Source organism: Pseudomonas sp. ICMP 10191 (assembly GCF_001467335.1).
GTDB lineage: Bacteria > Pseudomonadota > Gammaproteobacteria > Pseudomonadales > Pseudomonadaceae > Aquipseudomonas > Aquipseudomonas cerasi.
On the sequence record NZ_LKGW01000110.1, the window covers coordinates 1 to 55,120 of the forward strand.

Annotated in this window: 59 protein-coding genes, 1 tRNA gene and 1 pseudogene (1 of these 61 cut by a window edge); 45 read left to right on the forward strand and 16 right to left on the reverse strand. The window is 58.3% G+C overall.

Annotation, left to right across the window (positions count from 1 at the left end; translation table 11 throughout):
- Positions 1–152: 152 nt before the first annotated feature.
- Positions 153–1,481, reverse strand: coding sequence for an MFS transporter (locus AO388_RS13730; protein ID WP_003433019.1), 1,329 nt, complete (start codon positions 1,479–1,481; stop codon positions 153–155).
- 543 nt (positions 1,482–2,024) lie between these two features.
- Here AO388_RS13730 and quiC point away from each other — a divergent pair.
- Positions 2,025–3,932: a 3-dehydroshikimate dehydratase QuiC gene (gene quiC, locus AO388_RS13735; protein ID WP_003433018.1), complete on the forward strand. Its 1,908-nt coding sequence runs from the start codon at positions 2,025–2,027 to the stop codon at positions 3,930–3,932.
- Positions 3,933–4,039: 107 nt separating this feature from the next.
- Entirely contained in the window at positions 4,040–4,696 is a 657-nt protein-coding gene (locus AO388_RS13740; protein ID WP_058416608.1) for a TetR/AcrR family transcriptional regulator, read from the forward strand.
- Between the two features lie 3 nt (positions 4,697–4,699).
- On the opposite strand, the gene AO388_RS13745 is transcribed toward AO388_RS13740, so the two are convergent.
- Positions 4,700–5,554, reverse strand: a complete 855-nt coding sequence (locus tag AO388_RS13745) for a shikimate dehydrogenase (protein ID WP_058416609.1) — start codon at positions 5,552–5,554, stop codon at positions 4,700–4,702.
- A 185-nt stretch (positions 5,555–5,739) separates the two neighbouring features.
- On the opposite strand from AO388_RS13745, the gene AO388_RS13750 reads away from it, so the two are divergent.
- Complete coding sequence (locus AO388_RS13750) at positions 5,740–6,630, forward strand: pseudouridine synthase (protein WP_058416610.1); 891 nt, start codon at positions 5,740–5,742, stop codon at positions 6,628–6,630.
- 77 nt (positions 6,631–6,707) lie between these two features.
- On the opposite strand, the gene AO388_RS13755 is transcribed toward AO388_RS13750, so the two are convergent.
- Together AO388_RS13755 and mobA are read right to left on the reverse strand one after the other, a co-directional pair.
- Positions 6,708–6,932: a YgdI/YgdR family lipoprotein gene (locus AO388_RS13755; RefSeq protein ID WP_002553129.1), complete on the reverse strand. Its 225-nt coding sequence runs from the start codon at positions 6,930–6,932 to the stop codon at positions 6,708–6,710.
- Between the two features lie 96 nt (positions 6,933–7,028).
- Positions 7,029–7,634: a molybdenum cofactor guanylyltransferase MobA gene (gene mobA, locus AO388_RS13760; RefSeq protein WP_024663339.1), complete on the reverse strand. Its 606-nt coding sequence runs from the start codon at positions 7,632–7,634 to the stop codon at positions 7,029–7,031.
- A 75-nt stretch (positions 7,635–7,709) separates the two neighbouring features.
- Here mobA and moaB point away from each other — a divergent pair, with 75 nt between their 5' ends.
- The 3 genes from moaB to AO388_RS13775 all read left to right on the forward strand — a co-directional run bounded on the left by moaB (position 7,710) and on the right by AO388_RS13775 (position 10,483).
- Positions 7,710–8,249 carry a molybdenum cofactor biosynthesis protein B gene (gene moaB, locus AO388_RS13765; RefSeq protein WP_002553131.1) on the forward strand — a complete coding sequence of 180 codons (540 nt, stop codon included), beginning with the start codon at positions 7,710–7,712 and terminating at the stop codon, positions 8,247–8,249.
- Between the two features lie 6 nt (positions 8,250–8,255).
- Positions 8,256–9,467: a molybdopterin molybdotransferase MoeA gene (locus AO388_RS13770; protein ID WP_058416611.1), complete on the forward strand. Its 1,212-nt coding sequence runs from the start codon at positions 8,256–8,258 to the stop codon at positions 9,465–9,467.
- An 89-nt stretch (positions 9,468–9,556) separates the two neighbouring features.
- Entirely contained in the window at positions 9,557–10,483 is a 927-nt protein-coding gene (locus AO388_RS13775; RefSeq protein ID WP_003366963.1) for a glycosyltransferase, read from the forward strand.
- 37 nt (positions 10,484–10,520) lie between these two features.
- Here the strand turns inward: AO388_RS13775 and AO388_RS13780 are convergent, their stop codons facing one another.
- The gene (locus tag AO388_RS13780) at positions 10,521–12,329 is read right to left on the reverse strand and encodes a monovalent cation:proton antiporter-2 (CPA2) family protein (RefSeq protein WP_058397558.1); all 1,809 of its coding nucleotides are present in this window, start codon (positions 12,327–12,329) and stop codon (positions 10,521–10,523) included.
- 249 nt (positions 12,330–12,578) lie between these two features.
- Here AO388_RS13780 and AO388_RS13785 point away from each other — a divergent pair, with 249 nt between their 5' ends.
- Positions 12,579–12,767 (forward strand): hypothetical protein, encoded by a 189-nt coding sequence (locus AO388_RS13785; RefSeq protein WP_003366968.1) that lies wholly within the window; start codon positions 12,579–12,581, stop codon positions 12,765–12,767.
- Between the two features lie 33 nt (positions 12,768–12,800).
- Here AO388_RS13785 and AO388_RS13790 read toward each other — a convergent pair whose 3' ends face one another.
- A complete protein-coding gene (locus tag AO388_RS13790) occupies positions 12,801–13,193 on the reverse strand; it encodes a Fe2+/Zn2+ uptake regulation protein (RefSeq protein WP_024663342.1) in 393 nt (130 codons plus the stop codon).
- A gap of 227 nt (positions 13,194–13,420) precedes the next feature.
- Positions 13,421–14,449 carry a FecR family protein gene (locus AO388_RS13795; protein WP_003366973.1) on the reverse strand — a complete coding sequence of 343 codons (1,029 nt, stop codon included), beginning with the start codon at positions 14,447–14,449 and terminating at the stop codon, positions 13,421–13,423.
- A gap of 270 nt (positions 14,450–14,719) precedes the next feature.
- Between AO388_RS13795 and AO388_RS13800 the strand changes: the two genes are divergently transcribed.
- The 4 genes from AO388_RS13800 to map all read left to right on the forward strand — a co-directional run bounded on the left by AO388_RS13800 (position 14,720) and on the right by map (position 17,184).
- On the forward strand, positions 14,720–15,751 hold the full coding sequence (locus AO388_RS13800) for an Ldh family oxidoreductase (RefSeq protein ID WP_054081858.1): 1,032 nt from the start codon (positions 14,720–14,722) through the stop codon (positions 15,749–15,751).
- Between the two features lie 102 nt (positions 15,752–15,853).
- Positions 15,854–16,051, forward strand: a complete 198-nt coding sequence (locus AO388_RS13805; RefSeq protein ID WP_003366979.1) for a hypothetical protein — start codon at positions 15,854–15,856, stop codon at positions 16,049–16,051.
- An 87-nt stretch (positions 16,052–16,138) separates the two neighbouring features.
- On the forward strand, positions 16,139–16,396 hold the full coding sequence (locus AO388_RS13810; protein WP_003366981.1) for a ParD-like family protein: 258 nt from the start codon (positions 16,139–16,141) through the stop codon (positions 16,394–16,396).
- Entirely contained in the window at positions 16,393–17,184 is a 792-nt protein-coding gene (gene map / locus AO388_RS13815) for a type I methionyl aminopeptidase (protein ID WP_003433008.1), read from the forward strand. Before AO388_RS13810 ends, map begins: the two co-directional genes overlap by 4 nt.
- Before the next feature lie 74 nt (positions 17,185–17,258).
- On the opposite strand, the gene AO388_RS29370 is transcribed toward map, so the two are convergent.
- The 3 genes from AO388_RS29370 to AO388_RS13830 all read right to left on the reverse strand — a co-directional run bounded on the left by AO388_RS29370 (position 17,259) and on the right by AO388_RS13830 (position 18,675).
- The gene (locus AO388_RS29370; protein WP_003366986.1) at positions 17,259–17,495 is read right to left on the reverse strand and encodes a DUF6555 family protein; all 237 of its coding nucleotides are present in this window, start codon (positions 17,493–17,495) and stop codon (positions 17,259–17,261) included.
- A 222-nt stretch (positions 17,496–17,717) separates the two neighbouring features.
- Positions 17,718–18,419, reverse strand: a complete 702-nt coding sequence (locus AO388_RS13825; protein WP_003433007.1) for an endonuclease — start codon at positions 18,417–18,419, stop codon at positions 17,718–17,720.
- A 4-nt stretch (positions 18,420–18,423) separates the two neighbouring features.
- On the reverse strand, positions 18,424–18,675 hold the full coding sequence (locus tag AO388_RS13830; protein WP_003366989.1) for a DUF1654 domain-containing protein: 252 nt from the start codon (positions 18,673–18,675) through the stop codon (positions 18,424–18,426).
- 139 nt (positions 18,676–18,814) lie between these two features.
- On the opposite strand from AO388_RS13830, the gene AO388_RS13835 reads away from it, so the two are divergent.
- The 8 genes from AO388_RS13835 to AO388_RS13870 all read left to right on the forward strand — a co-directional run bounded on the left by AO388_RS13835 (position 18,815) and on the right by AO388_RS13870 (position 26,350).
- On the forward strand, positions 18,815–19,039 hold the full coding sequence (locus AO388_RS13835) for a YgdI/YgdR family lipoprotein (RefSeq protein WP_003433005.1): 225 nt from the start codon (positions 18,815–18,817) through the stop codon (positions 19,037–19,039).
- Positions 19,040–19,232: 193 nt separating this feature from the next.
- A complete protein-coding gene (locus AO388_RS13840; protein ID WP_003366993.1) occupies positions 19,233–20,192 on the forward strand; it encodes a sugar ABC transporter substrate-binding protein in 960 nt (319 codons plus the stop codon).
- Positions 20,193–20,245: 53 nt separating this feature from the next.
- Entirely contained in the window at positions 20,246–21,799 is a 1,554-nt protein-coding gene (locus tag AO388_RS13845) for a sugar ABC transporter ATP-binding protein (protein ID WP_003366996.1), read from the forward strand.
- Positions 21,796–22,788, forward strand: coding sequence for an ABC transporter permease (locus tag AO388_RS13850; protein ID WP_003366998.1), 993 nt, complete (start codon positions 21,796–21,798; stop codon positions 22,786–22,788). The genes AO388_RS13845 and AO388_RS13850 overlap by 4 nt, the downstream gene beginning before the upstream one ends.
- 1 nt (position 22,789) lies before the next feature.
- Positions 22,790–23,806: a LacI family DNA-binding transcriptional regulator gene (locus AO388_RS13855; RefSeq protein WP_003433002.1), complete on the forward strand. Its 1,017-nt coding sequence runs from the start codon at positions 22,790–22,792 to the stop codon at positions 23,804–23,806.
- A 30-nt stretch (positions 23,807–23,836) separates the two neighbouring features.
- Positions 23,837–24,757, forward strand: a complete 921-nt coding sequence (gene rbsK, locus AO388_RS13860) for a ribokinase (RefSeq protein ID WP_058416612.1) — start codon at positions 23,837–23,839, stop codon at positions 24,755–24,757.
- Positions 24,754–25,158 (forward strand): D-ribose pyranase, encoded by a 405-nt coding sequence (gene rbsD / locus AO388_RS13865; protein WP_003350274.1) that lies wholly within the window; start codon positions 24,754–24,756, stop codon positions 25,156–25,158. Before rbsK ends, rbsD begins: the two co-directional genes overlap by 4 nt.
- 166 nt (positions 25,159–25,324) lie before the next feature.
- A complete protein-coding gene (locus tag AO388_RS13870) occupies positions 25,325–26,350 on the forward strand; it encodes a nucleoside hydrolase (RefSeq protein WP_003319093.1) in 1,026 nt (341 codons plus the stop codon).
- Positions 26,351–26,372: 22 nt separating this feature from the next.
- Here AO388_RS13870 and AO388_RS27465 read toward each other — a convergent pair whose 3' ends face one another.
- Entirely contained in the window at positions 26,373–26,567 is a 195-nt protein-coding gene (locus AO388_RS27465) for a hypothetical protein (RefSeq protein WP_003367008.1), read from the reverse strand.
- Between the two features lie 309 nt (positions 26,568–26,876).
- On the opposite strand from AO388_RS27465, the gene AO388_RS13875 reads away from it, so the two are divergent.
- On the forward strand, positions 26,877–27,218 hold the full coding sequence (locus AO388_RS13875; RefSeq protein WP_003367010.1) for an I78 family peptidase inhibitor: 342 nt from the start codon (positions 26,877–26,879) through the stop codon (positions 27,216–27,218).
- Positions 27,219–27,283: 65 nt separating this feature from the next.
- Here AO388_RS13875 and AO388_RS13880 read toward each other — a convergent pair whose 3' ends face one another.
- Positions 27,284–27,496 carry a cold-shock protein gene (locus tag AO388_RS13880; protein WP_003315566.1) on the reverse strand — a complete coding sequence of 71 codons (213 nt, stop codon included), beginning with the start codon at positions 27,494–27,496 and terminating at the stop codon, positions 27,284–27,286.
- 295 nt (positions 27,497–27,791) lie between these two features.
- Positions 27,792–28,097: a hypothetical protein gene (locus tag AO388_RS13885; RefSeq protein WP_003367013.1), complete on the reverse strand. Its 306-nt coding sequence runs from the start codon at positions 28,095–28,097 to the stop codon at positions 27,792–27,794.
- Between the two features lie 349 nt (positions 28,098–28,446).
- Between AO388_RS13885 and thrS the strand changes: the two genes are divergently transcribed.
- The 17 genes and pseudogenes from thrS (at position 28,447) to AO388_RS13970 (ending at position 44,345) form a co-directional block, all read left to right on the forward strand.
- Complete coding sequence (thrS, locus tag AO388_RS13890) at positions 28,447–30,369, forward strand: threonine--tRNA ligase (protein ID WP_003315564.1); 1,923 nt, start codon at positions 28,447–28,449, stop codon at positions 30,367–30,369.
- Entirely contained in the window at positions 30,369–30,920 is a 552-nt protein-coding gene (infC, locus tag AO388_RS13895; RefSeq protein WP_170846037.1) for a translation initiation factor IF-3, read from the forward strand. The genes thrS and infC overlap by 1 nt, the downstream gene beginning before the upstream one ends.
- 60 nt (positions 30,921–30,980) lie before the next feature.
- On the forward strand, positions 30,981–31,175 hold the full coding sequence (rpmI, locus tag AO388_RS13900) for a 50S ribosomal protein L35 (RefSeq protein ID WP_002553160.1): 195 nt from the start codon (positions 30,981–30,983) through the stop codon (positions 31,173–31,175).
- Between the two features lie 29 nt (positions 31,176–31,204).
- Positions 31,205–31,561, forward strand: coding sequence for a 50S ribosomal protein L20 (gene rplT, locus AO388_RS13905; protein ID WP_002553161.1), 357 nt, complete (start codon positions 31,205–31,207; stop codon positions 31,559–31,561).
- Positions 31,562–31,665: 104 nt separating this feature from the next.
- Positions 31,666–32,682 (forward strand): phenylalanine--tRNA ligase subunit alpha, encoded by a 1,017-nt coding sequence (gene pheS, locus AO388_RS13910; protein ID WP_003367019.1) that lies wholly within the window; start codon positions 31,666–31,668, stop codon positions 32,680–32,682.
- Positions 32,683–32,709: 27 nt separating this feature from the next.
- The gene (pheT, locus tag AO388_RS13915; protein WP_058416613.1) at positions 32,710–35,088 is read left to right on the forward strand and encodes a phenylalanine--tRNA ligase subunit beta; all 2,379 of its coding nucleotides are present in this window, start codon (positions 32,710–32,712) and stop codon (positions 35,086–35,088) included.
- Positions 35,089–35,091: 3 nt separating this feature from the next.
- Positions 35,092–35,394, forward strand: coding sequence for an integration host factor subunit alpha (gene ihfA / locus AO388_RS13920; RefSeq protein ID WP_002553164.1), 303 nt, complete (start codon positions 35,092–35,094; stop codon positions 35,392–35,394).
- Positions 35,375–35,731, forward strand: a complete 357-nt coding sequence (locus tag AO388_RS13925) for a MerR family transcriptional regulator (RefSeq protein WP_003315559.1) — start codon at positions 35,375–35,377, stop codon at positions 35,729–35,731. Before ihfA ends, AO388_RS13925 begins: the two co-directional genes overlap by 20 nt.
- A gap of 88 nt (positions 35,732–35,819) precedes the next feature.
- A tRNA-Pro gene (locus tag AO388_RS13930) sits at positions 35,820–35,896 on the forward strand.
- Positions 35,897–36,043: 147 nt separating this feature from the next.
- Positions 36,044–36,379, forward strand: a pseudogene (locus AO388_RS13935) (type I restriction enzyme HsdR N-terminal domain-containing protein); the annotation flags it as partial.
- A 313-nt stretch (positions 36,380–36,692) separates the two neighbouring features.
- Positions 36,693–36,971, forward strand: coding sequence for a hypothetical protein (locus AO388_RS13940; RefSeq protein ID WP_046265756.1), 279 nt, complete (start codon positions 36,693–36,695; stop codon positions 36,969–36,971).
- Between the two features lie 308 nt (positions 36,972–37,279).
- Positions 37,280–38,002 (forward strand): GntR family transcriptional regulator, encoded by a 723-nt coding sequence (locus AO388_RS13945; protein WP_058416614.1) that lies wholly within the window; start codon positions 37,280–37,282, stop codon positions 38,000–38,002.
- Positions 37,999–38,787, forward strand: a complete 789-nt coding sequence (locus tag AO388_RS13950) for an SDR family oxidoreductase (RefSeq protein WP_058416615.1) — start codon at positions 37,999–38,001, stop codon at positions 38,785–38,787. The genes AO388_RS13945 and AO388_RS13950 overlap by 4 nt, the downstream gene beginning before the upstream one ends.
- 90 nt (positions 38,788–38,877) lie before the next feature.
- Positions 38,878–39,810 carry a 3-keto-5-aminohexanoate cleavage protein gene (locus tag AO388_RS13955; RefSeq protein ID WP_058416616.1) on the forward strand — a complete coding sequence of 311 codons (933 nt, stop codon included), beginning with the start codon at positions 38,878–38,880 and terminating at the stop codon, positions 39,808–39,810.
- A 47-nt stretch (positions 39,811–39,857) separates the two neighbouring features.
- Entirely contained in the window at positions 39,858–40,736 is an 879-nt protein-coding gene (locus AO388_RS13960; RefSeq protein ID WP_046719564.1) for an SMP-30/gluconolactonase/LRE family protein, read from the forward strand.
- 83 nt (positions 40,737–40,819) lie between these two features.
- Positions 40,820–42,142 carry an MFS transporter gene (locus AO388_RS13965; RefSeq protein ID WP_058416617.1) on the forward strand — a complete coding sequence of 441 codons (1,323 nt, stop codon included), beginning with the start codon at positions 40,820–40,822 and terminating at the stop codon, positions 42,140–42,142.
- A gap of 580 nt (positions 42,143–42,722) precedes the next feature.
- Positions 42,723–44,345, forward strand: coding sequence for a methyl-accepting chemotaxis protein (locus tag AO388_RS13970; protein ID WP_032609426.1), 1,623 nt, complete (start codon positions 42,723–42,725; stop codon positions 44,343–44,345).
- A gap of 127 nt (positions 44,346–44,472) precedes the next feature.
- Here the strand turns inward: AO388_RS13970 and AO388_RS13975 are convergent, their stop codons facing one another.
- The gene (locus AO388_RS13975) at positions 44,473–44,832 is read right to left on the reverse strand and encodes a hypothetical protein (RefSeq protein ID WP_058396802.1); all 360 of its coding nucleotides are present in this window, start codon (positions 44,830–44,832) and stop codon (positions 44,473–44,475) included.
- A gap of 179 nt (positions 44,833–45,011) precedes the next feature.
- On the opposite strand from AO388_RS13975, the gene AO388_RS13980 reads away from it, so the two are divergent.
- From AO388_RS13980 to AO388_RS13990, 3 genes are all read left to right on the forward strand, one after another.
- The gene (locus tag AO388_RS13980) at positions 45,012–45,389 is read left to right on the forward strand and encodes a hypothetical protein (RefSeq protein ID WP_054081854.1); all 378 of its coding nucleotides are present in this window, start codon (positions 45,012–45,014) and stop codon (positions 45,387–45,389) included.
- A 56-nt stretch (positions 45,390–45,445) separates the two neighbouring features.
- On the forward strand, positions 45,446–46,015 hold the full coding sequence (locus tag AO388_RS13985) for a hypothetical protein (protein WP_058416618.1): 570 nt from the start codon (positions 45,446–45,448) through the stop codon (positions 46,013–46,015).
- 75 nt (positions 46,016–46,090) lie between these two features.
- On the forward strand, positions 46,091–46,654 hold the full coding sequence (locus AO388_RS13990) for a DUF6891 domain-containing protein (RefSeq protein ID WP_058396800.1): 564 nt from the start codon (positions 46,091–46,093) through the stop codon (positions 46,652–46,654).
- A 12-nt stretch (positions 46,655–46,666) separates the two neighbouring features.
- Here AO388_RS13990 and AO388_RS13995 read toward each other — a convergent pair whose 3' ends face one another.
- Positions 46,667–47,002 carry an ArsR/SmtB family transcription factor gene (locus AO388_RS13995; protein ID WP_058416619.1) on the reverse strand — a complete coding sequence of 112 codons (336 nt, stop codon included), beginning with the start codon at positions 47,000–47,002 and terminating at the stop codon, positions 46,667–46,669.
- 59 nt (positions 47,003–47,061) lie between these two features.
- On the opposite strand from AO388_RS13995, the gene AO388_RS14000 reads away from it, so the two are divergent.
- Positions 47,062–48,153, forward strand: coding sequence for an NADH:flavin oxidoreductase/NADH oxidase (locus AO388_RS14000; RefSeq protein WP_003367039.1), 1,092 nt, complete (start codon positions 47,062–47,064; stop codon positions 48,151–48,153).
- A gap of 38 nt (positions 48,154–48,191) precedes the next feature.
- Here the strand turns inward: AO388_RS14000 and AO388_RS14005 are convergent, their stop codons facing one another.
- Entirely contained in the window at positions 48,192–49,664 is a 1,473-nt protein-coding gene (locus AO388_RS14005; RefSeq protein WP_058416620.1) for an efflux transporter outer membrane subunit, read from the reverse strand.
- A gap of 87 nt (positions 49,665–49,751) precedes the next feature.
- Between AO388_RS14005 and AO388_RS14010 the strand changes: the two genes are divergently transcribed.
- The 4 genes from AO388_RS14010 to fabF form a co-directional block, all read left to right on the forward strand.
- Positions 49,752–50,366 (forward strand): TetR/AcrR family transcriptional regulator, encoded by a 615-nt coding sequence (locus AO388_RS14010; protein WP_032609397.1) that lies wholly within the window; start codon positions 49,752–49,754, stop codon positions 50,364–50,366.
- A gap of 77 nt (positions 50,367–50,443) precedes the next feature.
- On the forward strand, positions 50,444–51,547 hold the full coding sequence (locus tag AO388_RS14015) for an efflux RND transporter periplasmic adaptor subunit (RefSeq protein ID WP_003432989.1): 1,104 nt from the start codon (positions 50,444–50,446) through the stop codon (positions 51,545–51,547).
- Positions 51,544–54,663 (forward strand): efflux RND transporter permease subunit, encoded by a 3,120-nt coding sequence (locus AO388_RS14020; protein WP_058416621.1) that lies wholly within the window; start codon positions 51,544–51,546, stop codon positions 54,661–54,663. The genes AO388_RS14015 and AO388_RS14020 overlap by 4 nt, the downstream gene beginning before the upstream one ends.
- Positions 54,664–54,665: 2 nt before the next feature.
- On the forward strand, positions 54,666–55,120 hold the 5' portion of the coding sequence (fabF, locus tag AO388_RS14025) for a beta-ketoacyl-ACP synthase II (RefSeq protein WP_058416622.1). 835 nt of this gene lie beyond the right edge of the window; 455 of the gene's 1,290 nt are visible here — the first part of the coding sequence; it begins with the start codon at positions 54,666–54,668; its stop codon lies beyond the right edge, outside the window.

Below are 55,120 nucleotides of genomic sequence, written 5' to 3' on the forward strand. Positions count from 1 at the left end.
CGCGGAGCGTCAAGAACTGCATTCCCACGCGGAGCGTGAAGAACGAGAGGCGTTCGGGAGAGCACTTTTCGTCACTCTGCGCAAAGCGTGGGCACAATAGCAAAAAGGCCCGGTCACTGAGTGAGCCGGGCCTTTTTGATGGTGTCAGACGATCACTCGCTGAGCGTCGGAACCTTGCGAGGCGCCATGAAGTACAGCCAGATCAACGCGATGAAGTACATCGCCGGGATCATGGTGAACAACACGTTGTAGTTGTTATTGGTGGCGGTCAACACCGCACCCACGATCTGCGTCATGAACATACCGCCAATGGCCGCACACATGCCGCCGAAGCCGAACACGGTACTCATCATGTGCTTGGGCGTGTAGTCCATCACCAGGCTCCAGATATTCGCCGTCCAGGCCTGATGCGCACCCACGGCAAGCGAGATGGCCAGTACCGCCACCCATAGCCCGCTGGCATTGGCAGCGAACACCACGCTGCAGATCGTGATGGCAAAGATCAGCATCGACAACAGGCGCGCAGTCGTCGCACGCATGCCACGACCAATCAGCCAGGACGACAGAATGCCGCCACCCACACTGCCGAAGTCAGCCGTCAGCCAGATCAGAATCAGCGGGATGCCCATCTGCGTCACGCTGATCCCCAGGTTGTATTGCTGATTGAGGAACGGCGGCAGCCAGTACAGGTAGAACCAGAAAACCGGAGCAGTAATCGCATACGCCAGCGCGAACGCCCATGTGCCACGCATCTTCAAAATGCCGGTGAACGGCACCTTGACCGGCGCCGGTTCTACTTCCTGATTGATGTAATCCAGTTCGGTCTTGCTGACGGTCGGGTGATCTTCAGGGTTGTAATACTTCAAGCGCCAGGTGATGACCCAGAGCAGCCCCAGCGAACCCATTGCCACGAAGGCGGCCTGCCAGCCCCAGACAGTCAGGATCACCGGCAACAGGGCAGGGGTCAGCATGGCGCCGACGTTGGTGCCGGCGTTGAAGATACCGGTGGCCACCGCACGCTCACCGGCAGGGAACCACAGCCGCGTGGTCTTCACACAGGCCGGGTAGTTGGCGGCTTCGGTCAGGCCCAGAATGAAGCGGCAGACCATGAAGCCGACGGCGGAAGTGGCAAGGCCGTGTGCGCCGGTCGCCAGGCTCCACAGCAGCACCGCGAGGAAGAACGCGCGCTTGACGCCGACCTTGTCGATGAAGCGACCCTGCAGCACGAAGCCGACCGCGTAGCCGACCTGAAACCAGAAGTTGATGTTGGCGTAGTCCATCGCCGTCCAGCTCATTTCCTTGGCGAGGATGGGCTGCATGACGCCGAGCGCGGCCCGGTCGATGTAGTTCAGCGTAGTGGCGAAGAACACCAGGGCGAGCATGCCCCAGCGAGTCTTGCCCACGGCGAGTGCGCCGCGGATCTTTTCGCCCATCCCGGCACGGGCGGCCTGGGCGACAGGGTTGGTCTGGGTGTTAAGCATGATGTTCTAACCATCCGTTCCAGGACTGTGCTGCTGGCAACAGTCGGACTGAGAAGTCCACTAGAAACGATCCGTCGGGCCGACAATTTACAGGTTGGGCCGCGTAAGTGTGTTGGAATGTTTCAGGCGACGTGTACCCAGGCCGGGCTTTTGGCCGGGCGGGTTCGTCGAACAGGACGTCTGGTAAGACGGATGGGCGAGCGGGCGAGCAAAGCGAGAAGGGTGCACATGAGCAATGTTCCTGTTTTTTGAATTGTTATGGGTTGCTGCTGATGAAGCGACGATCAAAAATGTTGGACTGCGGGTCTATCCTGCAATGTGATACTGATGTTGAGCATTGCGAGATACAGCGTCAATTGAGTAAAACGGCTTTTGTTCGATAATCGAACGTAAAACTAACCGGTTCGTACACTTTATGTTGCTGTAGTATTTTCACAGGCAAATACTTTACTCGCACCTCTGAATAAGGCCGGGAAAGGCCAGGAATGCGGTGCTGTCCAGTCGCGACCCAAGCAGGTCGCGTTCATCCAGGAGCTGAAAAGCATGCAGCGTTCAATTGCTACCGTATCCTTGAGCGGTACTCTGCCCGAAAAGCTCGAAGCCATCGCCGCAGCCGGCTTTGACGGCGTCGAGATTTTCGAAAACGACTTGTTGTACTACGACGGCAGCCCACGAAATATCAGGCAGATGTGTGCCGACCTGGGCATCGCCATCACCCTGTTCCAGCCGTTCCGCGATTTCGAAGGCTGCCGCCGTGACCGTCTGCAGCGCAATATCGACCGTGCCGAACGCAAATTCGATCTGATGCAGGAACTGGGCACCGATCTGGTGCTGGTCTGCAGCAATGCGTCTGCCGATTCGGTGGGCGACGAAAACATTCTGCTCGATGATCTGGGCCTGCTCGCCGAGCGCGCCGGCGCCCGTAACCTGCGCGTCGGTTATGAAGCGCTGGCCTGGGGCAAGCACGTGAACACCTGGCAACAGGTCTGGAACCTGGTGCGTCAGGTTGACCACCCGGCGCTTGGCGTGCTGCTCGACAGTTTCCATACCCTGTCGCTGAAGGGCGATCCGAGCGCCATCGCGCAGATCCCGGGCGACAAGATCTTCTTCGTGCAGATGGCCGACGCGCCGCTTCTGGCGATGGATGTACTGGAGTGGAGCCGTCATTTCCGCTGCTTCCCGGGCCAGGGTGAATTCGATCTGGCCGGCTTCCTCGCGCCGATCCTGCGCAGTGGCTACACCGGGCCGTTGTCGCTGGAAGTGTTCAACGATGGCTTCCGTGCAGCGCCGACACGCGCCAATGCCGCGGACGGTCTGCGTTCGCTGCTCTATCTGGAAGAGAAAACCCGCCAGCTGATGGCGCGTGACGAGCCGGCCGCCGCTCCCGAAATCCTCTTCAATCCACCCGCTGCCAGTACCTACAATGGCGTCGAGTTTCTCGAGTTTGCCGTTGACGAGAGCCATGGCGCTCGCCTGTCGGGCTGGCTGCAACGGCTGGGCTTTGCCAAGCTGGGTCAGCATCGCTCCAAGGCGGTCAGTCTGCTGGGGCAGGGCGATATCAGGATTGTGCTCAATGCCGAACCCTATTCCTTCGCCCACAGCTTCTTCGAGGCGCACGGCCCTTCGTTGTGCGCGACCGCCTTGCGTGTCGACGACGGTCATCAGTCGCTGGAGCGTGCGCGTGCCTTCAAGGGCCAGCCCTATCGTGGCCTGGTCGGCCCCAACGAACGGGAGATTCCTTCGGTCCGTGCGCCCGACGGCAGCCTGATTTATCTGGTAGACAACGCCGCACCGGGAGAATCGATTTACGACAGCGATTTTGTCGTCGATCCGCAAGCAGTCGCCAAGGGCGGGTTGCAGCGTATCGACCACATGGCCATGGCGCTGCCGGCCGACAGCCTGGACAGCTGGGTGCTGTTCTACAAAAGCATTCTGGACTTCGAGGCTGACGACGAAGTGGTTTTGCCCGACCCCTACGGTCTGGTCAAGAGCCGTGCACTGCGCAGCCGTTGCAGCACCGTGCGCCTGCCGCTGAATATTTCCGAGAATCGCAATACGGCCATTTCCCATGCGCTGTCGAGCTATCGTGGCTCGGGCGTGCACCACATCGCGTTCTCATGTGAAGACATCTTCGCCGAAGTGAGCCGTGCCAAGGAAGCGGGCGTGCCGCTGCTGGACATCCCGCTCAATTACTATGATGACCTGGCGGCGCGTTTCGATTTCGACGAGGAATTTCTCAGCGAACTGGCGTACTACAACGTGCTCTATGACCGCGATGCGCAGGGTGGCGAGTTGTTCCACGTCTACACCGATGCGTTCGACGGGCGCTTCTTTTTCGAAATCCTGCAGCGCAAGAACGGCTACGTAGGGTACGGTGCTGCCAACGTCCCGGTGCGTCTGGCTGCGATGGCCAAGGCGCGCAATGTGGCAGCACGTCAGGCGCGTCTGTAAGGCGAATCCGATTGCAGGGCTGCTGCGAGGGTTCGATGCCCTCGCAGCTTCCCTCGGTTGCCGGTCGGCTTCATACTCCGCGCATCACTCGTGGTCATGAGCCAACAATGAAAACAACTGACGACTCCGTTGCCGTTGCGTCGAAAGGGCGCAAGAACAATCCGGAAAAGACCCGCGAAGACATACTGCAGGCCGCCGTTGCCGAGTTTGTCGCCCATGGCCTGTCGGGGGCGCGCGTCGATGCCATTGCCGAACGCACCAAAACCTCGAAACGGATGATCTATTACTACTTCGGCAGCAAAGAGCAACTGTACGTCGAAGTGATGGAAAAACTCTACGGCGCGATTCGCAACACCGAGAGCCAGCTCAATCTGTCCGAACTCGAGCCGGTGGAAGCGATTCATCGTGTGGTCGAGTTCACCTTCGATCACCACGACAGCAATGTCGATTTCGTCCGTATCGTGTGCATCGAAAACATCCATAACGGCGAGAACGTCAAACAGTCCGAATCGATTCAGGCCAAGAGCCAGAACATCATCAGGGCGCTCGACGGCATCCTGCGTCGTGGCGAAGCCAGCGGCCTGTTTCGTGACGGTGTTCATCCGGTGGACCTGCACCTGATGATCAGCTCGTTCTGCTTCTACCGGGTCTCCAATCGCCATACCTTCAGCGAGATCTTTCAGATCGAGTTGTGGAGCGAGGAGGTCAAACAGCGTCACAAGGCAATGATCTGCGACGCTGTGTTGCGTTATCTCAAACGCTGATGTTTACAACGTGTGGAAGTGCGCCATCATCCGCTCTGCATCGGCGGACTGGCCACTGAACAGTTCAAAGGCCTTGACTGCCTGAAACACCGCCATGGTACTGCCATCCAGCGTTCGGCAGCCCAATGCGCGGGCATGCTTGAGCAGCTCGGTTTCCAGCGGAAAGTAAATGATTTCCGCCACCCACAGCTCGGGCCGCAGCAACCCGACCGGCAACGGCGTGCCTGGCAGTTTGGTCATGCCGACCGGCGTGGTATTGACCAGTCCGTCGGCTTCGGCCATCGCCGCAGGCAGGTCGATGCCCACCTGAGCGCGCCCGGCACCGAAGTGCTGGTTGAGGTTGTCCACCAGCCCTTGGGCGCGTTGCGGCTCGACTTCGAACACGCTGAGGCGCTCGACGCCCGCGCTCAGCAGCGCATGAGCCACGGCAGCGCCCGCGCCGCCTGCACCCATCTGCACCACCTGTTGGCGTGGTGCCTTGTCCAGGCCGCGCTGGAAACCTTCGGCGAATCCCAGGCAGTCGGTATTGTGACCGATGCGCTTGCCGTCCTTGAACACCACCGTATTCACCGCGCCGATACCGCGCGCTTCATCGGACAGCTCATCCAGTAACGGGATGACCGCCTGCTTGCAGGGGAAGGTGATATTCAGGCCAGTGAAGCCGCACTGTTGGGCGCCTTCCAGAAGCCGGGGCAGGGCGTGTATGTCCACTTGCAGGGCATCGATGTCGATCAGCCGATACAGGTAGCGCATGCCTTGCGCATCGCCTTCATGCTCATGCATGGCGGGCGTTCGCGAGGCCTGGATGCCCGAGCCGATGAGGCCGGCGAGGATGGAGGGTTTTTCAGCATGAGTCATAAAATACGTCTCTTGTTTTTGTGTCACTGCCCGATTGGCGGCAGGTGTTAAACGGAATGTACCAGATGGTTAATAGTGCCGCAGGCAGGAGTCGATTACCACGCAGCGATGTTGTGCGGTGATCGCACTAATCAGTGATAATCCACCGCCAGCCGCTTCAGGCTTACACGAGTCCGAGTTCCCGCATGTCCGAGTCCGTCTTCAACGCCGCACAGCAGCAAGCCAGTACGTTGTATCTGCCACCGGGCTCGTGGGCCACGGTGCTCGATTGCCTGTGCGCGAAATTCCCGGCCATCAGCCGCGAACAATGGCTGGATCGGTTTGCCCGCGGCCGGGTGCTGGACGAAAACGGCAAGGCCATCGCGCCTGATCTGGCGTATCGGGAAGGGCTGCGGGTTCACTACTTTCGTGAGGTTGCCAACGAAACGCCGATCCCTGTGGTTGAAACGATCCTCTACGCCGACGAGCATCTGGTGGTGGCTGACAAGCCGCACTTCCTACCGGTGACACCCGCAGGCGAGTATGTCGAGCAAACCTTGCTGCGGCGCTTGATCCATCGCCTGGGCAATCCTGATCTGGTGCCGCTGCACCGCATCGACCGGCACACCGCAGGGCTGGTGCTGTTTTCCGCCAACCGGCAGACGCGCTCGGCTTATCAGGCATTGTTTCCCACCCGGCGCATCGACAAGTTTTACCAGGCCATTGCACCAGCGCTGCCGGGACTGATATTTCCGCGTCTGCACGAGAGTCGTCTGGTCGAGGGTGAACCGTTCTTTCGCATGCAGGAAGGCGTCGGCGCGAGCAACACCCGTACGCAGATCGAGGTGCTCGAACGGCAGGATAAATTGTGGCGTTACGGGCTTTATCCGGTGACCGGCAAAAAGCATCAGTTGCGCGTGCACATGGCTGCGCTGGGCGCTGCCATCTGCAACGACCCTTTTTACCCGGACGTGGTGAAAGACCCGGTGGACGACTATCGGCATCCCTTGAAGCTGCTGGCCAGCAGCTTGCGCTTCATCGATCCCATCAATGGCGAGCCGCGCCACTTCGAGAGCCTGTTGCAGCTCGACTGGTAGTACACGGGCAGTGAAATGACAGGCAAAAAAAACCCGCACTCGGCGGGTTTTTTCAAATCAGTAACGCGACATCCGGATCACAGATCCTTGACGGTACGTACCTGATCCTTGTTGATGCGGGTCTGCTTGCCGTCGAGTTGCTTGAACTCGTAGAAGCCGGATTCTTCATCGTACTTCGGCGTGTCGACAGCCTGAATTTCACGACCATCGTTCAAGGTGATCACAGTGGGCGATGCGCAGCCGGCGAGGGAGGCAATGCTCAGTGCAAGCAGGAAGGCAGCGGGGAGGGTCCGTTGTTTCATTACTGTGTCTCCAGATGGATTCTTGATTTGCTGAACTCTCAGACGGATACACCGTCAGCAAGTTCCGTATACACCCGCAGCAACTTCAATGACCAGTCACTTGTTGCGGTTTTCACTGATCCCGGTCAACAGACAGGGAGTGTTCAGGTTGGCCAGGCGTGGATCACCGGCTTCCAGTTGCAGAGCGACTGGCTGCAGCGGTTCCAGAGCCCGTCTCGGACTGCGTTCGCCGGCCTGCCATGCGGCTTCCAGCGTTGCGGCGTGAGCGACAGGGATCATACCTAAAAGCGGCTGCCAATGCTGACCTTCACGCACCATTATCGGTCGCTCCGGGTATTCAGAGGCTTTTTCACGCAATGCGTGCAGCAACGCTTCATCGACCAAAGGTGCGTCGCAGGGCAGGATCAGCAACCATCGATGCCGCGCCAGGGGCAGTGCGGCGCGAATTCCGGCCAGAGGGCCGTTGAAATCGGTATCGTCGTCCTGCACCAGTCTATCGGCGTAACGCGCATAGCGATCGATATTGCGATTGCAGGAAATGATCAGATCGTCGGTCAGCGGCCGGGTCAGACGATGCAGATGTTCGATAAGCGGGGTGCCCTGCCATTCGATCAGGCCCTTGTCGCGCCCGCCCATGCGCTGTCCCCGGCCTCCGGCCAGCAGCAGAATCGAGCAGGGCGGCAGTGGGGCAGGAACATTCATCGAACACTCGTCGGGCAGTCAAAAGGAGGGCTGTGATATAACACCCGCCTGTTTTCTTAACAACTGGATGAGGCCATGAAAGCCAAGGCTGACACACCTTTCGTACCCCTTAATATCGCCGTACTGACCGTCAGCGATACCCGCACCCGTGAAACCGATACCTCGGGGCAGATGTTTGTCGACCGCCTGACCGACGCAGGCCATGGTTTGATCGAGCGCGTGCTGCTCAAGGATGACCTGTACAAGATCCGCGCTCAGGTAGCGACCTGGATTGCCGACGATCAGGTGCAGGTCGTGCTGATCACCGGTGGCACCGGCTTTACCGGCCGCGACAGCACACCTGAAGCCGTAGCCTGCCTGCTGGACAAGCAAGTCGATGGTTTTGGCGAGCTGTTCCGGCAGATCTCGGTGCCGGATATCGGCACGTCCACCATTCAGTCCCGCGCGCTGGCCGGCCTGTCCAATGGCACGCTGGTCTGCTGCCTGCCAGGGTCCACCAATGCGGTGCGCACGGCATGGGACGGCATTCTTGCCCAGCAGCTGGACTCGCGTTTCCGTCCCTGCAACTTTGTGCCTCACCTCAAGCAGGCCGAGCCCTGTGCGACTCGTGGTTGAGTGCTCATGAGCAACGAGCCGAAAACCCTGCTGCCTGTTGAAGACGCCATTGCGCGTCTGTTGAAAATGGCCGAAGCCACGCCGATCACCGAGCGCCAATGCGTCTCGCTGGCCGATGCCGAAGGCCGCGTACTGGCAGTGGATCTGGTCTCCACGCTGGATCTGCCGCCCTGGCCGAACAGCGCCATGGACGGTTATGCCTTGCGCGCGGCGGACTGGCACGGCGAGCCGTTGACGGTCAGTCAGCGTATCTTCGCCGGTCAGGCCCCCGAGCCTCTGGCCCCTGGCACCTGCGCGCGTATCTTCACTGGCGCGCCGATGCCCGAAGGCGCTGACTGCGTCGAGATGCAGGAAAACGCTGAGGTGCTGGCGGATCAGCGTGTGCGGTTCAACGAACCGCTGGGCGCCGGGCAGAATATTCGTCCGCAAGGCCAGGAAACCCGGGTCGGAGATACTGTGCTGGCCGCCGGCACGCGTCTGGGTCCGATCGAACTGGGTCTGGCGGCCTCGCTGGGCCTCGCCGAGCTGGAGGTCATTCGCCGCGTGCGGGTCGCGGTGCTGTCTACGGGCGATGAGTTGATTGAGCCCGGTCAGCCGTTGGGGCCGGGGCAGATCTATAACAGCAACCGGGTGTTGCTGTGCAGCTGGCTGAAGCGGCTTCAATGCGAGGTCGTGGATGCCGGCATCCTGCCGGACGATCTGGAAAAGACGCGTGCTGCGCTGGCGAATCTGCAGGGTGTCGATCTGATTCTCTCCACGGGCGGAGTGTCCGTGGGCGAAGCTGATTTCCTCGGCCACGCATTGCGTGAGGAGGGCGAGCTGACGCTCTGGAAGCTGGCCATCAAGCCTGGCAAGCCGCTGACCTTCGGGCATTTTCGGGGTGTGCCGGTGATCGGTCTGCCTGGCAATCCAGCCTCTACGCTGGTTACCTTCGCCTTGCTGGCTAGGGCTTACCTGCTGCGTCGCCAGGGCGTGATCGACGTCGCTCCCTTGCAGTTTCCGGTGCCGGCCGGGTTTGTCTGGACGCGTCCTGGCAATCGTCGCGAGTACCTGCGCGGCCGTCTGGAGCAGGGCCGGGCGGTGGCGTATCGCAATCAGAGTTCGGGAGTCCTGCGCAGCGCTGCGTGGGCCGATGGTCTGATTGAAGTGCGCGAAGGCTCGACCGTTGCCGAAGGCGACTGGGTCAACTTCATCCCGTTGAGTGAAGTGCTGGGCTGAGTGCATTCGAATGGTGGGGCGGGTACGCATGAGCTACGCTCAACAACGCTGACACAGTGGGCAACCGGACTTCGCCCTGGAGTATTGTTATGGCGCCATTGAGAGTGGCTTGTGTGATCCCGACCTACAACGGACGCAAGGATCTGGAACGTCTGCTGGATTCACTGGCTGCGCAGACTGCCAGCTTCGATACGCTGATCGTGGACTCCAGTTCCTCGGATGGCACGCTGGAGCTGGCGCAAGCCCGATGTGCCAATGTGCTGCGCATCGACAGCAAGGATTTCAACCACGGCGGTACCCGGCAGATGATGGTCGATCTGCATCCTGACTATGATGTGTATGTCTTCATGACCCAGGATGCGTACGTTGAAGACATCAATGCCATCGCCAACATTCTGCTGCCGTTCGCCGACTCGAAGGTCGGTGCGGTATGCGGGCGACAGTTGCCGCACAAGGACGCCAACCTGCTGGCCCAGCATGCGCGGCTGTTCAATTACCCGCCGACCTCGCAGATCAAGACGCTCGCCGACGCCGGTACGCTGGGTATCAAGACGCCATTCATGTCCAACTCGTTTGCGGCCTATCGAGGCGAAGCGTTGCGGGCCATCGGCGGTTTTCCGCAGCATGTGATCCTTTCGGAGGACATGTACGTCACCGCGAAAATGCTTATCGATGGCTGGAAAGCGGCTTACGAAGGCTCGGCTGTATGCCGTCATTCCCATAATTACAGCCTGCGCGAAGAGTTTCGCCGTTACTTTGATATCGGCGTGTTCCAGGCCCGCGAGGCGTGGATCTACGAAACCTTTGGCGGCATTGGCGGCGAGGGCATGCGTTACGTCAAGTCCGAGCTGAAATTCCTCGGTCCCCGGCGAATCCTCTGGTGGCCTGTGTCGTTCGTGCGCAATGCGCTGAAGCTGCTGGCCTACAAGCTGAGCCGACAGGAAAAGCGCTTGCCGCGCGGCGTGAAGAAGAAGCTCGGCATGTACGCGCGCTACTGGGACAGCCCTTACGCCTGAGTTGCGCCGCAGACCAGGCCTGCGGCGTATGGGCAGGTCAGCTTTTTGCGGCTTCTTCGTCCAGACGGTCTGCCTCGAACAGTTGCGCGAGGTCGGCCCTGGCTTCGCGGGCGGTCTGCAGCACCTTGGCGTCGTCGTCATACACCTCATGCTGAGCGGCCAGCACCTGTTCGTCGTGACGCTTGAAGCGACTGATGCGTGCGTCGGCCTGTGTTTCGCTGAGGCCCAGGCCCATGAGGGTCTGGCGACTCATTTCCAGGCTTGAGTAGAACGTTTCGCGAACCGCGTGTGCCCCCAGGTCCATCAACCGATGAACATGCTGGCGGTTACGTGCGCGAGCAATGATCTTCATGTGCGGATACAGTTTGCGAATCAGCTCGGCAGTCTTGATGTTGGTGTCCGGATCATCGGTCGCGATGACAAAGAATTCGGCCTCATCGACCTTGGCGGCACGCAATATTTCCGGGCGCAGCGGGTCGCCATAGAAGACCGGGACATTGCCGAAGCTGCGTGAGAACTCGATGGACTCTACGGCGGTGTCCAAAGCGATGAAAGGAATCTTCTGCGCGCGCAGGATACGCGCGACGATCTGCCCCATACGGCCCATGCCGGCAATGACCACCCGTGGTTTGTCGGTCTGGATATCGCGGTACTCGTCCGGCACCTCGACAGGCTTGATCCTGGGTTTGATCCAGCGCGCCAGGGCAATGAACAGCAACGGCGTGATCGCCATCGACAAGGTGATGGTCAGCACCAGCATGTCGTACAGCCCGGCCTCGAACAGCCCCTGAGCGCTGCCGATCTTGAACACCACGAAGGCAAACTCGCCGCCTGCGGCCAGTACCAGGCCCAACTGCAACGCGCTGCGGTTGTTGAGTTCGCCAAGGGTGCGACCGATCAGGAACAGCATCGGCAGCTTGATTGCGATCAGCAGCAGCGTCAGGCCCAGCACGATCAGCGGCGAGCTGAGCAACAGGCCGACGTTGGCGCCCATGCCGACGCTGATAAAGAACAGCCCCAGCAGCAATCCCTTGAACGGTTCAATCTGTGCTTCCAGTTCGTGACGGTACTCGGAGTCGGCCAGCAACAGGCCAGCGAGAAACGCGCCCAGCGCCATGGACACCCCCACCAGTTCCATCAGCCACGCCGTGCCTATCACCACCAGCAAGGCCGTGGCGGTCGAGACTTCCTGGATTTTGGTCTTGGCGACGATACGAAACACCGGACGCAGCAAATAGCGTCCGCCAATCACCACAATGGCAATGCTGCCCAGCACGCGCAGGCCGTGGTTGATGCTTTCGCCGGTGTCCATCGCGTGATCGGCCCCGGCCAGGAATGGCACCATCGCAATCAGCGGGATCGCCGCGATGTCCTGAAACAGCAGAATGGCGAACGCCATCCTGCCGTGCGGGCTGTTCAGTTGTTTGCGCTCCGCCAGGCTCTGCAGGCCAAAGGCCGTGGACGACAGGGCAAGGCCGAGGCCCAGAATGACCGCAGTGTTCAGCGACTGGCCGAAGGCAGCGAAGGCGACCCCGCCGATGATCAGGCCGGTGAGTAGCACCTGCGCCATGCCGACGCCAAACACGGATTTGCGCATCACCCATAAACGTTTGGGCGAAAGCTCCAGGCCAATGATGAACAGCAGCAGTACTACGCCAAGTTCGGAAATATGGCTGACGCTCTCGGTATCGCCGATCAGACCCAATACCGAAGGGCCAATGATCACGCCGGCGAACAGATAGCCGATCACCGCGCCCAGCTTCAGCCGCTTGGCCAACGGCACAGTCAGCACGGCGGCGAGTAGAAACACTACTGCGACCTGCAGCAGGCTGCCTTCATGGGGCATGTGAAACTCCTTGGTAATGATTGAACACACTGTTGAAGCAGGGGCGGTATTAAAGCATGGGAGTTTTACACGGCAACGCGCATCGCGGCATGACGATAATCAACGTCGTTAATAGAACGTGCAGGAGAGGGCGCGCAGGAGAGTGAGGCGAGACAGAGGGTGACGATGCCATCCGTCGCTCATCGGCGTAAGATAAGCGCGCAAACAGGCAGCGTCAGTTGCCCGCTCATGAGCATTCAGGAAGCCGTTATGACCAACAAGCAGCGTTTGATTTACTCGATTCTGATCGCCCTCGGCGTTCTGGCGATCATGCTGGGCTTGTCGCATCTGCAAAACACCGGTGCCATCACCGAAAAGACCTTTCAGTACATCGCTATCAGCGTGGCGGTGCTGGTAGTGATCCTCAACGGCATCATGCGTCGCAAGGTCAAGCGCTAAGCGCTGATGGTCGATGCGGCAAGGGGGCTGTGCTTACTGGGCGCTGTCCTTGCCGACGTCTCCCAGCCATTCCCGGGCGCGAGGGTGCAGACTGTAGGTCTTGTCGTCGTTGAGGTGGATCACGCCCTCGTCGCACAGACGCTTGAGCACCTCGCGCACGCTCAGAAACGATAGCGGCACATCGAGCCTGAGCAACTGGCTGTGTACGCCGCGCACTCCCAGGGGATGGCCTTCCTCGCTCGAGACCAGCAGCGCATCGAGCACCTTGAGCCTGACCAGGCTGGTGCGCAGGCCAAAGCTTTTCAGGAGCATCCGGATGTGCTCGTTTCCGGGGCGCTCGGCCTCCAGAGCGGGCGACTGTGCCTGCGCAGCCAGTGCGGTTTGCCGCAGCAGGGTGCGAGTCGTGATTCCTTGGCGATTGAACATCCGTAAACTCCTTTTCAGGCTTTTTTTAAACACTCTCGATTACTAAGACGAACGAGCTCGGCAAAACCTCAGTTATCAGCGGAAAAAAATATGCGGCTCAACGTGTACAGGCTCGCTGCAGCGTTGTGCGCTTGAGGTTAGATGAACAATCGTCGGTCGCGAGAGGAGATTGTTCCGACGGTGGGCGCAGTCGAAGTCGCTGCGCATCGGCAAGACTGCGAGTGCGATCAGCCTTTCGGTGTGTCGGAGGTGCGGCGATTGAGCACCGGATTGCCGTTCTGATTCTGCGTCACGTAAACCGGCAGCACCTTGGGCAGAGAAGTCAGCAGGCTCGACAGGTCATGGGTGTTGTAACTGCCGCCCAGACGCATGGCACCGGTTGCGCTGTCCGCCAGCAGGATAGGTGTTTGCAGGTAGCGATTGATCAGCGGCAGTGCCTGGCTGAGCGGCAGATCATTGAAGATCAGCTTGCCATTGCGCCACGCCAGGCTGGTATCGCGTGCTTCGGTCTGACTGATCAGTGGAGCATCGTCGCCCGCCTTGTAGCTGGCCTGCATGCCGGGGGCGAGAGGGTGGTTCGAGGAAGGATGTGCACGATCACTGGTGACCTGAACCGACCCCTCGACCAGCGTCACGCGTACCTGATCCTGGTACATCCATACATTGAAACGTGTGCCGGTGACCGTGATGCTGCCTGAGCCGGCGTCGACAACAAAGGGGTGGGTGTTGTCGTGGCTGACCTCAAAGAACGCCTCGCCCTTTTTCAGCGTGACGCTGCGTCGATCCCGGTAATTGGCATAGGTCAACTCGGTACCCAGGTTCAGCTCGGCGCGGCTGCCGTCTTCCAGCATGACCAGGCGTGTGGTGGTATCGGCGTTGTAAGTTTCGTAGGTATCAGGCAGCCAGCCTTGATGCCAGCCGACGTACCCGGCAATCGGTAGCGCCAGGGCAACGACCGCTGCGGCTGCGGCCAGTTTTGCCCAGCGGCGACCGCGACGAGGCCGAACCTGACCGGGCCGGTCAGCCTGGGCTTGGCGCACAGGTGCCGGGTTAAGCGGTTCGATTTGCCCGGTGATATCCCAGACTTCCAGCATGGCGTTGTATTCGACCGCATGCAGGGGGTGGGCCTTCAGCCATTGCTCGAATGCTTTTCGTTCGGCAGCGGTACAGTCTTCTGCATGCAGGCGCATGCACCAATGCGCAGCGGCATCGGTGATCGCGTCGTGTTCTGCGTTGCTGAAAAGAGGGTCGCTCATGGGCGCTCCGGCCTATACCTTCGGCGCATTCTACCCTTTGATTTCAGGGAGAGAGAACATTTGCCGGCTATTGCCTATCAAGGTGCTGCGTATTTTCTGGTGAATGCAAGCTGCTCTCATTGAAAACTATCCGTCGCAGTCTGCCCGCCGCCATGAAGTTAGTGCCCGGGGAGTGTCTTTGCAGAGTCCTCGGCGCTACTCTCGGAACCTGTCTTCGCCTTGTCGTTCTCGCTAGCGTTCTCGATCTACCGCCATGAACAGGAGTTTCAGATGCGCGCCAACCCTGCCAATCAGTCGACCCGGACCGTTTCCTTTGAGCAACTGAAAGATCTGTTGCGCCGGATCTTCCTTGCCCACGGCACCTGCACGGAGGTTGCCGACGTGCTGGCCGAGAACTGCGCCAGCGCCCAGCGCGACGGCTCGCATAGCCATGGCATCTTTCGTATTCCCGGCTATCTCTCATCGCTGACCAGCGGTTGGGTGAACGGCAAGGCTGTGCCGGTGGTCGAGGATGTCGGCGCTGCGTTTGTCCGGGTCGACGCCCGGGGCGGCTTTGCCCAGCCTGCACTGGCGGCGGCCAGAGCCTTGTTGATCGACAAGGCACGCAATGCCGGAATTGCCGTTCTGGCCATCCGCAACTCTCATCACTTCGCTGCGTTATGGCCGGATGTCGAGCCTTTCGCCGAACAGGGGCTGGTTGCCCTGAGCATGGTCAACAGCATGACCTGCGTTGTGCCGCATGGTGCGCGTCAGCCTCTGTTCGGCACCAACCCGATTGCCTTCGCCGCGCCCCGTGCAGGCGGAGAGCCTATTGTTTTCGACCTGGCGACCAGCGCCATCGCCCACGGTGATGTACAGATCGCCGCACGTGAAGGTCGGCTGTTACCAGCGGGCATGGGTGTCGATCGCGCCGGCCAGCCCACTGAAGAGCCGCGCGCCATTCTCGAGGGTGGCGCGTTGTTGCCGTTCGGCGGGCACAAGGGTTCGGCATTGTCGATGATGGTCGAGCTGCTGGCCGCAGGGCTGACAGGGGGCAATTTCTCGTTCGAATTCGACTGGTCGAAGCATCCCGGTGCGCAGACGCCCTGGACCGGCCAGTTGCTGATCGTCATCGATCCTGACAAGGGCAGCGGTCAGTCGTTTGCACAGCGCAGTGAGGAACTGGTGCGGCAACTGCATGGGTCCGGGCAGGAGCGTCTGCCGGGGGATCGACGCTACAGCGAGCGCGCTCGATCAATGGCGCACGGTATCAGCATCGCCCAGGCTGATCTGGATCGCCTGCAGACCCTGGCGGGGCATTGAGCCATTTACACATTCACCGACCATTCGTCGCGACCGGTCTTGTATCGGCGCGCAGTTCAAAATACTGTATGCATGAACAGTAAAGAACGAATGAGGTCTGTCATGTCCCTTAAGTCAGCGCAAAGCCCGGTTGCTCAACAACATCGCATGCTCTCTGCAGCCAACGAAATGCAGCGTGAGGATTTTCTCCAGTTGGCGGCCGCACTGCGCCAGTTCAATGCCTACGAGCCAGAGGTGTCGATAGTCATCGCGGCTGCCCGCGCGGGCGGCGAATACCGCCAGGCTGGCTCGATGGAATAAGGTGGCTGATCACAGCCACGGCACGTCTCGGGTTGATTGTGAGTATACGTAGCGTATATGCTTCATATATTCAACTTGAGGTGAATCATGGGTCTGGTAAAAATTTCCGAAAACATGCACGCCAATCTGCGCTCTGCCAGCGTTGCGCTCAGCCGCTCGATCAATGCGCAGGCCGAGCACTGGATGCGTGTCGGTATGCTCGCTGAACTGCACCCGACGCTGGATTACAGCGAGATCTGCCAGATGCTGATCCGTCTCGAAAATGCCGGTGAGACCGTGCTGACCGCTTCGAACTTCAACGTCTCGGAGCTTTCAGCTTCCAGCCTTTCCAAGGCGGTCTCATGAGCAGCGCTATCGGTCTCAAGACCGAACAGGACCTCGTGCAACTGCGCATAGCCGGCAGACTGGCTGCCGATGTACTTGCGATGATCACGCCTTACGTCAAGGCGGGCGTCAGCACCGAAGCGCTTGACGACATCTGCAACGAATACATCGTCAAAGAGCTGAAAGTGATTCCTGCGAATGTGGGCTATCACGGTTTTACCAAGACCACCTGCATCTCTCCGAACGCCGTGGTGTGCCATGGCATACCTTCTGCCACCGATATCCTCAAGGAAGGCGATATCGTCAATATCGATGTCGCGGTCATCAAGGACGGCTGGTATGGCGATACCAGCCGTATGTACCTGGTGGGTGAGGTCAGCCCCCTGGCCAGGCGTCTGGTCGAGACGACCTATGAGGCAACCCGCGCCGGTATTCATGCTGTGCGTCCGGGTGCAACCCTGGGTGATATCGGTTACGCCATCCAGAGCGTCGCTCATCGCGAAGGCTTTAGCGTAGTGCGTGAATATTGCGGACACGGCATTGGGCGCAAGTACCATGAAGAGCCGCAGGTTTTGCACTATGGTGCGCAGGGCAAAGGCCTCAGGCTCAAGCCGGGCATGGTGTTCACCATTGAACCGATGATCAATGCGGGCAGGGCGGGCACCCGGACGCTGCCGGATGGCTGGACGGTTCTGACCAGCGACCTTTCACTGTCTGCGCAGTGGGAGCATATGGTTGCCGTCACCTCGACCGGTTTCGAGCTGCTGACGCCGTGGCCTGATGGCACAGGCGCTTACCCTGCCATTTGATCCGCAAGTGTCTGGCAATGCATAGGAACAACGGCCTTCTCGAAGGCCATTGTTGTGTTGAACAGGACGATGTTTCAGGCTTGCAGCGAAGCCCTTCTCCAATGCACCTGCGTCACGCCAAAACGCTTTGCCTGCAAGGTTGCGACGCCTATCGGGCCTGCGGATATATTGCCGCTCACGGTCCCGACACCTGCATGCAGGGTCGCACAGTGCAAGGCGTCGCTCTGGCACAGTTGCGTTGCCTGATGCAGAAAGCAGTGAGGTTGGCCATTGAATTGATAGTGAATTTCAAATTCCGTTTGATGATTCATCTTCCCTGCCTGCTAACGTGATAATCAGCCTGACTGTTTTGGGCATATACACGAAAGGGGGCCTCCCGATCACGCCTTTGATTCCAGAGAGTAGACCGAAAATCGTAGCGTTCATGGATTGAGTTAAGAGATGTCCGATAAGTGGTTTTGGATTCACTCAAGCGCGTTAATCAATGGCCGAGCACTCATCCGTTTGAGGGCTCGGCCTTTGATCAAGCTTCGTTATTTACACGACTTCAGGTCTACCGGGCCTACAAAATCATTACCACGTCCCATGACACAGGCGACCTGCTGGTTACGCTGGCGCTCCCATGCCTGGGGCGGATAGGTTTTATCCCAGGCCTGATAGAGCTGCTGGTCCTGGCGCGAGAGGCGCAGATTGTACTGTTTGCTCATGTAGAAGTAGGTGCGCGCGATCATGCCGCGTATCGAGGGGCGAGGCATGACCTTTTTGGCCTTGAAATCCACCTGTGTCAGGCATGAACCGTACTGGCCCTTTTGCTCGGGTATCCAGCCAAAACTGAAGTTGCTGCGGTCACCGTTGACCTCGCCGATGCTGGGTACCAGATTGTGCAGGTCTGCCTCGGCGCGTTTGTAAATCGGGTCAGCTCGTGTGCAGTTCTTGCGCCCGCCGTTCTGCCAGCATTGGCGCAAGTGGCCGATCTGCCAGGCAGGCACAATGTGCTCCCATTCGATACGACTGGCCCGTTTGGCGCTCTTGCGCGGGACATAGCCGCAGCCCGCGAGGTCGACCCGATTGCCGGTGTATTTGCAGCCGCAGTAAAACTCGGTCGACTGCGGTGCATACAAGCCCCAGGCAACTTTCTTGGCTTCGCTGAAGGTACGCGGGGCTTGTGCCTGGGCGGCGAATGAGGCGGTGATGAGCAGGGTGGTGCAAAGCAGTGTGGGAAATCGAAACGTCATGCCGTCAGTCTTCCTTCGGCAACGTCCAGAATATTTGCACGCCACCGTCGTCGCGCCAGGCGAGGGTGACATTGTCGTTCTCGGCTATTTCTTCAAGGAGTTGCGCCCAGTCGTCCTCTGCCTCGTCTGGCTGACGAAAGAGCAGGGCAGCCCTGGATTTCTGTGCGGTGGGCGAGTTGATGATCTTCTGTACCCGCATGCCCATACGCTCGTAAGGGCCGGGAATGGAAGGTGTCGCTGCGCTTTGTTTTGCCACGGAAAAAGGTCCCTGAATATTGCTGTACGGGCATACAGTATTTCAGTGTCGGATCTTTCGCAACATCTATGTAAGATAAAGCGCTCGAAGTGGCACACTATTGCCTTGAAAAAACACCCTGACGTTTCCGGAGTCACGCATGAATATCAAGTCACTGGCATTTCCGTTACTGGCCTCGGCAGTTGTGCTGCTGGCAGGCTGTTCCACGCCCTCGGTCGTCACGCTGCAAAACGGTACTCAGTACGTGACCAAAGACATGCCCAAGACCAAGACACGCGACGGTTTCTACGAGTTCGAGGATATCTCCGGCAAGACCGTCCGGATCAAGGCTGATGATGTAGCGACGGTCAAACCTGAAGAGTGAGACCCGACTGATCGTGACGCCCGTTCCCCGCGCTAGCGGGGGCGGGCAGCTCGGTAAGATTTAATTTCAGGTGGATTGACAAAGGTTGCAGCTTTTTCCATAGTTCGCTCCTCGCAAACGTTTGCGCGTCGATGCCCGGCATCGATCCTGCGCCGTTCGCCCGAACAATAATCACAAGATCGGAGATGAACTCATGAAGCTGCCATTCGCTGGACGCCTTCTCGCTGTCGCCATGTTTGCTGCCGTCACGGCAGTCATGCCCCTCTCTACCGTCTATGCCCAGACGCCTGAAAAACCCAAGGTCGCACTGGTCATGAAATCGCTGGCCAACGAGTTCTTCCTGACCATGGAAGACGGTGCCAAGGCCTACCAGAAAGAACATGCCACCGAATTCGACCTGATCTCCAACGGGATCAAGGATGAGTCCGACACGTCCGCGCAAATCCGCATTGTCGAACAGATGATCGCCTCCAACGTGAATGCGCTGGTGATCGCACCAGCCGACTCCAAGGCGCTGGTACCGGTGCTCAAGAAAGCCACCGATGCCGGAATCAAGGTCGTCAACATTGACAACCAACTCGATGTCGACGTGCTCAAAAGCAAGAACCTGCAAATCCCGTTCGTAGGGCCTGACAACCGCAAGGGTGCCAAGCTGGTGGGCGATTATCTGGCCAAGAAACTGACCGCTGGCGACGAGGTGGGCATCATTGAAGGTGTGTCGACCACCAATAATGCTCAGCAACGCACCGCCGGTTTCAAGGACGCCATGGACGAAGCGAAAATGAAAGTGGTGTCCACGCAGTCCGGTAACTGGGAAATCGACAAGGGCAACGCTGTGGCCTCGGCGATGCTCAACGAATACCCGAACCTGAAAGCCTTGCTGGCCGGTAATGACAGCATGGCGCTGGGCGCCGTCTCTGCAGTGCGTGCGGCAGGCAAGGCTGGCAAGGTCATGGTCGTGGGCTACGACAACATCAATGCGATCAAGCCGATGCTCAAGGATGGACGGGTTCTGGCCACGGCCGATCAGTACGCAGCCAGGCAGGCGGTCTTCGGCATCGAAGCTGCCCTCAAGCTCGTCAAAGGCGAGAAGGTCGACACTAACGACAAGGGCGTGATCGAAACGCCGGTGCAACTCGTTACTCAACCTTGATCCACGCCGTGTAAAGGTGCCCGTCCGCAGAGGACGGGCGCTGGGAGAAATGTATGTCAGCGTCTGCTCAGACAGCTGTTCTTTCGGTCAGTGGCATCGGCAAAACCTACGCACAGCCCGTACTTGGTGACGTCGACCTGACGTTGATGCGTGGCGAAGTGCTCGCCCTGACCGGGGAAAACGGTGCCGGTAAAAGCACCTTGTCGAAAATCATCGGCGGGCTGGTAACCCCTACCACCGGAAACATGGAGTTCCAGGGCCAGCCTTATCAGCCTGCAAGTCGTACCCAGGCCGAAAAACTCGGCATTCGCATGGTCATGCAGGAGCTCAACCTGCTGCCGACCCTGACCGTGGCCGAAAATCTGTTTCTTCATGACCTGCCTCGCAGGGCCGGCTGGATCGACCGCAAGCGCTTGCGCGAAAACGCGATCGAGGCCATGGCCCAAGTGGGGCTGGACGCCATTGATCCCGACACGCTGGTCGGCGAATTGGGGATCGGCCACCAACAGATGGTCGAGATCGCCCGCAACCTGATCGGCGACTGTCACGTGCTGATTCTCGACGAACCCACTGCCATGCTCACCTCGCGCGAAGTGGAAATGCTCTTCGAGCAGATCACGCGGCTGCAGGCACGTGGCGTCTCGATCATCTACATCTCCCATCGGCTTGAAGAGCTGGCCAGGGTGTCCCAGCGCATCGCCGTGCTGCGCGACGGCAAGCTGGTGTGTGTCGAGCCGATTGCCCGATACAACAGTGAGCAACTGGTGACCCTGATGGTCGGCCGTGAGCTCGGCGAGCATATCGACATGGGCGCCCGGCAGATTGGCGAGGTGGCGCTGTCGGTCAAGGGGCTCAATCGCGCCGGCAAGGTTCAGGATGTGTCCTTCGACGTGCGTCGAGGTGAAATCTTCGGTATTTCCGGGCTGATCGGTGCCGGGCGTACCGAGTTGTTACGCCTGATCTACGGTGCAGACGTTGCCGACAGCGGTGACATCGAAGTCGGAAAGCCGCTGCGGAAAGTCAGCATTCGCTCGCCAGCCGACGCGGTAGAGCAGGGTATCGCGCTGATCACGGAAGACCGAAAGAGCGAAGGCCTGCTGATGTCGCAATCGATCAGCGCCAACATTGCGCTGGGCAACATGCATTCGATTTCCAGTGCGGGCATGGTCAACAGCGACGACGAGCTGAAGCTGGCGCAGCGCCAGGTAGCGGCCATGCGCATTCGCAGCTCCAGTCCGGGCCAATTGGTCTCCGAGTTGTCGGGTGGCAATCAGCAGAAGGTGGTGATCGGTCGCTGGCTGGAACGTGACTGCACGGTAATGCTGTTCGACGAGCCGACACGGGGCATCGACATCGGTGCCAAGTTCGATATCTACGCGCTGCTGGCCGAATTGACCCGTCAGGGCAGGGCGCTGGTGGTGGTTTCCAGTGATCTGCGCGAGCTGATGCTGATCTGTGATCGTATCGGCGTGCTGTCTGCCGGTCGCCTGATCGACACGTTCGAACGCGACAGCTGGACCCAGGACCAATTGCTGGCCGCTGCCTTCGCCGGTTATCAGAAACGTGACGCGCTGCTCAATGATGCGGCGCCCAGGAACGACTCATGAAAAATACTCCTTCTCCGACGCTGACTGTGCCAGTCCGTCGCGGCGGCAACTACTTTGGTCTGGGTACCTACATCGGGTTGGCCGGTGCGTTGCTGGTGATGATTGTGCTGTTCTCGCTGCTCAGCGATCACTTCCTGTCCTACCAGACCTTCAGCATGCTCGCCAACCAGATCCCGGACCTTATGGTGCTGTCGGTCGGCATGACGCTGATCCTCATCATCGGCGGCATCGACCTGTCGGTCGGCTCGGTGCTGGCCCTGGCCGCTTCGGCGGTCAGTGTGGCAATCCTCGGCTGGGGCTGGAGCGTGTTTCCGGCGGCGCTGCTGGGCATTGCCTGTGCGACGCTGGCGGGTACGGTCACCGGTTCGATCACGGTCGCCTGGCGCATCCCTTCGTTCATCGTGTCTTTGGGCGTGCTGGAAATGGCCCGTGGCGCGGCCTATCAGATGACCAATTCGCGTACCGCCTACATCGGTGATTCGTTCGCCTGGCTGTCCGATCCGATTGCTTTCGGCATTGCGCCGTCCTTCATCATCGCGTTGCTGATCATCTTCGTCGCTCAGGCAGTACTGACCCGGACCGTTTTCGGTCGCTACCTGATCGGCATCGGCACCAACGAAGAGGCCGTGCGTCTGGCGGGTATCAATCCCAAGCCTTACAAGATTCTGGTGTTCTCGCTGATGGGGCTGCTGGCCGGTGTCGCGGCATTGTTCCAGATATCCAGGCTGGAAGCGGCCGATCCGAATGCCGGCGCAGGGCTTGAACTGCAGGTCATTGCAGCCGTGGTGATCGGCGGCACCAGCCTGATGGGCGGACGCGGTTCGATCATCAGCACCTTTTTCGGTGTGCTGATCATTTCCGTGCTGGCCGCAGGCCTGGCGCAGATCGGTGCGACCGAGCCGACCAAGCGGATCATCACCGGTGCGGTGATTGTGATCGCTGTGGTACTGGACACCTATCGCAGCCATCGGGCTCGGCGCCAGGGCTGATATGGCAACCATCAAGGATGTCGCGGCCCTGGCGGGGATCTCGTACACCACGGTTTCCCACGTGTTGAACAAGACCCGGCCGGTGAGCGAGCCGGTCAGGCTCAAGGTCGAAGCCGCCATTGCACAGCTCGATTATGTCCCCAGTGCAGTGGCGCGTTCGCTGAAGGCCAAGACCACCTCGACCATCGGTCTGTTGATTCCCAACGGCATGAACCCGTATTTCGCCGAATTGGCGCGGGGCATCGAGGATTACTGCGAGCGCAACGGTTTTTGCGTGATCCTTTGCAACTCCGATGATAATCCGGAGAAACAGCGTGGCTATCTGCGCGTGCTACTGGAAAAGCGTGTCGACGGTCTGATTGTTTCTTCGGTGGGTGGCGATGCCGGTATTGCAGGTGGCCTTGCCGAGGTTCGTACGCCGTTGGTGATCGTTGACCGGGAACTGGACGGTATCGATGCCGACATGATCCGTATCGACCATGAGCAGGGCGCTTATCTGGCGACTCGGCACTTGCTGGACCTCGGGCATCGCGCCATTGCCTGCATCGGCGGGCCATTACACAGCACAGTGGCCGAGATGCGTCTGGCGGGGTACCGGCGCGCCCTGCAGCAGGCGTCCGTTCAGGCCCGTGCCGAATGGGCGGCGCACAGTGAGTTCACCAGCTCTGCCGGTCATGAGGCAGCGTATCAGCTTCTGGCAGCGCATCCGCCAACGGCGATTTTTGCCGGCAACGACGTCATTGCCATCGGCGTATTGCGCGCCGCCGCCGAGCGCTTGATTCGCGTACCTCAGGACCTGTCGGTGATCGGTTTCGATGATATCCAGATGAGTCGCTATGTTTATCCGGCGCTGACCACCGTGGGGCAGTCGATCATGCAACTGGGCGAAACCGCCGCAGAAATGCTGCTGAGCAGAATCGCCACACCCCATGGGCTTCCTGCTGAAAAAAGACTCGTGACGCCTAGCGTCGTGGTGCGCGAGTCCACGGCAGCGCCCACTACTTTGTCCAACGAATGACGCGCACGCGCAGCAACGGATTAATGAGCCATGCAAGCAAAAATAGTGATAGTGGGCAGTCTGAACATGGATCTGGTCATCCGCGCCCAGCGTCTGCCGCGTCCCGGCGAGACCTTGAGCGGGGAAACATTTGATACCGTGCCGGGCGGCAAGGGGGCGAATCAGGCGGTTGCTGCGGCACGTCTGGGTGCCAGCGTAGCGATGATCGGTTGTGTCGGGGCTGATGCCTACGGTGAGCAACTGCGTGCGGCGCTGCTGGCCGAGCATATCGATTGCCAGGCGGTGACCGTCGTTGAGGGTGTGTCCACCGGGATCGCCTCGATCGTGGTCGACGCCAACAGCCAGAACGCTATTGTCATCGTGGCCGGTGGCAATGGTCGGCTCAGTCCGGCATTGATCGAGCGCTTCGATGCGCTGCTGGCGGATTCGCAAATCGTCATCTGCCAGCTCGAAGTGCCGACCGAGACCGTTTTCCATACCCTGGCCCGCGCACGTGCGCTGGGCAAGACCGTCATTCTCAATCCTGCGCCGGCCAGCGAGCCGCTGCCGGCAAGCTGGTATGCCCTGATCGACTACCTGATCCCCAACGAAAGCGAAGCGCAGACCCTGACCGGTGTCAGCGTTGACTCACCGGCGGCCGCTGAAAACGCGGCTTCGGCAATGCTGGCGGCCGGCGCGCGCAACGTGATCATTACCCTTGGCGAACGCGGAACCCTGTTCGCCAATGCGTCTGGCGTTGAGCATATTCCCGCACGTCGTGTGCAGGCCGTGGACACCACCGCTGCAGGTGATACCTTTGTCGGCGGTTTTGCGGCGGCATTGTCCGCAGGCCATGGCGAATTGCAGGCAATTCGTTTCGGTCAGGCTGCGGCGGCCATCTCCGTCACCCGAGCGGGTGCCCAGCCGTCCATCCCGACGTTCGAGGAAGTACAGGAATTCAATTCGCTATGAAAAAGACCCCGCTACTCAATATTGCCCTGTCCCGCGTGATTGCATCGCTGGGTCACGGTGACATCCTGATGATCGTCGACGCCGGCATGCCAGTGCCGGCGGGCGTCGAATTGATCGACCTCGCGCTGACCCGCGGTGTGCCGGATTTCATCAGTGTGCTGGATGTCGTGCTGAGTGAAATGCAGGTTGAAAGCCACGTATTGGCCAACGAGATGGCCGAGATCAAGCCGCCTGCGTTGCAGGTGATCGAAAGCCTGAATCTGGACGACCAATTGGGGCAACAACGCTGGATAAGCCATGAAGACCTCAAGGTCTTGAGTCGCAAGGCCAAGGCAATCATCCGTACCGGAGAATGTCAGCCGTACAGTAATGTGGCGCTGGTGTCCGGAGTCGTCTTCTAGGCTATGTGCAAAAAGTGGCTGCGCTCGGTGATGCTGCGTTAAAAACAGGCTCGGAATGCTCATTTACAACACGTAGACTCCGCTTCCTCGCCTGTTTTTGCCTTGCCTGACCTTCGCTCGCCGACTTTTCGCAAAAAGCCTAGTTATTCAAGAAAGGGAGTTTCATATGACATTGATACAGTTTTCCAGACAGTTCATTCGTGGAGCGTTGCTCTTGTCCATCCTCGGTACTGCCGCTGTCCAGGCGGCTGAAAAGCGCGATCTGATCATCGATACCGATCCGGGTGCGGACGATGTCGTCGCGCTATTGTTGGCGCTGGCGTCACCTGAAGAGCTGAACGTGATGGCTATCACCACGGTGGCTGGTAATGTGCGCCTCGACAAGACCTCGCGTAACGCCAGGCTGGCGCGGGAATGGGCCGGGCGCGAAGAGGTGCCTGTGTATGCCGGTGCGCCCAAGCCGTTGGTGCGTACACCAATCTATGCCGAGAACGTTCACGGTCAGGAAGGCCTGCCGGGTGTACCCGTGCATGAGCCCGCCAAGGGGCTGGCCGAAGGCAATGCCGTCGATTACCTGATTCGCACCCTGAGCAAGGCCAAGCCGCACAGCATCACCATCGCCATGCTCGGCCCGCAGACCAACCTGGCGCTGGCGCTGGTGCAGGCTCCGGAAATCACCCAGGGCATCAAGGAAGTGGTGGTCATGGGTGGCGCGCATTTCAACGGCGGTAATATCACTCCGGTTGCCGAATTCAACCTGTTCGCCGACCCGCACGCCGCGCAGATCGTTCTGGCCAGTGGTGTGAAGCTGACGTACGTGCCGCTGGACGTGACCCACAAGATTCTCACCAGTGAACAGCGCCTCAAGCAGATCGCCGCACTGGGCAATAATGCGGGCAAGCTGGTGGACGGCATTCTCAATGAATACGTCAAGCTGGACATGGAGCATTACGGTTTGCCCGGCGGACCGGTACACGATGCCAGCGTGATTGCCTGGCTGCTCAAGCCCGAGTTGTTTTCCGGACGGCAGATCAACGTCGCAGTGGACACCCGTGAGGGTATCGGTTTCGGTCAGACAGTGGCCGACTGGTACGGCACACTCAAGCAGCCGCAGAACGTATTCTGGGTCGAGAACGGCGACGCTCAGGGGTTCTTCGATCTGCTGACCGAGCGTCTGGCGCGCCTCAAATAATCACGCATTCTGAAGCCGCGTATCAGGCGGGCAATCCTGCCGTGGCGTAGCGGCTCAGCACCTGGCTGATGAAGGCACGGGCACCCTCGGTGCCCAGTTCCTTGATCAACAGGTCAACTGCGATGATCATCAGTTCTTCCGGATTCCCGGGGCTGTGCGAGCAGTGGCCCTGAGGCCATCTGGCCTTGATGTCTGCGTCTAGGGTTATGGCTGTCATGTCTGTCTGATCTCCAGTGAAGGGTCACGCACACGCTGCTCGCTTCCCGGCGCTTGTGTCTCTGGCAGTAAACCATCCCGTGCGCATTTTGACACTCCTACTTACATATGATCCTGATAGCCCGCTTCAATGCGCATCGGCGATAAACGTTTTGTGACGATTTCTTCGCGCGCCCTGTGTCATGCCAAGGCAGACTCCCGGTCCAGGCAGATCAACAGGTTACACAAGGCATGTCGGCCGGACCGTGCAACCAACGCGCCTTAGTGCGGTCGGACAGGTCTGGAAATGTTCATTGGCAGAGGAGGGTGTATGCCCCGGAAATTCGCAACATTGGGTTTTGTGGTCGTGGCTTCATTGGTGGCAGGCTGCAGCAGTACGGCTTCGGATAGCAGTGCCAGTGCTGAGGCGCCCGTCAAGGCCGACGCGCCCGCCAGCAACGCGATACCTGGCCGTTGTGATGCAGGGCTTGCCCAGTTCGCTGTCGGCAAGCAGGCTTCCATAGACCTCCTTTCTCAAGTCCGCACCCGTTCCGGTTCGCAGGATGCGCGCATTCTCGGTCCTGACGACATGGTCACGCTGGAATACCGGTCCGAGCGGGTAAACGTCAACACCGATGCGTCGGGGAAGGTGACCCGTATCAATTGCGGTTGAGCCGATACTTTCTTCCGCGCATAAAAAAACCCCGTCAGTGACGGGGTTTTTTTGTGTCAGGTGAATCAGGCCACCTGAACTTCTTCTGCTTGCATGCCTTTCTGGCCTTTAGCAGCAACAAAAGTAACGGTCTGGCCTTCTTTCAGGCTTTTGAAACCGTCGCTCTGGATTGCTTTGAAGTGTACGAACAGGTCGTCACCGCCACCTTGTGGAGTGATAAAGCCGAAGCCTTTTTCATCGTTGAACCATTTTACGGTGCCGGTTTGGCGATTAGACATGGTGTATCTCCAGAAACATAATTTTCAGTAACGTGCTGCTCAGGCCAACTGGGCACACCGGGCTATCATAGTCGAAATGGGCAAAAAAACAGCTATTAAGGTGGGCGCTTTGCGTAAAGGTCCCGTATATGCAGTTCTCCATACTCCGCAAAGCGCCCTCCGGCGTGTCAGACGCGGTACTGAACGGGCTGTGGCAATAGCGCTTAACGCCATGATTTCAATGGCTTTCAGAAGGGGCTGGGCCAACTGCTATCAGCGCCCGGTGTGCGCGTTTTACCCCGGCTGAAAAAAATGATTATTTTGTCGCCGTGCAGTTCTCTGCGACCAGTTTTTGCAGTTTTGCCGTCAATGCAGCCGGTGGCGCTGTCTTGGTGTCCTTGAGTGAGGCTATTTCCTTGTCGGTGAAATGACTGTCCACCTGTTTTGCACCGCATTCGCAGTGAGTCGTTGCGGTCTTGTCATCCAGCCCCTGTTTCTTGGCCGCAGCCACGCATTCCTGAGTGAAGGTAGCGCGTGTCGTTCCGTCCATTGCGGCGTGAGCACCCAGAGGGATAAGGGCGGCGCTGCAGAGGAGGAGGCTGGTCAGGCGTGAAAACTTCATGGTGTTCTCCTTGATTGCTGGAAAAAACGTTCGGGGTCTCGATGGTTTCTGACGCCCATGAAGCCTGCCAGTTCAGGTGGTGTGCCAATTCCATTTCATTTGCGTGGATGTGCATCCCGGCCGGTCTGGCTGTGTTAGGATGCGCGTCCTGTTATTTTCAAGCGCCCCATGGCCAATGGCTTTCGGTGCCGCGCAGGCAGGTTTTTCGTACATTCCAGTCATCTGGTCCGGTTCAAGGTTGGCCCCAAGGCTCCTGCCACTGTGAGGCAGGCATACCACCGGATCACGTACTGGCTCATCCCAACCCACGTGACCTTTGGTAGGGGTCACCACTAGGAGAGGAGGCGCCATGCCAACTATTACTCTTCCCGACGGCAGTCAACGTTCATTCGATCATGCGGTTTCCGTAGCCGATGTTGCGCTTTCAATCGGTGCCGGTCTGGCCAAGGCCACCGTCGCCGGCAAGGTCGACGGCAAGCTCGTCGACGCCTGCGACCTGATCGAAAACGATGCCAGCCTGCAGATCATCACCCCCAAGGATCAGGAAGGACTGGAAATCATCCGTCACTCCTGCGCGCACCTGGTAGGGCACGCGGTCAAGCAGTTGTATCCGACTGCAAAAATGGTCATCGGCCCGGTGATCGACGACGGCTTCTATTACGATATCGCCTACGAGCGCCCGTTCACGCCTGACGATATGGCGGCGATCGAGCAGCGCATGCAGCAGTTGATCGAAAAAGATTACGACGTCATCAAGAAAGTCACCCCGCGCGCTGAAGTGATCGAGGTGTTCACCGCCCGTCACGAAGATTACAAGCTGCGTCTGGTCGAAGACATGCCGAACGAGCAGGCCATGGGCCTGTATTACCACGAAGAATACGTCGACATGTGCCGCGGTCCGCACGTGCCGAACACGCGTTTCCTGAAGTCATTCAAGCTGACCAAGCTGTCTGGCGCCTACTGGCGTGGCGATGCCAAAAACGAGCAGCTGCAGCGTGTCTACGGCACTGCCTGGGCTGACAAGAAGCAGCTGGCGGCCTACATTCTGCGCATCGAAGAAGCCGAAAAACGCGACCATCGCAAGATCGGCAAGCGTCTTGGCCTGTTCCATACCCAGGAAGAAGCGCCGGGCATGGTCTTCTGGCACCCACAGGGCTGGACCCTGTATCAGGTGCTCGAGCAGTACATGCGCAAAGTGCAGCGTGAAAACGGCTACCTCGAGATCAAGACCCCGCAAGTGGTCGATCGCTCGCTCTGGGAAAAATCCGGGCATTGGGCCAACTACGCCGACAACATGTTCACCACCGAGTCCGAAAGCCGCGACTACGCGATCAAGCCGATGAACTGCCCTTGCCACGTGCAGGTGTTCAATCAGGGCCTGAAGAGCTACCGCGAGCTGCCGATGCGTCTGGCCGAGTTCGGTGCCTGTCACCGTAACGAGCCGTCGGGTGCCCTGCACGGCATCATGCGCGTGCGTGGCTTCACTCAGGACGATGCACACATCTTCTGTACCGAAGACCAGATGCAGGCTGAGTCCGCCGCGTTCATCAAGCTCACGCTGGATGTCTATGCCGATTTCGGCTTCAAGGATATCGAACTCAAATTGTCCACTCGCCCTGAAAAGCGTGTAGGCTCCGACGAGCTTTGGGACCGTGCCGAATCGGCGCTGGCTTCCGCACTCGACAGCGCAGGTCTGCCTTATGACCTGCAGCCTGGCGAGGGCGCGTTCTACGGTCCTAAAATCGAGTTCTCCCTCAAGGATTGTCTCGGTCGGGTATGGCAGTGCGGCACCTTGCAGCTGGACTTCAATCTGCCGATCCGCTTGAGTGCCGAGTACGTGTCGGAAGACAACAGCCGTAAGAATCCGGTCATGCTGCACCGCGCAATTCTCGGGTCTTTCGAGCGTTTCATCGGAATTCTGATCGAGCATTACGAAGGCGCGTTTCCGGCCTGGCTGGCACCCACCCAGGCAGTGATCATGAATATCACTGACAAACAGGCCGATTTTGCCCTCGAAGTGGAAAAAACTCTGGCTGAAAGCGGGTTTCGTGCCAAGTCTGACTTGAGAAATGAAAAGATCGGCTTTAAAATCCGTGAGCATACTTTGCTCAAGGTTCCTTATCTCCTCGTGATTGGAGATCGGGAGGTTGAAATGCAAACTGTCGCTGTGCGTACACGTGAAGGCGCTGACCTTGGCTCGATGCCGGTCGCCCAATTCGCTGAATTCCTCGCACAAGCGGTTTCCCGGCGTGGTCGCCAAGATACGGAGTAATTATTATTAAGCGTGAAATGAGACAAGATAAACGAGCTGCACCCAAGGCCCCGATCAATGAAAATATCTCGGCCCGCGAGGTTCGTTTAATTGGCGCTGACGGCGAGCAGATTGGCATCGTCTCGATTGATGAAGCGCTTCGTATTGCCGAAGAGGCGAAGCTGGATCTGGTAGAGATTTCTGCCGACGCAGTCCCTCCGGTCTGCCGTGTGATGGATTACGGCAAATCGATCTTCGAGAAGAAGAAGCAGGTTGCTGCAGCGAAGAAGAACCAGAAGCAGATCCAGGTTAAAGAAATCAAGTTTCGTCCAGGGACGGAGGAAGGGGATTACCAGGTAAAACTACGCAACCTGGTACGTTTCCTGAGTGACGGGGACAGGGCCAAGGTATCGTTGAGATTCCGCGGTCGTGAGATGGCCCACCAGGAGCTGGGTATGGAATTGTTGAAGCGGGTTGAAGGTGACCTGCTCGAATACGGTTCCGTCGAACAGCATCCTAAGATGGAAGGACGCCAGCTGATCATGGTCATCGCCCCGAAAAAGAAGAAATAACCACCAGGGCACGGCAGGCCTTGCGGTTATATTTATCAACTGAATGCGGAGTATCCGAACATGCCAAAGATGAAGACTAAAAGTGGTGCAGCTAAGCGGTTTTTGAAAACCGCCAACGGCATCAAGCACAAGCACGCTTTCAAGAGCCACATCCTGACCAAAATGTCGACAAAGCGTAAGCGTCAATTGCGCGGTAGCAGCTTGCTGCATCCGTCTGACGTGGCAAAAGTCGAGCGCATGCTGCGCCTTCGTTAATTTTGATCAAGATATAGAGGAAGTAACTCATGGCTCGTGTAAAGCGTGGCGTCATTGCCCGTAAGCGTCACAAAAAAATTCTGAAACTTGCAAAAGGCTACTACGGCGCGCGTTCACGCGTATTCCGTGTTGCCAAGCAAGCGGTAATCAAGGCAGGCCAATACGCCTACCGTGACCGTCGTCAGAAAAAACGTCAGTTCCGCGCTCTGTGGATCGCTCGTATCAACGCTGGTGCTCGTGTTAACGGTCTGTCCTACAGCCGTTTCATTGCCGGCCTGAAAAAAGCGTCCATCGAGATCGACCGTAAGGTTCTGGCTGATCTGGCAGTGAACGAAAAAGCGGCGTTTGCTGCGATTGTCGAGAAAGCTAAAGCCACCTTGGCCTAAGTCCCCGACAATCACTTGCCCCGGTTCTCCGGGGTCGGTGTTAAACGTCATAAATAGGGGAAGAGCCTTCAGCTCTTCCCCTATTTTGTATCTGGAGTCTGTACATGGAAAACCTGGACGCGCTGGTCTCTCAAGCTCTTGAGGCTGTGCAAAGCGCCGAAGATATCAATGCCCTGGAGCAAATCCGGGTTCACTACCTCGGCAAAAAAGGCGAGTTGACTCAGGTGATGAAGACCCTGGGGAACCTGCCAGCTGAAGAGCGTCCGCAAGTCGGTGCGCTGATCAACGTTGCCAAGGAACGTGTCACAGAGGTTCTCAATGCGCGCAAGGCATCGTTTGAGCAGGCAGAACTGACTGCCAGGCTCGCAGCCGAATGCATCGATGTGACCCTGCCGGGCCGCGGCCAGACCTCCGGTGGTCTGCACCCGATTACCCGTACTCTGGAACGTATCGAACAATTCTTCACGCACATTGGCTACGGCATCGCCGAAGGCCCTGAAGTCGAAGACGATTACCACAACTTCGAGGCACTCAACATCCCAGGCCATCACCCGGCCCGGTCGATGCATGACACCTTCTATTTCAATGCGAACATGCTGCTGCGCACCCATACCTCACCGGTACAGGTCCGCACCATGGAATCGCAACAGCCGCCGATCCGCATTGTCTGCCCAGGCCGTGTGTACCGCAGCGACTCCGATATTACCCACTCGCCGATGTTCCACCAGATCGAAGGTCTGCTGGTCGATCGCGACATCAATTTTGCCGATCTGAAAGGCACCATCGAAGAATTCCTGCGGGTGTTCTTCGAGAAAGAGCTGGCCGTGCGCTTCCGTCCTTCGTATTTCCCGTTCACCGAGCCCTCGGCGGAAGTGGATATGGAATGCGTCATGTGCAGTGGCAAGGGCTGCCGCGTCTGCAAGCAGACCGGCTGGCTTGAAGTCATGGGTTGCGGCATGGTCCACCCGAACGTGCTGCGTATGTCGGGCATCGACCCTGAAGAGTTTCAGGGCTTCGCGTTCGGCATGGGCGTAGAGCGTCTGGCCATGCTGCGTTACGGCGTCAATGATTTGCGCCTGTTCTTCGACAACGATTTGCGGTTCCTCGCGCAATTTCGCTAAGTCGTACGAACCTTTCAGGAGAGCAGGATGAAATTCAGTGAACAATGGCTGCGCGGCTGGGTAAGCCCGCAGGTTTCCCGCGACGAGCTGGTTGCTCGTCTGTCGATGGCCGGTCTTGAGGTTGACAGCGTGACGCTGGCCGCCGGCGTTTTCAGCGGCGTGGTGGTGGGTGAGGTGCTGAGCACCGAGCAACATCCCGATGCCGACAAGTTGCGTGTGTGTCAGGTCAGCAATGGCAGCGAAACCTTTCAGGTTGTCTGTGGTGCGCCAAACGTGCGTCCGGGCCTGAAAATTCCATTTGCCATGATTGGCGCCGAGCTTCCGGGCGATTTCAAGATCAAGAAAGCCAAGCTGCGTGGCGTTGAGTCCAACGGTATGTTGTGTTCGGCTGCCGAGTTGCAGGCCGGCGAGGGCAATGATGGCCTGATGGAGCTGGCAGCCGATGCGCCAGTCGGTCAGGACATTCGTGTCTATCTGAGCCTGGACGATGCCAGCATCGAGGTCGACCTGACCCCTAACCGTGGCGACTGCCTGTCGGTGGCCGGTCTGGCGCGTGAAGTCGGTGCGCTGTACGCCACTGACGTCATCCGTCCGCAGATCGCTGCTGTCAGCGCTGTGAACGATGAAGTGCGCCCGGTCGAAGTATTGGCTCCGGCTGCATGCCCGCGTTACCTGGGCCGCGTCATCCGCAACGTCGATCTGTCGCGTCCGACTCCGCTGTGGATGGTCGAGCGTCTGCGTCGTTCTGACGTGCGCAGCATCGATGCGGCTGTCGACATCACCAACTACGTGATGCTGGAGCTGGGTCAGCCTCTGCACGCGTTCGATCTGGCCGAAATCAACGGCGGGATTCGCGTGCGCATGGCCGAAGAGGGCGAGAAGCTCGTTCTGCTCGACGGCCAGGAAGTCAGCCTGCGTGCCGACACGCTGGTCATTGCCGATCACCAGCGCGCGCTGGCAATCGCCGGCGTCATGGGCGGCGAGCACAGCGGTGTGACTGCCGGCACTCGCGATATTTTCCTGGAAAGTGCGTTCTTCGACACCATTTCTGTGGCGGGCAAGGCGCGTTCCTATGGCTTGCATACCGACGCTTCGCACCGCTACGAGCGTGGTGTGGACTGGCAGCTGGCCCGTGAGGCCATGGAGCGGGCGACTGGCCTGCTGCTGGAAATCACCGGTGGTGAGGCAGGTCCGATAACAGAAGTGGTCAGCAAACAGCATTTGCCATCGATTGCTCCGGTTACGTTGCGCGCCAGCCGAGTCGAGCAGATGCTCGGTCTGGTGATCGAAAACGCCGAAATCGAGCGTCTGCTGACAGGTCTCGGCCTGGCTGTGACTGCCGAAGCCGACGGAAAATGGCGTGTCGAAGTGCCAAGTCATCGTTTCGACATCAGCCTTGAAGTCGACCTGATCGAAGAGCTGGCGCGTCTGTACGGCTACAATCGCCTGCCGGTCCGCTATCCGCAAGCCCGCCTGGCTCCCCAGGCCAAGGCCGAAGCCAAGGGCGATCTGCCTGAGCTGCGCCGCCTGCTGGTTGCCCGCGGTTATCAGGAAGCGATCACCTACAGCTTCATCGACCCGAAATGGTTCGAGCTGTTCACGCCGGGCGCCAAGCCCTTGCTGCTGGCCAACCCGATCTCTAATGACATGGCAGCCATGCGTGCCTCGCTGTGGCCTGGTCTGGTCAAGGCGCTGCAGCACAACCTCAACCGTCAGCAGGATCGTGTGCGGATGTTCGAAAGCGGCCTGCGCTTCGTCGGTCAGCTCGACGGCTTGAAGCAAGAGCCGATGCTGGCCGGCGTTGTCTGCGGCAGCCGCCTGCCTGAAGGCTGGGCGCAAGGTCGCGATGCAGTCGATTTCTTCGACGTCAAGGCTGACGTTGAAGCCGTGCTGGGCTTTGCCGGTGCGTTGGGCGAGTTCACCTTTACGCCGGGGCAGCATCCTGCCTTGCACCCAGGTCAGACGGCTCGCATCGAGCGTGATGGCCGTGAAGTCGGTTTCCTGGGCGCCATTCACCCGGAATTGTCGAAAACCCTGGGGCTTGATCGTCCCGTGTTTGTTTTCGAGCTGGTTCTGGCGGAAGTGTCCACCGGCCGTCTGCCGAAATTCCACGAGCTGTCGCGCTTCCCTGAAGTGCGCCGCGACCTGGCACTGCTGGCTGATCGGGATGTTTCGGCCAGTGCGGTTCTGGACGTTATTCGTGAAAATGCAGGCGAGTGGCTCACAGACCTCAGGTTATTTGATGTTTACCAGGGTAAAGGCATTGATCCGCATAGAAAAAGCCTTGCAGTCGGCTTGACCTGGCAGCATCCATCACGCACTCTTAATGACGATGAGGTAAACGCAACGACACTTGCTATCCTCACCTCGCTTGAGGAGAGGTTAAACGCCACGTTAAGGAAGTAGCGTATGGGGGCTCTGACGAAAGCTGAGATGGCCGAACGTCTGTACGAAGAGCTGGGCCTGAATAAACGGGAAGCCAAGGAACTGGTCGAACTGTTTTTTGAAGAAATCAGGCACGCTCTGGAAGATAACGAGCAGGTGAAGTTGTCAGGTTTCGGCAACTTCGACCTTCGAGACAAGCGCCAGCGGCCTGGGAGAAATCCCAAGACCGGTGAAGAGATTCCGATTACGGCGCGCCGTGTGGTCACCTTTCGTCCAGGGCAGAAGCTGAAGGCCCGAGTTGAGGCATATGCTGGAACCAAGTCATAACGACGAGCTGCCGCCGATCCCCGGCAAACGCTACTTCACCATCGGTGAGGTCAGCGAGCTCTGCGCGGTAAAACCGCACGTTCTGCGTTATTGGGAGCAGGAGTTTCCTCAACTCAACCCCGTCAAGCGGCGCGGAAACCGTCGGTATTATCAGCGCCAGGACGTGCTGATGATCCGCCAGATCCGCGGCCTGCTCTACGATCAGGGCTTCACCATCGGTGGCGCCCGACTTCGTCTCACCAGCGGTGAACCGAAGGATGATACTCAGCAGTACAAGCAGATGATTCGGGAGATGATTGCCGAGCTGGAAGACGTACTCGTCATGCTCAAGGCGTAATTGAGCAGTCAGGATACTTCCAAAATTCAAATGCTTAGGGTATATTCCTCAACGTTTTCGCACGTTGCAAAACAGATACACGCCTAGTCGGGGCGTAGCGCAGTCCGGTAGCGCACTAGCATGGGGTGCTAGGGGTCGAGTGTTCGAATCACTCCGTCCCGACCATATTTTTCAATGACTTAGCTCGGTTCGGAAGCGGCCGGGCTTTGTCATTTATGCGATTTACCGTTTTTGGTTGCCAATTAGTTGCCAATTGAGATTGACTGCACAATAGTTCAGGACTGGCGGGCATAGCATCTAGGGTGGCGCATCATGGATAAGAGGCACCTGTCTGAGCGGGATATTTGCACCAAGTTCATAACCCCAGCCATCCAGCAGGCAGGTTGGCAGCAGCATCAGTTTCGTGAAGAGGTTAATCTCACTGACGGCCGAGTTATGGTGCGTGGAAAGCTTGCTGTGCGCATCAAGAATCCCGAAGCTAAAGGTGGTCCGAAGCGCGCCGACTTCGTGCTATATGCCCGTCCAGATGTGCCGATCGCTGTACTTGAGGCCAAACAGGCTAAGTTTTCCGTTGGGCATGGCATGCAGCAGGCATTGTCGTATTCAGAAATGCTGGACGCTCCTTTTGCTATTAGCAGTAATGGCGATTCAGGGCAGTAAAATCGGAGATTCTCAGTGGCGAGCGATGAGGTCTATGCGGAACTGACAAGATTACTAAACGCAGCCTCCATCAGATATCAAGGATCCGAGCACTAGTCCCGTTTCAAAACTATCTCATGGATCAATAGGTGAGGCTGTCAGGCCCTAGTCAATCATATTTTTCTGCTAATCTGACGCCCCCACTTTTCTTGAATTGGCATGACTTGTTCCCGCCGCTGAGGCTCAGTTTGAGAGGCCTATTGGAGCTTCGCGATTCGGTTCGGCTACTATCGAGCAGATCAATTTATGTATGGATGCACTGATGCTCAATGATTCCGATACCTTGGGAAGTGCTTTCAAGCGTGCCTTTTACCGGGTCGACGGTATAACCATGTATGCGTGTTGGGCGATATGGGTGGGGGTGCTGATTTGGGACCTGCTTGGTTCGGAAGGCTCGGGGATCCACACGGTTGTCCTGATTCTGATAGGCCTTTTAAATCCTTTCCTGTTTCTGCTGCTTGGCCTTTGGCGTTTACCCGGTCTGCTGACGGCATTGATTATCATCGGCATCAATATCAAGTTTTTATTCGCTTGGCTTTGAACCTTAAGACCTATGTAAAACGCGGTATTGGGGGCTGAAACCTTCTCGCGCTGCTTGCTTGCACATAAAAGGCCTGTCGCTTTTTATAAGAGGCACAGCCCCGTGCCAGCGTCCTCATCCAGCCACTCGGAATAGCCAATAGCTGTTACCTAAAAGCCGTGGCGACGTTCCCCTGCACCAACGCTTTGCGCGTGTGCCTGCGACGCGAGCTCCGACTAAGGTGCACACCACCTCCAAAAAAACAATTTGACATATGTTATTTGTGATCACATATTTGCTCCATAAGAAAGCCAATATGAGTCACTCCCATGACAGACCTTCCGATCCTCCTGCCCGCCATGCGGCAGGTCTCTCGCGATACCCTCCAGGACCAAGTCTACCGGCAGATCCGTGAAGCACTGATGAGCGGGCGCTTTCAGCCGGGTCAAAAGCTGACGATCCGTGGTCTTGCCGAGGCGCTGGGTTCCAGTCCGATGCCGGTGCGCGAGGCGTTGAATCGCCTCAGTGCCGAGAACGCCTTCGAAGTCACCGAAACCGCTCGTCTTCGCGTACCCATGATGACCCCGGAGCGGCTGCGTGAAATTCGTGATGCCAGGGTCGCGCTGGAGGGGCTGTTGGCCGAGAAAGCCGCGGTTCTGATCAACGACGCCGATCTTGCCGACATCAGCCAGCTCTGCGGGCAGATGCAGACGGCTGCTGACAGCGTTGATGTCGCGCTCTATCTGTGGACCAACTTTGCCTTTCACCGGCGCATTTATGCGGTCGCCAAGGCTGAGTTGATCGTTGCAGCAGTGGAGAATTTCTGGCTGCACATCGGTCCGTGTTTCGCGCTGGTTGCGCCTGACAAGGCGCATCTTCAGCGTTCGATGGAAGCACACAACCGTATCGTCGAGGCGTTGGCGGCGCGTGATGGGGCGGCCGCTCGTGCAGCGGTCACCGACGACATCATGCAGGCTGCCGACTCTCTGACACGCCTGATCGCAAAGAGCGACCGCTCCAGGTCGCGGGTCTCGGGAGTGAAAAAAGCATGAGTGTTCTCAATCGGCTGGTTCCCTACACAGGGCTGCGCGTCCTGATTTCCGGTGGTGCCGCCGGGATCGGTGAGGTGTTGGCGGCGGCTTATATGGAAGCCGGGGCAAAGGTACATGTGTGTGATGTCAGCGAGGCGGCCATTGCGGTATTCCTTGATCGCCATCCAGGCAGCGTTGCCACGCGCGCAGACGTTGCTGATCCGGTGCAGATCGAAGCGGTGTTCAGGGTGCAGCGTGAACAGTTCGGCGGTCTTGATGTGCTGATCAATAACGCCGGAATCGCTGGCCCTACGGCAGGTATTGATGCTATCAGCGAAGAAGAGTGGCAGCGCACCATTGATATCAATCTCACTGGGCAGTACCGCTTCGCTCATCACGCGGTGCCGTTGCTCAAGGACTCACCCAACGCTCACCTGATCCATATCGCCTCGGTCGCTGGTCGCCTGGGCTATGCCTGGCGCACCCCGTATGCCGCGACCAAGTGGGCGATTGTCGGGCTGATGAAGTCGCTGGCGTCCGAATTGGGTGAAAGTGATATCCGCGTCAATGCCTTGCTGCCGGGTATCGTCGAAGGTCCGCGCATGGACGGGGTGATTCGGGCCCGTGCACAGCAGATGAACGTGCCGGAGGAGGAGATGCGCGAGGAGTACCTGAAAAAGATTTCGCTCAAGCGCATGGTCACCGCCGAGGATGTTGCTGCGATGGCGCTCTTTCTGTGTTCGCCCGCCGCCCGCAACGTCACGGGTCAGGCCATCAGTGTGGATGGCAACGTCGAGTACCTCTGAGGATTCGGCCCGATAGCAACGATGACCGGACATCTTCCGAGTCATGTTCCACATCAGACTTCTCGCCAACAACAAGAATGGAGAATGCTCATGCCCAAGAAACGTCCGGTCATCATCACCTGCGCAGTGACGGGTGCGATCCACACGCCGTCGATGTCGCCTCATTTGCCGATCACGCCGCAGGAAATAGCCGATGCAGCCATCGGTGCCGCCGAGGCCGGGGCCTCGATCGTTCATTTGCACGCCCGCGACCCACGTGACGGAAGGCCCAGTCAGGATGTCGATCTGTTTCGGCAGTTCCTGCCGCAGATCAAGGCCAAGAGCGACGTGGTGATCAATATCACCACGGGCGGCGCGCCGACCATGGGCGTGGAGGAGCGCCTGCAACCGGTGGCGCAGCTCAAGCCGGAACTGGCCTCGTTGAACATGGGGTCAATGAACTTCGGGCTGTACGAAATGCTCGATCGCTACAGCGAATTCAAGCACGACTGGGAGCGTCCTTATCTGGCCGACAGCGACGACCGGATTTTCCGCAACACCTTCCGCGATATCGCGCACATCCTCAATACCTGCGCCGAAAACCGCACACGCTTTGAAATTGAATGCTACGACATCGGTCATCTGTATACCGCAGCGCACTTCCTGCAGCGCGGGTTGCTCACGGCACCGATTTTCATACAGTCGGTATTCGGTTTGCGTGGCGGTATCGGCGGGCATCCTGAAGATTTGGCGCATATGCGCCGTACGGCTGATCGCCTGTTTGGCGATGCCTATCAGTGGTCGATCCTGGGGGCCGGTCGCAATCAGATTCCGCTGGGCACCATGGGCCTGTCGATGGGCAGCCATGTGCGGGTCGGTCTGGAGGATTCGTTGTGGGATGGACCGGGCAAACTGGCGGCGTCCAATGCCGATCAGGTCAAGCGTATCCGCACGGTGATCGAAGCGCTGGGCGGGCAGGTGGCAACGCCGGACCAAGCCCGTGAAATGCTAGATCTGAAGGGACAGGACAAGGTTAATTTCTAGTCGTCGCAAAATGTGTCATCTCAATAACAACAAGACAGAGGTGAAAAATGCGTATCGAAATCGTTGTCGACGTTAAGACCACGCTGGGCGAAGGCCCGGTATGGGATGTCGAGCAACAGCGCCTGTACTGGATCGACAGCTTCGACGGCCGCGTTCTGCGCTGCACCGACGACGGGCGCGAACTGCGCGCCTGGGATGTCGGTCAGAAAATCGGCTCCATGGCCTTGCGCAAGCACGGCGATGCGGCGCTCGTGGCGTTGCAGACGGGTATCTACAACCTTGACTTGCCGAGCGGTGATCTCGAGCTGATCGTCGACCCCGAACCGGGGCTGCCGAACAATCGACTCAATGATGGCAAGGTCGATCGGCAGGGCCGGTTCATCGTGGGCTCGATGGACACGCAGGAGGATCAGGCCAGCGCCAAGCTGTATCGCCTCGATCCGGACCTGAGCCTGCACACTCTGGATGAAGGCATCATCGTGTCGAACGGTCCTTGCTGGAGTCCGGGCGGGGAAACCTTTTATTTCGCCGACACCTGGTCAGGGGAGATCTGGACCTACGATTACGACAACGCCAGCGGCGCAGTCGCCGACAGACGTACGTTTGCAAAGGTCGACACCTCAGGCGGAGGGGCGGCGGATGGCTGCACCGTGGATGCCGAAGGCTGTCTGTGGCAAGCGCTGGTGTATGCCGGAAAACTGGTGCGTTACACCCCCGACGGGCAGGTGGATCGCATCATCGACATGCCGGTGAAAAAAGTGACCAGTCTGACCTTCGGCGGCCCGAATCTGGACACATTGTTTGTCACCTCCATGGCCAAGCCGCCATTGCCGCGCTTTCCGGAAGATGGCCAGCAACGCGGTGCCCTGTTCGCCATCACCGGACTGGGTGTGAAAGGCATCGCCGAGCGGCGCTTTGCCAGTTAACCCGTCGACAGACTGAACCTGAACGTTAAGGACGACTGGACCCTTTCTCGCAGGGGCGTGTGCGGCACGCCTGGAGATTTCCCATGCCAAATAACAAGAACGCATCGCTGGGCAAGATTCATCGTTTTTCGTGGGTGTCGTTGCTGGTCTGCTGGATGATCTGGATTCTGAATGCCTACGATCGCGAGATCGTCTTGCGTCTGGGCCCAACGATTTCCAAGCATTTCGACCTGTCTGCGGACCAGTGGGGGACGGTAGCTACGGTGGTCATGCTGGCGCTGGCCGTTCTCGATATACCCGGCTCCATCTGGAGTGATCGTTACGGCGGGGGCTGGAAACGGGCGCGCTTTCAGGTGCCGTTGGTACTGGGTTACACCGCGCTGTCGTTTTTGTCGGGCTTCAAGGCATTGAGTGGCAACCTCGCCAGTTTCATTGCCTTGCGGGTCGGGGTGAACCTGGGCGCTGGCTGGGGCGAACCGGTCGGCGTCAGCAACACTGCCGAGTGGTGGCCTGTTGAACGCCGTGGTTTTGCCTTGGGCGCGCACCATACCGGTTACCCCATCGGCGCGATGCTCAGCGGCATTGTCGCCAGTTTCGTGATCAGCACCTACGGTGAGGAAAACTGGCGTTATGTGTTCTTCTTCGCCTTCGTGGTTGCGTTGCCACTGATGATCTTCTGGGCACGCTACTCCACGGCCGAGCGCATTACTCAACTGTACGTGGACATCGCTGCCAAAGGCATGACCCCGCCGGACAGCACGCCGTCGACCAATGTAAAAGGCCAGGTCTGGAAGTTGGTAAAAGCGACGCTGAGTAACCGCAATATCGCCCTGACTGCCGGTAACACCCTGCTCACGCAGGTGGTGTACATGGGCGTCAATATTGTTCTGCCGGCCTATCTGTACAACATCCTCAACCTGTCGCTGGCCGAGTCGGCGGGGATGAGCGTGGTGTTCACGTTGACCGGCATTCTCGGGCAACTGATCTGGCCTTCGCTGTCGGACATCATCGGCCGGCGCATCACCTTGATCATCTGTGGCATATGGATGGCGCTCAGTGTCGGGGCCTTTTACTTCGCCAACACCATCCTGATCGTCATCGCCGTGCAGTTGCTTTTCGGCCTGGTCGCCAATGCCGTCTGGCCCATCTACTACGCAGTCGCTTCCGACTCTGCACAACCTTCGGCAACCTCTACAGCCAACGGGATCATCACCACGGCGATGTTCATCGGCGGCGGTATTGCCCCGGTGCTGATGGGGACGCTGATTTCCATGGGCGGCGGCTGGACCAGCCTCAGCGGTTATACCGTGTGCTTTTTCGTGATGGCCGGTTGCGCGTTGGGCGGGGCGTTTTTGCAACTGTTTTCACACCGTCCGGAATTGCTGACAGCGCAGCGGAGCGTGTAAGGGTGACAAGGAAGGTCACTTGGTTTTGATCTTTCAGAACGGGAAGTCACTCTGTAATGACGCGCTGTATCTGCACACATGCGTCGGCCTGCGGGGACCAGAAAGAGAACGTCAGTTCTCAACATCTGTCCCCGTATCAGCCAAAAAGTGCCACTTTCAAGAGCGTCAGCATGCGTTTGCCGGACCATACAGCCAATGGGAGTGGAAGAATAAAGTATTACTTTTTCCTGGCATTACTTGTTGTGCAGCGACATCTGAGTTGTCGCGATCAGAGCATGCCTTGACTATCAGAGGCAAAAAATTGACGTCATAAAAACTGGACCGTCAAGTTTTTTGAGTTGTACAGCGAATGAAATGCCGAGTGTAATAAAAATTTTTTAACCTTTAATATCAACAGGTTGGGTGGAATTAGAGCCTTTATTCAGGTTTGATGAAATGACGGTCTCTAAAGTTACTGAGCTGGCGGGCGACATGAGTAATATCTCAATGACATCAATCATAAAAGTTGGTTCAGCCCATTTTTACGAGCGATAACGCCCACCATGCAAGCCACGGAACGGCTATGTTCAGGATCGACATCATGTTCAGCAAACTCAGCATCTCGCAAAAGCTTTACTTCAGCTTTGCCGCGATCATCGTATTTATCGCCGTCCTTGTCGCGAGTGCTTACAGAGGCTTCGAGCAGGTCGAGGAAGCCACCAACAGCAATGTCCATACGTACCAAGTGCTGAGCGAAGCTCAACTTGCCCTTGAACAGCTGATCAATATCGAAACTGGCATGCGCGGCTTTGTCATTGCCTCGAAGGATGCGTTTCTGGAGCCATTGGTGGCGGGGGAAAAGCGCTTCACCGAAGAGCTCGATTCGCTCAAGCGCCTGACAGCCGACAATGCGGAGCAGCAGCGCCGCTTGGCTGCACTGGGTGAAACCCAGAAGCGCTGGCTTGACGAGGATATCAATCCGATCATCGCCCTGCGCCGCGATCTGACAGCACGCAATGCGGCTGATGATGAACTGGATGCACGCATCACCTCGGGGGCTGACAAAGCCAAAATGGACAGCATGCGCGCTCTGCTGGCTGAGATCAGCGGCACCGAGCAGAAGTTGCTGCTTCAACGCAGCCAGGAAATGGCGGATGCCAAGCGGCTCGCGATCATGATCCTGATGTGCGGTGGCCTGGCAGCTGCCGTTCTGGCGATGATACTGGCCGCGGCACTGGGACGCAGCACCACGGCGCGCCTGCAACTGGCCATTGATGCCGCAACAGCAATTGCCAATGGCAAGCTGGATACCGTGATCGACACCAGCAGTCACGATGAACTGCCGAAAGCTTTTGATCGTATGCAGAATCGTCTGCGCGAGATGATTCAACAGATCAGCCAGGCCGCCAATCAACTGGTCGTTGCCGTACAACAGATTTCCGGTGCGTCCGAGCAACTGTCCGGTGCGATCCAGGAACAGTCGACGTCCGCCTCGGCGATGGCGGCCACGATCGAAGAACTGACCGTCAGCATCCATCACGTCTCCGAAAACGCCGACGAGGCGCATGAACTCGCCAGCCGTTCGGGGCAGCAGTCGAAAGATGGTGCGCAGGTCATCGAAAACACCTTGTCCAGCATGAATGGCATCGCCCGGACCGTGCAGCTGTCTTCTACTCAGGTCGCAGGCCTGGGTCAGCACTCCGAGCACATTTCATCGATCGTCAGCGTGATTCAGGGCATTGCCGACCAGACCAACCTGCTGGCTCTCAACGCTGCCATCGAGGCTGCTCGGGCCGGTGAGCAAGGCCGTGGCTTCGCAGTGGTTGCTGACGAGGTACGCCTGCTGGCGCAGAACACTGGCAAATCCACCAAGGAAATCGCCGGGATGATCGAGAAAATTCAGGCGGGCGTACGGGAGACCGTCGAGAGCATGCGTAGCGGCGTTCAGGAAGTGAACGAAGGCGTCGAAATGGCGGGCACCGCCGGTCAAGCGATCATCGAGATTCGCGACAGTTCGGGCAAGGTTCTGCAGGTGGTCGACCAGATATCCTTCGCGCTGCGTGAGCAAACCGCAGCGAGCCAGGATGTCGCGCGTAACGTCGAGCGTTCTGCGCAAATGGCTGAACAGAACAACATGTCGGTTCAGGAACTGCTCAAGACCAGCGGCGGCCTGAAGACCCTCGCCACCAGCCTTCAGACGGAAGTGGGCAAGTTTCGGCTTTAAGGTCTGAGGACTGCTCGTAAACACGCTTAGGCTGCTGAAAACCCCGGGATTAGTCGATGGCTAATCCCGGGGTTTTTATGATTGCTCATAGTCGGTGTCCGCCGGGCCTTTATGCGGTGCTGCTTGCTCAGTAATACCCAAGCGTGCGCAAGGCATCGACCGCCTGCATGACGGGACCAAGCCGTGCTTGAATGTTCAGGTATTCTTCGGAAAAGCCCCAGGAACCATCCGGCTTTTTAACCAGGTATTGTGCTTCCCAGTCTCGACCCCGATGAAAAACGTCCGGAATGGCGCGTGCCAGGCTGGTCAGGTCTGCTTGATTAAAACCGGTTTCCAGCAGGATCCTAGTGCGACGTAGTGCATCTTCATAATGGGGCGTTTGTGCAAGTCCCATACGTATTGAGAAGGGGACCAGGTTAGCAAGGCCGCGTTCGAGCTGCCGCAATTGCTGGATGCGTTCTGCTGTCGTGTAGAAATGTTGATTCATTTCTCTGCATGATGCTCGCGCTGGAAAGGCTGAAGAGTAGTGAGCCCTTTGTCCGTTAGCCAGGTTTCGTAATGGGCTTGGTAAGCTACCCATCTGACAGCGAATAGGCTAGAGAACTATCTTATGAGTGATACAAACCTGAACCATGTTCCCTTTCTGGTTCTGCGGATGCTGGTCTTGTGAGTGCCGATAATCTGGACGGGTTATGGGAGCTGGTTCGCCCACCGTCATTCTTCCAAACGCTCTGTGCCTGTGAGGCTGACTGGGACCGAGTGCTTGATGCCAGGGATGATGAATTTTTTGATCAGTTATGGACCCTGCATCATGTCGCCTTGCAGGCAACACCTTTAGCTCGTGATATGACTGAGTCGATCAACCTGCTCAGAGAGCATGTATTCAAAGAGGTCTTATCAATCTCGCGAAATGCCGATCTTGCCGGCTATGTCTCCGATGACTTTGGCTTGATCGCTCATCACCTGGCGATCCAGGCCCCCCCATCATGGGTGACCGGATTACTTGACCTATACGTTCGTGGCAATTTCCCCCATCAGCCCTGAGACGCCCTGAGCCCTCAATTATTCATCGCTGATCAATACGTACATCGGATAGCCCTATGAAAAATCAGGCAAATATAGAGACATTCACTGCTGGGGCGGTCATCTTTGATCCGGCTGTGTTGTGCCGGTTTGCCGCAGCGTACTGCCCGGAAGTTGGCGATCTGTTTGCGTTTTTCATCGAAGAGAGTGAAGTGGGGCGGGTGGCCGTACAAGCTGGTGTGGTCTTGCCGATGTATGAAATTCCTGAAGCGCACTATCTGTTTCGCTTGAGTGAAAAGAGCGACGATTTGCCAATCGAGCTTCCCGGAGCGGTTATTCAGCACAACGGTATTCCATTGAGAATCGAATCGGGTGTGTTGGTGGTTGCAGATCTGTATGCGCTGATGGACTGGGATCCTGCATTCTTCCTGAATTTCAAAGATCAGCGTGCTCTTGGGCTCGGCAACGCCGACTACCTTGAAGTCTCATCAGGACTTTATTCAATGGGCTTCACAGGCTTGGTGGAAGCGAATGGCGATTGCACCCGCTTGGTTTATGAGCTGTCTCTCGACTCCGTCGAAACTTTGCCTGTCTTGCATGAGTCAGCATGTTTTGGTGAGTGGGATTTCGCCATAAAACATAGTTAGTGGCTGCAACCGCGCGATGATCCGGCCTGACCGTCCCCACGCTGTCCGCTTGAATTTCACAAGGAAGACACGCCGATGAACGAAAGTGAACAGTATGTTACTGACAGCATCAAAATCTGGGTCTGGTCCGGGTTTTACAGTGCGCAAGAGATGGATGAGATGATCGAAGACATCATTGACGACGATTGCGACGTCGCGGTGCTGAAAGCCTTTATTGCGCAGGAGCTTAAGCAAAAGCTCGAAGCCGAACGCCTCTGGCCGAAGATCACCGATTGTGATCGACTGGACGTTGTTTTTTACCATCTGCATGAAGCGGGGATCTGTGCGCTGTCCAACGCGGGTTACACGATGTCGGATGGATACTCGGAGGTTGCCCAGGCTGATCATGACGCGCCAGACGGTCATTATCATGGCTACTGTTTCTATCACGGGCAAGATGTCGAGCGTGTGGTTGAAGGCGGCGAGCTGATGATCGCTTTCGGTTCGCTAGATGATGATCCCTTGAAAGGCGTCGGCGTTGGTCAAAAGGTGTGCGGAGCGTTGAGAACTGCCGGCTTTCAGGTGACCTGGAATGAAACTGACGAGCAGCGCATCGAAATTCATGCAATGAAATGGCAGCGCAGGCTGTCTCAGGGCTGATGCCTTGTCACATCAATGCTGAGCCAGAATACTGTCCAGCAGACCCGGGAACCGGCTCTCAAGCACCTGTTTGCGTAGCGAGTTCATGTGCATGGTGCCCACGTTGCGCGTCTGTACAAGCCCGGCATCGCGCAGCACACGGAAATGATGGGACATGCTCGATTTAGGGCGTCCGCCGTCCAGTTCGCCGCAGGTGGCTTCTGTGACGCCGGCCAGGCAGCGCACGATTCCCATGCGAACGGGATCACTCAAGGCATAGAGTAAGCGTTCGAGTGTTAGGTCTTCAGGATCGGGGTGTTGGAAGGTTCGCATGGAGGGGATGATATCAAGGCTTCCGTTTATTGCCATAGTTCGATTACCATCGAACAACTGAAATCAAAAGTCATCTGGCCTACGGGAGCTTTCCAATGTCTGCATTGTTCGAACCCTTCAAACTGAAAGACGTTACGCTGCGCAACCGAATTGCCATTCCTCCGATGTGCCAGTACTCGGCAACCGAAGGTGTCATCAACGACTGGCACCACGTGCACCTGGCCAGCATGGCACGTGGAGGTGCTGGTCTGTTGGTGGTCGAAGCTACCGCCGTTGCGCCGGAAGGACGTATCACTCCCGGTTGCACCGGTATCTGGAACGATGAACAGGCACAGGCATTCGTACCTGTCGTCAAAGCCATCAAGGCCGCAGGTTGCGTGCCGGGTATTCAGATTGCACACGCGGGTCGCAAGGCCAGTGCCAATCGTCCATGGGAAGGTGATGACCACATCGCTGCTTCCGATTCGCGTGGCTGGGACACTATCGCTCCGTCCGCCATTGCGTTCGGTGCCAACCTGCCGAAAGTCCCGCGCGCCATGACCCTGGACGACATCGCGCGTGTTCGCCAGAACTTCGTCGATGCTGCGCGTCGCGCCCGCGATGCCGGCTTTGAATGGATCGAGCTGCATTTTGCCCACGGCTACCTGGGGCAGAGCTTCTTCTCCGAGCACTCCAACCAACGCACCGATGCGTACGGCGGCAGCTTCGATAACCGCAGCCGTTTCCTGCTGGAAACCCTGGCCGCAGTGCGTGAAGTGTGGCCTGAGAACCTGCCGCTCACCGCACGTTTTGGCGTGATCGAATACGACGGTCGCGACGAGCAGACGCTTGCCGAGTCAATCGAACTGGCGCGCCGCTTCAAGGCTGGCGGGCTGGATCTGTTGAGCGTCAGCGTCGGTTTCAGCACGCCGGACGCCAACATTCCGTGGGGGCCTGCGTTCATGGGACCGATCGCCGAGCGTGTGCGTCGTGAAGCGGATATTGCAGTGACCAGCGCCTGGGGCTTCGGCGAGCCGAAGCTGGCTGAAGAGGCGGTCAAGTCAGGCCAGCTCGATCTGGTCTCGATTGGCCGTGCGCATCTGGCCGATCCTCATTGGGCCTATTTCGCGGCGAAAGAACTGGGCGTTGAAAAGTCGGCCTGGACCTTGCCGGCGCCTTACGCTCACTGGCTTGAACGTTATCGCTGAGTACGCCTGATCTGAAAGGATGCGTTCGTTGGTGACACCTACAGCGTAGGCATCCTCTCTTCAGGTGAAGTGGTGGAAGGCATTTGCCAACCACCACCCAGCGCTTTGAAGACGGCGACCGCCGCCTGTGCGGATTCGACCTGTGCCTGCGCCTTGGCGTCAGCGACCTGCAGCAATTTCTCGTCAGCGCGCAGAACCTCGATCAAACTGGCAGCACCTTTGCTGTAGCTTGCAAATGAGGATTGCCGGGCTGAAGCAAGTGCAGTTTCTCCTTTACCCAGCATTGCAGCTTGAGTTTCGCGGCTGATCAACGAAGAAAAAGCGTTTTCAACGTCCTCAGTGGCGCGCAAAACTGACTGTCGATAAGCCGCCAGAGCTTCTGCCTCTTGTCCTTTGGCTTGTCTGATCCGGGCGTTCACCCGGCCGAAATCAAAAAGCCTCCAGCGAAGCCCCAAAATACCTGCTGACTGACTGGCACCATCGCTAAACAGGTTGCCGCTCGACACGGCTGTGGCGCTGCCCAGCAGTGCGCTGAGTGAGAGCTTGGGGTAATACTCGCTGATCGCCACGCCGATACGTGCGTTCGAAGCGGCGAGGCGCCGCTCGGCCACGATCAGATCAGGTCTGCGACGGAGAAGATCGGCTGGCGTTCCTGTCGACGTGAGCTCGGGTGCGTGTGGGATTCGACCTGTTTCAGCCAGAGAGCTCCGGTGAGTGCCAGGCGGCACGCCCAACATCACATCTAGCGCGTTCATCGCCGCGTCGAGACCTGTTTGCAGAATAGGCACTGTTGCCTGCACCTGTAAAAGCTCCGCTTCGATCTGACGAGCTTCATATTCCGGGGACAGACCACGCTCATGAAGGAGCTGGACTTTTTCCAGCAGGTCCTGCCGGGTTTTAACCTGTCGGTTCGCGATTGCCAGTCTGGCTTGCAGACCACGGACGGTGATGTAGGTATCAGCGGTCCGGGCTGCCACAGCCAGCCTGGCAGCCGCAACACCTGCCTGCGAAGCTTGATATTCAGCCAGTGCAGCCTGTCGGCTGCGTCTCAAACCGCCAAAAACGTCCAGCTCCCAGCTTGCCGTCAGATTGGCTTCATAGGAATTGCCATAACGATCGTAGCCAGGTGTCGAGTTCAGGACCTGACCGAGTGGAGTCTCTACCGATTGCTGCGCGCGAGCTGTCTGTGCATCGATGTTGCCCGATGGGAGCAGGGCGGCGGTTGCCGCATCTGCTCCGGCGCGTGCCTGAGCAAACCGCGCACGGGCTTGAGCGAGATCGAGGTTCTGCGCCAGTGCGCGTGACACGAAGCTGCTCAGTAACGGATCATCAAAACCGTCCCACCACGCGGCACTGACAGGCGGATGCGCGGTAATATTCGCAGCGCCATGTGGTTGAGTCAGATAACGGTCAGGCAGGGGCGCATCCGGGCGCTGGTAATCCGGGCCCACGGCGCAGCCCGACAGCAGGCCGGTGCTCATGACCAGTACATAAGTACAAATCGGGCGCATGGAAATTCCTTGAGGTGATCAGGTTGTGACTATATTACGATTTGGTCACTTGTTGTCAACGAGTGTTCACATAGCTAAGCTGGAAACATGACTAATCAAATCAAAACATCGCCAATGCGCGGTCCCTCCGACCACAGCGTTCGCGATCAGGTTGTCGAAGCGGCAACACAGCATTTCGGCCACTACGGCTATGAGAAAACCACGGTCTCCGATCTGGCCAAAGCCATTGGTTTTTCCAAGGCCTACATCTACAAGTTCTTTGACTCCAAGCAAGCCATTGGCGAAGTGATTTGCTCGAACCGGCTGGCCATGATCATGGCGCTGGTGAACTCGGCAATCAGCGAGGCGCCAACGGCCTCCGAAAGGCTGCGCCGCCTGTTCCGCTCGCTTGTGGAAGCCGGTAGCGATCTGTTTTTTCACGACCGGAAGCTGTATGACATAGCCGCTGTCGCAGGCCGCGATCAGTGGCCTTCTGCTGCCGCGCACGACGAGCGTATTCGCCAGCTCATCCAGCAAATCGTTCTTGAAGGCAGGGAGTCGGGAGAGTTCGAGCGCAAGACACCTCTGGACGAGGCCGTTCAAGCCATTCACCTGGTCATGCGCCCGTACATCAACCCGGTGCAATTGCAATACAACCTCGACATTGTGTCGACGGCTCCGGTCCAGCTGTCGGCGTTGATACTGCGAAGTCTGGCACCATGAAGCTGTGACCATTGACTAATTTGGTCACTTTACGGAGAATCGTTTCCCTGCTCACTTGATTTCAAGTAAGGGATCCCATGCTCCTGTCCAGACCCAAAACCACTGCCTTGCTGTTATTGCCTCTCTTTCTGACTGCGTGCAGCGAGTCGTCCGGGGTGCGCGATCCACGTACCCAGCCGCCGCTGGTAAGGGCGGCCACTGTTGCAAATGCTGATCAAGCCTTCCGTTCTTTCACAGGTGTCGTGGTCGCTCGGGTTCAGAGCGACCTGGGGTTTCGGGTTTCCGGGAAGGTGCTCGAGCGCCTGGTTGATACCGGCCAGACCGTCAAGCGCGGTGAGCCACTGATGCGCCTGGACCCCGTTGACCTTGGGCTTCAGGCTCAGGCCCAACAGCAGGCGGTTGCCGCCGCTGTGGCGCGAGCCAGGCAGACTGCAGATGACGAAGCGCGCAACCGTGACCTGGTCGTCGCTGGTGCGATATCCGCTTCCGCCTACGACCGGATCAAATCCCTGGCCGACACCGCCAAGGCAGAACTGAATGCGGCTCAAGCGCAGGCCAGCGTGGCACGTAACGCAACCGGGTACGCCGTTTTACTGGCGGACGCCGACGGCGTGGTGGTCGACACCCTGGTCGAGCCTGGGCAGGTCGTCAGCGCAGGCCAGCCCGTGGTCAGGCTGGCAAAGGCCGGGCCACGCGAAGCCATTGTCCATCTGCCTGAAACCTTGCGGCCGGCGATGGGTGATCGGGCTGAGGCCAGACTGTATGGAAACAGTGCGAGCGTCATACCGGCAAGGCTGCGGCTGCTCTCTGACGCAGCAGATCCGCTGACGCGTACCTTTGAAGCCAGGTATGTGCTTGAGGGTTCAACCGTCAGTGCGCCTCTGGGTTCAACGGTGTCCCTCGATATCGCTGTTGGCAAGCCTGCCCGGCAGTCGCTGGCGATACCCATTGCCGCTCTGCATGATCCGGGTCGAGGCCCTGGTGTCTGGGTCATCGCAGGTACGCCTGCAAAAGTCACCTGGCGCGCTGTGCAACTGCTGGGTGTGAGTGACGATTCGGCAAACGTGAGTGGTGGTCTAGAGGCCGGTGAGCAGGTCGTGGCATTGGGCACGCATTTACTTCATGACGGTGAAGAAGTGCGTGTGCAGCAGGGTAGTATCACCGCTGAGGCGCGACCATGAATCCGGGACGTTTCAACCTTTCTGCACTGGCGGTTCGCGAACGCTCCATTACGCTGTTTCTGATTGTTTTGATCGGCGTGGCCGGTACGCTTTCATTTTTCAAACTGGGGCGTGCGGAAGATCCGCCTTTCACCGTCAAGCAAATGACCGTTATTTCTGCGTGGCCTGGCGCAACCGCTCAGGAGATGCAGGATCAGATCGCCGAGCCGCTTGAAAAACGCATGCAGGAATTGAAGTGGTACGACCGTAGCGAGACCTACACCCGGCCGGGTCTGGCATTCACTATGGTTTCATTCCAGGACAAGACCCCACCTTCTCAGGTGCAGGAAGAGTTTTATCAAGCGCGCAAGAAACTCAGTGATGCCGCGAAGTCGTTACCTGCGGGGGTTATTGGTCCGCTGGTTAATGATGAATTTTCGGATGTGACCTTTGCGCTGTTTGCGTTGAAAGCAAAAGGTGAGCCGCAGCGGCTGCTGGTACGCGATGCCGAGTCACTGCGCCAGCGTCTGCTGCATGTGCCGGGCGTGAAGAAGATCAATATCATCGGCGAGCAAGCCGAACGAATTTTCGTGTCGTTCTCCCACGAGCGGCTGGCAACATTGGGTATCGCTCCCCAGGACATTTTTTCGGCGCTCAACGACCAGAACGTCCTGACCCCCGCCGGTTCGATTGAAACCAGCGGGCCGCAGGTGTTTATACGTCTGGACGGTGCCTTCGACACCCTTGAGAAAATCCGCAACACGCCGATTGTGGCGCGGGGTAAAACGCTGAAGCTGCAGGACGTGGCGACAGTGGAACGCGGCTACGAAGACCCCGCGACCTTTCTGGTCCGCAATCAGGGCGAGCCGACCCTGTTGCTGGGCATCGTGATGCGCGACGGCTGGAATGGTCTGGACCTGGGTAAGGCGCTGGACGCGGAAACAGCCAGAATCAATCAAGGCATGCCATTGGGAATGACGCTTTCGAAGGTCACTGACCAGTCGGTGAACATCAGTTCGGCGGTTGACGAGTTCATGATCAAGTTCTTCGTCGCCCTGCTTGTGGTGATGCTGGTGTGCTTTCTCAGCATGGGCTGGCGAGTCGGTGTGGTGGTCGCTGCAGCCGTACCGCTCACGCTGGCCATTGTCTTCGTGGTGATGGAAGCGACGGGCAAGAACTTTGACCGGATTACCCTGGGATCATTGATCCTGGCACTGGGCCTGTTGGTGGACGACGCAATCATTGCCATCGAAATGATGGTGGTGAAGATGGAGGAGGGCTACGACCGGATCAAGGCGTCAGCCTATGCCTGGAGCCACACCGCAGCGCCCATGCTTGCCGGTACCCTGGTGACCGCTATCGGCTTCATGCCGAACGGCTTTGCGCAGTCGACTGCCGGTGAGTACACCAGCAACATGTTCTGGATTGTCGGCATCGCCTTGATTGCCTCCTGGATAGTTGCAGTGGTCTTCACACCTTATCTGGGGGTGAAGATGCTGCCGGAAATCAAGCCGGTTGAAGGCGGACACGCTGCCATCTACGACACTGCGCATTACAATCGTTTCAGACGGGTTCTGGCCCACGTCATTGCCAGGAAGTGGTGGGTGGCGGGTGCGGTGATCGCTGCATTTGTCGTGGCAGTTCTCGGGATGGGGGCGGTCAAGAAACAATTCTTCCCGACCTCCGATCGTCCGGAAGTACTGATCGAAGTGCAGATGCCCTATGGCACATCCATCGAGCAGACCAGCGTAACCACCGCCAAGGTAGAGGCGTGGCTGCAACAGCAGGATGCCGCGAAGATCGTCACGTCCTACATCGGACAGGGCTCGCCACGGTTTTATCTGGCAATGGCGCCGGAGCTGCCGGATCCGTCGTTTGCAAAAATCGTTGTACTGACTGAAAGCCAGGACGCACGAGAAGCGCTCAAGCTGCGGATTCGTGAGGCCGTTGCTAACGGGCTTGCACCTGAGGCCCGGGTCCGGGTCACACAGCTCGTGTTCGGTCCTTATTCGCCGTTTCCTGTGGCGTATCGCGTGCGCGGGCCAGACCCTGACACATTGCGCGAGATCGCCAGTCGGGTCGAAACCATCATGGCGGCGAGTCCGATGATGCGCACTGTCAACAGCGATTGGGGAACGCGAGTGCCTACGCTGCACTTCTCTCTGAATCAGGATCGCTTGCAGGCCGTCGGGCTGACCTCGAGCGCAGCAGCCCGGCAATTACAGTTCCTGCTCTCGGGCATCCCTGTCACGTCTGTACGCGAAGATATCCGCTCGGTGGAAGTGATGGGCAGGGCGGCGGGTGACATCCGCCTGGACCCCGCGAAGATCGAGGGCTTCACGCTGGTGGGGGCTGCCGGTCAGCGCATTCCTCTGTCGCAGGCCGGAGTGGTTGAAGTGCGTATGGAAGACCCGATGCTGCGCCGTAGAGATCGTGTGCCGACCATCACCGTGCGCGGTGATATCGCGGAAGATCTGCAACCGCCGGATGTCTCCGCCGTGATCATGAAAGCACTGCAGCCGATCATCGACAGCCTCCCGGAGGGCTATCGGATCGAGCAGGCCGGATCAGTAGAGGAATCGGCAAAGGCTACTGCGGCATTGGCCCCGCTGTTTCCGATCATGATTGCCGTCACCTTGCTGATCATCATCCTTCAAGTGCGTTCGATGTCGGCGATGATGATGGTGTTTTTCACCGCTCCACTTGGGTTGATCGGTGTTGTGCCGACACTGCTTTTGTTCAATCAGCCGTTCGGTATCAACGCTCTCGTCGGGCTGATCGCGCTGTCCGGCATTCTGATGCGCAATACCTTGATCCTGATCGGGCAAATCGACCACAACGAAAAGCAAGGGCTCGACCCGTTTCAGGCGGTGGTCGAAGCAACCGTACAGCGGGCACGCCCGGTGCTGCTCACGGCACTGGCGGCGATCCTGGCGTTCATCCCTCTGACCCATTCGGTGTTCTGGGGGACGCTTGCCTACACGCTGATCGGAGGCACCCTCGGCGGGACTGTGATGACGCTGGTGTTCCTGCCAGCCATGTATTCGATCTGGTTCAAAATCCGTCCGGATAGAGGATCGCTACCCCCAAACTCCAGCAGTCACGCCTCAACGGGCACAGAGATGAAGAGGATCTGATCATGAATCAATATGTCCAAAAGCGGATCGTCGTAACCGGTTGCGGCATAGTCAGTCCCTTGGGGTGCGGAGTCGAGAAGGTATGGCACAGATTGTTGGGTGGCCGCTCGGGCATCGGCTTGCTGCCGGGCAGTGTCAGTGATGGCACCGGTGTTTCAGTCGCAGGCCAGGTGCCGACCCTTGGGGAAGACCCGGTTGCCGGGTATGCCCCGGATAGCGTGATCCCGATGAAAGAGCGCAAGAAGATGGACCGCTTCATCGAGTTCGCGCTCGTCGCTGCTCATGAAGCGCTCGCGCAGGCTGGTTGGCATCCTGACTCCGAGGTGGAACAGCAGCGAACGGCGACCGTCATTGCGTCGGGGGTAGGCGGTTTTGGCGCTATTGCCGACGCTGTGCGTGTCACGGATACACGTGGACCTCGCAGACTGTCGCCATTCACTGCGCCATCTTTTCTGGC

Bases quoted from the DNA above. Each gene is read 5' to 3' on its own strand.
- AO388_RS13730 (WP_003433019.1), bottom strand. From the start codon at position 1,481: ATGCTTAACACCCAGACCAACCCTGTCGCCCAGGCCGCCCGTGCCGGG.
- quiC (WP_003433018.1), top strand. From the start codon at position 2,025: ATGCAGCGTTCAATTGCTACCGTATCCTTGAGCGGTACTCTGCCCGAA.
- AO388_RS13740 (WP_058416608.1), top strand. From the start codon at position 4,040: ATGAAAACAACTGACGACTCCGTTGCCGTTGCGTCGAAAGGGCGCAAG.
- AO388_RS13745 (WP_058416609.1), bottom strand. From the start codon at position 5,554: ATGACTCATGCTGAAAAACCCTCCATCCTCGCCGGCCTCATCGGCTCG.
- AO388_RS13750 (WP_058416610.1), top strand. From the start codon at position 5,740: ATGTCCGAGTCCGTCTTCAACGCCGCACAGCAGCAAGCCAGTACGTTG.
- AO388_RS13755 (WP_002553129.1), bottom strand. From the start codon at position 6,932: ATGAAACAACGGACCCTCCCCGCTGCCTTCCTGCTTGCACTGAGCATT.
- mobA (WP_024663339.1), bottom strand. From the start codon at position 7,634: ATGAATGTTCCTGCCCCACTGCCGCCCTGCTCGATTCTGCTGCTGGCC.
- moaB (WP_002553131.1), top strand. From the start codon at position 7,710: ATGAAAGCCAAGGCTGACACACCTTTCGTACCCCTTAATATCGCCGTA.
- AO388_RS13770 (WP_058416611.1), top strand. From the start codon at position 8,256: ATGAGCAACGAGCCGAAAACCCTGCTGCCTGTTGAAGACGCCATTGCG.
- AO388_RS13775 (WP_003366963.1), top strand. From the start codon at position 9,557: ATGGCGCCATTGAGAGTGGCTTGTGTGATCCCGACCTACAACGGACGC.
- AO388_RS13780 (WP_058397558.1), bottom strand. From the start codon at position 12,329: ATGCCCCATGAAGGCAGCCTGCTGCAGGTCGCAGTAGTGTTTCTACTC.
- AO388_RS13785 (WP_003366968.1), top strand. From the start codon at position 12,579: ATGACCAACAAGCAGCGTTTGATTTACTCGATTCTGATCGCCCTCGGC.
- AO388_RS13790 (WP_024663342.1), bottom strand. From the start codon at position 13,193: ATGTTCAATCGCCAAGGAATCACGACTCGCACCCTGCTGCGGCAAACC.
- AO388_RS13795 (WP_003366973.1), bottom strand. From the start codon at position 14,449: ATGAGCGACCCTCTTTTCAGCAACGCAGAACACGACGCGATCACCGAT.
- AO388_RS13800 (WP_054081858.1), top strand. From the start codon at position 14,720: ATGCGCGCCAACCCTGCCAATCAGTCGACCCGGACCGTTTCCTTTGAG.
- AO388_RS13805 (WP_003366979.1), top strand. From the start codon at position 15,854: ATGTCCCTTAAGTCAGCGCAAAGCCCGGTTGCTCAACAACATCGCATG.
- AO388_RS13810 (WP_003366981.1), top strand. From the start codon at position 16,139: ATGGGTCTGGTAAAAATTTCCGAAAACATGCACGCCAATCTGCGCTCT.
- map (WP_003433008.1), top strand. From the start codon at position 16,393: ATGAGCAGCGCTATCGGTCTCAAGACCGAACAGGACCTCGTGCAACTG.
- AO388_RS29370 (WP_003366986.1), bottom strand. From the start codon at position 17,495: ATGAATCATCAAACGGAATTTGAAATTCACTATCAATTCAATGGCCAA.
- AO388_RS13825 (WP_003433007.1), bottom strand. From the start codon at position 18,419: ATGACGTTTCGATTTCCCACACTGCTTTGCACCACCCTGCTCATCACC.
- AO388_RS13835 (WP_003433005.1), top strand. From the start codon at position 18,815: ATGAATATCAAGTCACTGGCATTTCCGTTACTGGCCTCGGCAGTTGTG.
- AO388_RS13840 (WP_003366993.1), top strand. From the start codon at position 19,233: ATGAAGCTGCCATTCGCTGGACGCCTTCTCGCTGTCGCCATGTTTGCT.
- AO388_RS13845 (WP_003366996.1), top strand. From the start codon at position 20,246: ATGTCAGCGTCTGCTCAGACAGCTGTTCTTTCGGTCAGTGGCATCGGC.
- AO388_RS13850 (WP_003366998.1), top strand. From the start codon at position 21,796: ATGAAAAATACTCCTTCTCCGACGCTGACTGTGCCAGTCCGTCGCGGC.
- AO388_RS13855 (WP_003433002.1), top strand. From the start codon at position 22,790: ATGGCAACCATCAAGGATGTCGCGGCCCTGGCGGGGATCTCGTACACC.
- rbsK (WP_058416612.1), top strand. From the start codon at position 23,837: ATGCAAGCAAAAATAGTGATAGTGGGCAGTCTGAACATGGATCTGGTC.
- rbsD (WP_003350274.1), top strand. From the start codon at position 24,754: ATGAAAAAGACCCCGCTACTCAATATTGCCCTGTCCCGCGTGATTGCA.
- AO388_RS13870 (WP_003319093.1), top strand. From the start codon at position 25,325: ATGACATTGATACAGTTTTCCAGACAGTTCATTCGTGGAGCGTTGCTC.
- AO388_RS27465 (WP_003367008.1), bottom strand. From the start codon at position 26,567: ATGACAGCCATAACCCTAGACGCAGACATCAAGGCCAGATGGCCTCAG.
- AO388_RS13875 (WP_003367010.1), top strand. From the start codon at position 26,877: ATGCCCCGGAAATTCGCAACATTGGGTTTTGTGGTCGTGGCTTCATTG.
- AO388_RS13880 (WP_003315566.1), bottom strand. From the start codon at position 27,496: ATGTCTAATCGCCAAACCGGCACCGTAAAATGGTTCAACGATGAAAAA.
- AO388_RS13885 (WP_003367013.1), bottom strand. From the start codon at position 28,097: ATGAAGTTTTCACGCCTGACCAGCCTCCTCCTCTGCAGCGCCGCCCTT.
- thrS (WP_003315564.1), top strand. From the start codon at position 28,447: ATGCCAACTATTACTCTTCCCGACGGCAGTCAACGTTCATTCGATCAT.
- rpmI (WP_002553160.1), top strand. From the start codon at position 30,981: ATGCCAAAGATGAAGACTAAAAGTGGTGCAGCTAAGCGGTTTTTGAAA.
- rplT (WP_002553161.1), top strand. From the start codon at position 31,205: ATGGCTCGTGTAAAGCGTGGCGTCATTGCCCGTAAGCGTCACAAAAAA.
- pheS (WP_003367019.1), top strand. From the start codon at position 31,666: ATGGAAAACCTGGACGCGCTGGTCTCTCAAGCTCTTGAGGCTGTGCAA.
- pheT (WP_058416613.1), top strand. From the start codon at position 32,710: ATGAAATTCAGTGAACAATGGCTGCGCGGCTGGGTAAGCCCGCAGGTT.
- ihfA (WP_002553164.1), top strand. From the start codon at position 35,092: ATGGGGGCTCTGACGAAAGCTGAGATGGCCGAACGTCTGTACGAAGAG.
- AO388_RS13925 (WP_003315559.1), top strand. From the start codon at position 35,375: ATGCTGGAACCAAGTCATAACGACGAGCTGCCGCCGATCCCCGGCAAA.
- AO388_RS13940 (WP_046265756.1), top strand. From the start codon at position 36,693: ATGCTCAATGATTCCGATACCTTGGGAAGTGCTTTCAAGCGTGCCTTT.
- AO388_RS13945 (WP_058416614.1), top strand. From the start codon at position 37,280: ATGACAGACCTTCCGATCCTCCTGCCCGCCATGCGGCAGGTCTCTCGC.
- AO388_RS13950 (WP_058416615.1), top strand. From the start codon at position 37,999: ATGAGTGTTCTCAATCGGCTGGTTCCCTACACAGGGCTGCGCGTCCTG.
- AO388_RS13955 (WP_058416616.1), top strand. From the start codon at position 38,878: ATGCCCAAGAAACGTCCGGTCATCATCACCTGCGCAGTGACGGGTGCG.
- AO388_RS13960 (WP_046719564.1), top strand. From the start codon at position 39,858: ATGCGTATCGAAATCGTTGTCGACGTTAAGACCACGCTGGGCGAAGGC.
- AO388_RS13965 (WP_058416617.1), top strand. From the start codon at position 40,820: ATGCCAAATAACAAGAACGCATCGCTGGGCAAGATTCATCGTTTTTCG.
- AO388_RS13970 (WP_032609426.1), top strand. From the start codon at position 42,723: ATGTTCAGCAAACTCAGCATCTCGCAAAAGCTTTACTTCAGCTTTGCC.
- AO388_RS13975 (WP_058396802.1), bottom strand. From the start codon at position 44,832: ATGAATCAACATTTCTACACGACAGCAGAACGCATCCAGCAATTGCGG.
- AO388_RS13985 (WP_058416618.1), top strand. From the start codon at position 45,446: ATGAAAAATCAGGCAAATATAGAGACATTCACTGCTGGGGCGGTCATC.
- AO388_RS13990 (WP_058396800.1), top strand. From the start codon at position 46,091: ATGAACGAAAGTGAACAGTATGTTACTGACAGCATCAAAATCTGGGTC.
- AO388_RS13995 (WP_058416619.1), bottom strand. From the start codon at position 47,002: ATGGCAATAAACGGAAGCCTTGATATCATCCCCTCCATGCGAACCTTC.
- AO388_RS14000 (WP_003367039.1), top strand. From the start codon at position 47,062: ATGTCTGCATTGTTCGAACCCTTCAAACTGAAAGACGTTACGCTGCGC.
- AO388_RS14005 (WP_058416620.1), bottom strand. From the start codon at position 49,664: ATGCGCCCGATTTGTACTTATGTACTGGTCATGAGCACCGGCCTGCTG.
- AO388_RS14010 (WP_032609397.1), top strand. From the start codon at position 49,752: ATGACTAATCAAATCAAAACATCGCCAATGCGCGGTCCCTCCGACCAC.
- AO388_RS14015 (WP_003432989.1), top strand. From the start codon at position 50,444: ATGCTCCTGTCCAGACCCAAAACCACTGCCTTGCTGTTATTGCCTCTC.
- AO388_RS14020 (WP_058416621.1), top strand. From the start codon at position 51,544: ATGAATCCGGGACGTTTCAACCTTTCTGCACTGGCGGTTCGCGAACGC.